The 56,157-nt window shown below is 71.6% G+C and carries 52 protein-coding genes and 1 riboswitch (1 of these 53 cut by a window edge); of the genes, 41 read left to right on the top strand and 11 right to left on the bottom strand.

Annotation, left to right across the window (positions count from 1 at the left end; all coding sequences use genetic code 11):
- The 3 genes from ACLQ2N_RS25710 to ACLQ2N_RS25700 all read left to right on the top strand — a co-directional run.
- On the top strand, nt 1–178 hold the 3' end of the coding sequence (locus ACLQ2N_RS25710) for a FadR/GntR family transcriptional regulator (protein WP_425816503.1). It extends 689 nt beyond the left edge of the window; only the last 178 of its 867 coding nucleotides appear in the window; the start codon falls outside the window, past its left edge; its stop codon occupies nt 176–178.
- 321 nt (nt 179–499) lie between these two features.
- Complete coding sequence (locus ACLQ2N_RS25705; RefSeq protein WP_425816502.1) at nt 500–2,047, top strand: RNA polymerase sigma factor; 1,548 nt, start codon at nt 500–502, stop codon at nt 2,045–2,047.
- 162 nt (nt 2,048–2,209) lie between these two features.
- On the top strand, nt 2,210–3,040 hold the full coding sequence (locus ACLQ2N_RS25700) for a S1 family peptidase (RefSeq protein WP_425816501.1): 831 nt from the start codon (nt 2,210–2,212) through the stop codon (nt 3,038–3,040).
- Between the two features lie 105 nt (nt 3,041–3,145).
- Here the strand turns inward: ACLQ2N_RS25700 and ACLQ2N_RS25695 are convergent, their stop codons facing one another.
- The gene (locus ACLQ2N_RS25695) at nt 3,146–3,376 is read right to left on the bottom strand and encodes a DUF7455 domain-containing protein (RefSeq protein ID WP_425816500.1); all 231 of its coding nucleotides are present in this window, start codon (nt 3,374–3,376) and stop codon (nt 3,146–3,148) included.
- A 433-nt stretch (nt 3,377–3,809) separates the two neighbouring features.
- Between ACLQ2N_RS25695 and ACLQ2N_RS25690 the strand changes: the two genes are divergently transcribed.
- The 6 genes from ACLQ2N_RS25690 to ACLQ2N_RS25665 all read left to right on the top strand — a co-directional run bounded on the left by ACLQ2N_RS25690 (nt 3,810) and on the right by ACLQ2N_RS25665 (nt 10,619).
- Complete coding sequence (locus tag ACLQ2N_RS25690) at nt 3,810–5,930, top strand: DNA gyrase/topoisomerase IV subunit B (protein WP_425816499.1); 2,121 nt, start codon at nt 3,810–3,812, stop codon at nt 5,928–5,930.
- A 172-nt stretch (nt 5,931–6,102) separates the two neighbouring features.
- Entirely contained in the window at nt 6,103–6,621 is a 519-nt protein-coding gene (locus tag ACLQ2N_RS25685; protein WP_425816498.1) for a DUF1453 domain-containing protein, read from the top strand.
- Entirely contained in the window at nt 6,618–7,781 is a 1,164-nt protein-coding gene (locus tag ACLQ2N_RS25680; protein ID WP_425816497.1) for a sensor histidine kinase, read from the top strand. Before ACLQ2N_RS25685 ends, ACLQ2N_RS25680 begins: the two co-directional genes overlap by 4 nt.
- Complete coding sequence (locus ACLQ2N_RS25675) at nt 7,778–8,455, top strand: response regulator (protein ID WP_425816496.1); 678 nt, start codon at nt 7,778–7,780, stop codon at nt 8,453–8,455. Before ACLQ2N_RS25680 ends, ACLQ2N_RS25675 begins: the two co-directional genes overlap by 4 nt.
- 131 nt (nt 8,456–8,586) lie before the next feature.
- Nucleotides 8,587–9,030 carry a DUF485 domain-containing protein gene (locus ACLQ2N_RS25670; RefSeq protein ID WP_425816584.1) on the top strand — a complete coding sequence of 148 codons (444 nt, stop codon included), beginning with the start codon at nt 8,587–8,589 and terminating at the stop codon, nt 9,028–9,030.
- Nucleotides 9,027–10,619: a solute symporter family protein gene (locus tag ACLQ2N_RS25665; RefSeq protein ID WP_425816495.1), complete on the top strand. Its 1,593-nt coding sequence runs from the start codon at nt 9,027–9,029 to the stop codon at nt 10,617–10,619. Before ACLQ2N_RS25670 ends, ACLQ2N_RS25665 begins: the two co-directional genes overlap by 4 nt.
- Before the next feature lie 16 nt (nt 10,620–10,635).
- Here the strand turns inward: ACLQ2N_RS25665 and ACLQ2N_RS25660 are convergent, their stop codons facing one another.
- Nucleotides 10,636–11,130, bottom strand: a complete 495-nt coding sequence (locus tag ACLQ2N_RS25660; protein WP_425816494.1) for a hypothetical protein — start codon at nt 11,128–11,130, stop codon at nt 10,636–10,638.
- Nucleotides 11,131–11,353: 223 nt separating this feature from the next.
- On the opposite strand from ACLQ2N_RS25660, the gene ACLQ2N_RS25655 reads away from it, so the two are divergent.
- Nucleotides 11,354–12,373, top strand: coding sequence for a LacI family DNA-binding transcriptional regulator (locus ACLQ2N_RS25655; RefSeq protein WP_425816493.1), 1,020 nt, complete (start codon nt 11,354–11,356; stop codon nt 12,371–12,373).
- A 40-nt stretch (nt 12,374–12,413) separates the two neighbouring features.
- On the opposite strand, the gene ACLQ2N_RS25650 is transcribed toward ACLQ2N_RS25655, so the two are convergent.
- Nucleotides 12,414–13,676: a citrate/2-methylcitrate synthase gene (locus tag ACLQ2N_RS25650; protein WP_425816492.1), complete on the bottom strand. Its 1,263-nt coding sequence runs from the start codon at nt 13,674–13,676 to the stop codon at nt 12,414–12,416.
- A 135-nt stretch (nt 13,677–13,811) separates the two neighbouring features.
- Between ACLQ2N_RS25650 and ACLQ2N_RS25645 the strand changes: the two genes are divergently transcribed.
- Nucleotides 13,812–14,972 (top strand): citrate synthase, encoded by a 1,161-nt coding sequence (locus ACLQ2N_RS25645; RefSeq protein ID WP_425816491.1) that lies wholly within the window; start codon nt 13,812–13,814, stop codon nt 14,970–14,972.
- 19 nt (nt 14,973–14,991) lie between these two features.
- Nucleotides 14,992–16,092 (top strand): CobW family GTP-binding protein, encoded by a 1,101-nt coding sequence (locus tag ACLQ2N_RS25640; protein WP_425816490.1) that lies wholly within the window; start codon nt 14,992–14,994, stop codon nt 16,090–16,092.
- 24 nt (nt 16,093–16,116) lie between these two features.
- Here ACLQ2N_RS25640 and ACLQ2N_RS25635 read toward each other — a convergent pair whose 3' ends face one another.
- Nucleotides 16,117–18,567 (bottom strand): DNA gyrase/topoisomerase IV subunit A, encoded by a 2,451-nt coding sequence (locus ACLQ2N_RS25635; RefSeq protein WP_425816489.1) that lies wholly within the window; start codon nt 18,565–18,567, stop codon nt 16,117–16,119.
- Between the two features lie 311 nt (nt 18,568–18,878).
- On the opposite strand from ACLQ2N_RS25635, the gene ACLQ2N_RS25630 reads away from it, so the two are divergent.
- The 4 genes from ACLQ2N_RS25630 (at nt 18,879) to ACLQ2N_RS25615 (ending at nt 23,816) form a co-directional block, all read left to right on the top strand.
- Nucleotides 18,879–20,249, top strand: coding sequence for a M16 family metallopeptidase (locus tag ACLQ2N_RS25630; RefSeq protein ID WP_425816488.1), 1,371 nt, complete (start codon nt 18,879–18,881; stop codon nt 20,247–20,249).
- Nucleotides 20,250–20,275: 26 nt separating this feature from the next.
- Entirely contained in the window at nt 20,276–21,658 is a 1,383-nt protein-coding gene (locus ACLQ2N_RS25625; protein ID WP_425816583.1) for a M16 family metallopeptidase, read from the top strand.
- A 228-nt stretch (nt 21,659–21,886) separates the two neighbouring features.
- A riboswitch (cyclic di-AMP (ydaO/yuaA leader) is annotated at nt 21,887–22,051 on the top strand.
- A 13-nt stretch (nt 22,052–22,064) separates the two neighbouring features.
- On the top strand, nt 22,065–22,904 hold the full coding sequence (locus tag ACLQ2N_RS25620) for a M23 family metallopeptidase (protein WP_425816487.1): 840 nt from the start codon (nt 22,065–22,067) through the stop codon (nt 22,902–22,904).
- Between the two features lie 207 nt (nt 22,905–23,111).
- Entirely contained in the window at nt 23,112–23,816 is a 705-nt protein-coding gene (locus ACLQ2N_RS25615; RefSeq protein ID WP_425816486.1) for a GntR family transcriptional regulator, read from the top strand.
- Nucleotides 23,817–23,987: 171 nt separating this feature from the next.
- Here ACLQ2N_RS25615 and ACLQ2N_RS25610 read toward each other — a convergent pair whose 3' ends face one another.
- Nucleotides 23,988–24,269: an HPr family phosphocarrier protein gene (locus tag ACLQ2N_RS25610; RefSeq protein ID WP_018105371.1), complete on the bottom strand. Its 282-nt coding sequence runs from the start codon at nt 24,267–24,269 to the stop codon at nt 23,988–23,990.
- A 173-nt stretch (nt 24,270–24,442) separates the two neighbouring features.
- Here ACLQ2N_RS25610 and ACLQ2N_RS25605 point away from each other — a divergent pair, with 173 nt between their 5' ends.
- The 4 genes from ACLQ2N_RS25605 (at nt 24,443) to ACLQ2N_RS25590 (ending at nt 29,884) form a co-directional block, all read left to right on the top strand.
- Complete coding sequence (locus tag ACLQ2N_RS25605; RefSeq protein ID WP_425816485.1) at nt 24,443–27,301, top strand: GNAT family N-acetyltransferase; 2,859 nt, start codon at nt 24,443–24,445, stop codon at nt 27,299–27,301.
- Between the two features lie 95 nt (nt 27,302–27,396).
- The gene (locus ACLQ2N_RS25600; RefSeq protein ID WP_164401008.1) at nt 27,397–27,993 is read left to right on the top strand and encodes a DUF5998 family protein; all 597 of its coding nucleotides are present in this window, start codon (nt 27,397–27,399) and stop codon (nt 27,991–27,993) included.
- Nucleotides 27,993–29,183, top strand: a complete 1,191-nt coding sequence (locus tag ACLQ2N_RS25595; protein WP_425816484.1) for an alkaline phosphatase family protein — start codon at nt 27,993–27,995, stop codon at nt 29,181–29,183. The genes ACLQ2N_RS25600 and ACLQ2N_RS25595 overlap by 1 nt, the downstream gene beginning before the upstream one ends.
- 50 nt (nt 29,184–29,233) lie before the next feature.
- Nucleotides 29,234–29,884 carry a thymidine kinase gene (locus ACLQ2N_RS25590; protein WP_425816483.1) on the top strand — a complete coding sequence of 217 codons (651 nt, stop codon included), beginning with the start codon at nt 29,234–29,236 and terminating at the stop codon, nt 29,882–29,884.
- 3 nt (nt 29,885–29,887) lie between these two features.
- Here the strand turns inward: ACLQ2N_RS25590 and ACLQ2N_RS25585 are convergent, their stop codons facing one another.
- On the bottom strand, nt 29,888–30,244 hold the full coding sequence (locus tag ACLQ2N_RS25585; protein ID WP_425816482.1) for a MerR family transcriptional regulator: 357 nt from the start codon (nt 30,242–30,244) through the stop codon (nt 29,888–29,890).
- A 97-nt stretch (nt 30,245–30,341) separates the two neighbouring features.
- Between ACLQ2N_RS25585 and ACLQ2N_RS25580 the strand changes: the two genes are divergently transcribed.
- The gene (locus ACLQ2N_RS25580) at nt 30,342–30,788 is read left to right on the top strand and encodes a hypothetical protein (protein WP_425816481.1); all 447 of its coding nucleotides are present in this window, start codon (nt 30,342–30,344) and stop codon (nt 30,786–30,788) included.
- Here ACLQ2N_RS25580 and ACLQ2N_RS25575 read toward each other — a convergent pair.
- Nucleotides 30,760–31,536 carry a VOC family protein gene (locus tag ACLQ2N_RS25575; protein ID WP_425816480.1) on the bottom strand — a complete coding sequence of 259 codons (777 nt, stop codon included), beginning with the start codon at nt 31,534–31,536 and terminating at the stop codon, nt 30,760–30,762. The genes ACLQ2N_RS25580 and ACLQ2N_RS25575 overlap by 29 nt on opposite strands.
- A gap of 230 nt (nt 31,537–31,766) precedes the next feature.
- Between ACLQ2N_RS25575 and ACLQ2N_RS25570 the strand changes: the two genes are divergently transcribed.
- Nucleotides 31,767–32,597, top strand: a complete 831-nt coding sequence (locus ACLQ2N_RS25570; protein ID WP_425816479.1) for a sulfurtransferase — start codon at nt 31,767–31,769, stop codon at nt 32,595–32,597.
- A 71-nt stretch (nt 32,598–32,668) separates the two neighbouring features.
- Here the strand turns inward: ACLQ2N_RS25570 and sepH are convergent, their stop codons facing one another.
- Nucleotides 32,669–33,727, bottom strand: coding sequence for a septation protein SepH (sepH, locus tag ACLQ2N_RS25565; protein WP_019521018.1), 1,059 nt, complete (start codon nt 33,725–33,727; stop codon nt 32,669–32,671).
- A gap of 495 nt (nt 33,728–34,222) precedes the next feature.
- Here sepH and ACLQ2N_RS25560 point away from each other — a divergent pair, with 495 nt between their 5' ends.
- The gene (locus ACLQ2N_RS25560) at nt 34,223–35,269 is read left to right on the top strand and encodes a hypothetical protein (protein WP_425816478.1); all 1,047 of its coding nucleotides are present in this window, start codon (nt 34,223–34,225) and stop codon (nt 35,267–35,269) included.
- A gap of 16 nt (nt 35,270–35,285) precedes the next feature.
- Here ACLQ2N_RS25560 and ACLQ2N_RS25555 read toward each other — a convergent pair whose 3' ends face one another.
- The gene (locus tag ACLQ2N_RS25555; RefSeq protein WP_425816477.1) at nt 35,286–36,608 is read right to left on the bottom strand and encodes a D-arabinono-1,4-lactone oxidase; all 1,323 of its coding nucleotides are present in this window, start codon (nt 36,606–36,608) and stop codon (nt 35,286–35,288) included.
- Between the two features lie 372 nt (nt 36,609–36,980).
- Here ACLQ2N_RS25555 and ACLQ2N_RS25550 point away from each other — a divergent pair, with 372 nt between their 5' ends.
- On the top strand, nt 36,981–38,108 hold the full coding sequence (locus ACLQ2N_RS25550; RefSeq protein ID WP_425816476.1) for a ferrochelatase: 1,128 nt from the start codon (nt 36,981–36,983) through the stop codon (nt 38,106–38,108).
- 70 nt (nt 38,109–38,178) lie between these two features.
- Nucleotides 38,179–39,009 carry an inositol monophosphatase family protein gene (locus tag ACLQ2N_RS25545; protein ID WP_425816475.1) on the top strand — a complete coding sequence of 277 codons (831 nt, stop codon included), beginning with the start codon at nt 38,179–38,181 and terminating at the stop codon, nt 39,007–39,009.
- 85 nt (nt 39,010–39,094) lie between these two features.
- Here ACLQ2N_RS25545 and ACLQ2N_RS25540 read toward each other — a convergent pair whose 3' ends face one another.
- Nucleotides 39,095–39,271: a hypothetical protein gene (locus ACLQ2N_RS25540; RefSeq protein ID WP_018105385.1), complete on the bottom strand. Its 177-nt coding sequence runs from the start codon at nt 39,269–39,271 to the stop codon at nt 39,095–39,097.
- Between the two features lie 384 nt (nt 39,272–39,655).
- Here ACLQ2N_RS25540 and ACLQ2N_RS25535 point away from each other — a divergent pair, with 384 nt between their 5' ends.
- The 4 genes from ACLQ2N_RS25535 (at nt 39,656) to ACLQ2N_RS25520 (ending at nt 43,210) form a co-directional block, all read left to right on the top strand.
- On the top strand, nt 39,656–40,309 hold the full coding sequence (locus ACLQ2N_RS25535; RefSeq protein ID WP_073967451.1) for a response regulator transcription factor: 654 nt from the start codon (nt 39,656–39,658) through the stop codon (nt 40,307–40,309).
- 26 nt (nt 40,310–40,335) lie between these two features.
- The gene (locus tag ACLQ2N_RS25530) at nt 40,336–41,550 is read left to right on the top strand and encodes a sensor histidine kinase (protein ID WP_425816582.1); all 1,215 of its coding nucleotides are present in this window, start codon (nt 40,336–40,338) and stop codon (nt 41,548–41,550) included.
- 405 nt (nt 41,551–41,955) lie between these two features.
- Nucleotides 41,956–42,252, top strand: coding sequence for a DUF4193 domain-containing protein (locus ACLQ2N_RS25525; protein ID WP_003965732.1), 297 nt, complete (start codon nt 41,956–41,958; stop codon nt 42,250–42,252).
- Between the two features lie 13 nt (nt 42,253–42,265).
- The gene (locus ACLQ2N_RS25520; protein WP_425816474.1) at nt 42,266–43,210 is read left to right on the top strand and encodes a hypothetical protein; all 945 of its coding nucleotides are present in this window, start codon (nt 42,266–42,268) and stop codon (nt 43,208–43,210) included.
- Here ACLQ2N_RS25520 and ACLQ2N_RS25515 read toward each other — a convergent pair.
- Nucleotides 43,207–43,665 (bottom strand): DUF3093 domain-containing protein, encoded by a 459-nt coding sequence (locus tag ACLQ2N_RS25515; RefSeq protein WP_425816473.1) that lies wholly within the window; start codon nt 43,663–43,665, stop codon nt 43,207–43,209. The two genes, ACLQ2N_RS25520 and ACLQ2N_RS25515, sit on opposite strands and share 4 nt — an antisense overlap.
- A 57-nt stretch (nt 43,666–43,722) precedes the next feature.
- On the opposite strand from ACLQ2N_RS25515, the gene ACLQ2N_RS25510 reads away from it, so the two are divergent.
- The 12 genes from ACLQ2N_RS25510 (at nt 43,723) to ACLQ2N_RS25455 (ending at nt 56,063) form a co-directional block, all read left to right on the top strand.
- On the top strand, nt 43,723–44,307 hold the full coding sequence (locus ACLQ2N_RS25510) for a PaaI family thioesterase (protein WP_361024997.1): 585 nt from the start codon (nt 43,723–43,725) through the stop codon (nt 44,305–44,307).
- Nucleotides 44,307–44,840 (top strand): dUTP diphosphatase, encoded by a 534-nt coding sequence (gene dut / locus ACLQ2N_RS25505; protein WP_147971347.1) that lies wholly within the window; start codon nt 44,307–44,309, stop codon nt 44,838–44,840. Before ACLQ2N_RS25510 ends, dut begins: the two co-directional genes overlap by 1 nt.
- Before the next feature lies 1 nt (nt 44,841).
- Nucleotides 44,842–45,606 carry a DUF3710 domain-containing protein gene (locus ACLQ2N_RS25500; protein WP_425816472.1) on the top strand — a complete coding sequence of 255 codons (765 nt, stop codon included), beginning with the start codon at nt 44,842–44,844 and terminating at the stop codon, nt 45,604–45,606.
- A 304-nt stretch (nt 45,607–45,910) separates the two neighbouring features.
- Nucleotides 45,911–46,000 carry a K(+)-transporting ATPase subunit F gene (gene kdpF, locus ACLQ2N_RS25495; RefSeq protein ID WP_361024991.1) on the top strand — a complete coding sequence of 30 codons (90 nt, stop codon included), beginning with the start codon at nt 45,911–45,913 and terminating at the stop codon, nt 45,998–46,000.
- Nucleotides 46,001–46,007: 7 nt separating this feature from the next.
- Complete coding sequence (gene kdpA, locus ACLQ2N_RS25490) at nt 46,008–47,672, top strand: potassium-transporting ATPase subunit KdpA (protein WP_425816471.1); 1,665 nt, start codon at nt 46,008–46,010, stop codon at nt 47,670–47,672.
- The gene (gene kdpB / locus ACLQ2N_RS25485) at nt 47,669–49,732 is read left to right on the top strand and encodes a potassium-transporting ATPase subunit KdpB (protein WP_425816470.1); all 2,064 of its coding nucleotides are present in this window, start codon (nt 47,669–47,671) and stop codon (nt 49,730–49,732) included. Before kdpA ends, kdpB begins: the two co-directional genes overlap by 4 nt.
- A gap of 6 nt (nt 49,733–49,738) precedes the next feature.
- A complete protein-coding gene (kdpC, locus tag ACLQ2N_RS25480) occupies nt 49,739–50,392 on the top strand; it encodes a potassium-transporting ATPase subunit KdpC (protein WP_425816469.1) in 654 nt (217 codons plus the stop codon).
- Between the two features lie 77 nt (nt 50,393–50,469).
- Nucleotides 50,470–51,204, top strand: a complete 735-nt coding sequence (locus ACLQ2N_RS25475) for an ABC transporter ATP-binding protein (protein ID WP_425816468.1) — start codon at nt 50,470–50,472, stop codon at nt 51,202–51,204.
- A gap of 142 nt (nt 51,205–51,346) precedes the next feature.
- The gene (locus ACLQ2N_RS25470) at nt 51,347–53,890 is read left to right on the top strand and encodes an ATP-binding protein (RefSeq protein ID WP_425816467.1); all 2,544 of its coding nucleotides are present in this window, start codon (nt 51,347–51,349) and stop codon (nt 53,888–53,890) included.
- Nucleotides 53,891–53,943: 53 nt separating this feature from the next.
- The gene (locus ACLQ2N_RS25465; protein ID WP_425816581.1) at nt 53,944–54,636 is read left to right on the top strand and encodes a response regulator; all 693 of its coding nucleotides are present in this window, start codon (nt 53,944–53,946) and stop codon (nt 54,634–54,636) included.
- A gap of 251 nt (nt 54,637–54,887) precedes the next feature.
- Complete coding sequence (locus ACLQ2N_RS25460; protein WP_425816466.1) at nt 54,888–55,304, top strand: OB-fold nucleic acid binding domain-containing protein; 417 nt, start codon at nt 54,888–54,890, stop codon at nt 55,302–55,304.
- 3 nt (nt 55,305–55,307) lie between these two features.
- Nucleotides 55,308–56,063 carry a DUF3159 domain-containing protein gene (locus ACLQ2N_RS25455; RefSeq protein WP_425816465.1) on the top strand — a complete coding sequence of 252 codons (756 nt, stop codon included), beginning with the start codon at nt 55,308–55,310 and terminating at the stop codon, nt 56,061–56,063.
- The last annotated feature ends 94 nt before the right edge of the window (nt 56,064–56,157 follow it).

Raw genomic sequence — 56,157 nt, 5'->3', positions numbered from 1 at the left:
GTCCGGCGGCCCGGCCACCGCATGCGACCGGCCCAGCGAGGCGTCCCTCGCCCTGCACGCCCGCATCGTGGACGCTCTGGCGTCCGGTGACTCGGCAGGCGCCGAGTCGGCCATGCGCCAGTTGCTGGTCGGGCACCACGAGGCGGAACGCGTGGTGCCGGCGCCGCGCGAGCACTGACTGCGGCGCGGGCAGGTGTGCGCGCCCCGTGTCGTCGGACCCCGGCGGTCCGGCGGCACGGGGTGGAGAGATGTCGCCTTGGTCGCGTTCATCGCAAATGGGGTGTGACTCGGGCCACGCGAAACGGCCGTAACACTCCTTGAAACTGCGCGATGACTTAAGAGGTGACCGTCGCAGAAGGAATACAGCAGCCGCTCAGGGCGCTGTGCACTTCTGAGGCCAAGCCCGCGCCGTCGGTGCATTCCCCGCCCGTCGGTCGTCGGTTCCAGCCCCTCTCCGGGCCGGGCCGGAAGCCGTTTCCATCGTTCCGAGAGGTTGTTCGTGTCGGCCAGCACATCCCGTACGCTCCCGCCGGAGATCGCCGAGTCCGAATCTGTGATGGCGCTCATTGAGCGGGGAAAGGCTGATGGGCAGATCGCCGGCGATGACGTGCGTCGGGCCTTCGAGGCTGACCAGATTCCGCCAACCCAGTGGAAGAACGTTCTGCGCAGCCTCAACCAGATCCTCGAGGAAGAGGGTGTGACGCTGATGGTCAGTGCCGCGGAGCCGTCGAAGCGCGCCCGCAAGAGCGTTGCAGCGAAGAGCCCGGCCAAGCGCACCGCCACCAAGACCGTCGCGGCCAAGACGACGGTGACGCGGACCATGGCGGCGCCTGCCGCCCCGTCCGTCGAATCCGCGGACCCTTCGGCCGAGGAGGCTCCCGCGGCCGCGCCCGCGAAGAAGGCCGCAGCCAAGAAGACGGCTGCCAAGAAGACCGCCGTGAAGAAGACGGCGGCCAAGAAGACGGCCTCCAAGAAGGCCGGTAAGCAGGACGAGGAGATCCTCGACGGCGACGACGTCGTCGAGGAGGTCAAGGCCGGCAAGGGCGAGGAAGAGGAGGGCGAGGGCGAGAACAAGGGCTTCGTCCTCTCCGACGACGACGAGGACGACGCGCCCGCGCAGCAGGTCGCCGTCGCCGGCGCCACCGCCGACCCGGTCAAGGACTACCTCAAGCAGATCGGTAAGGTCCCGCTTCTCAACGCCGAGCAGGAGGTCGAGCTCGCCAAGCGCATCGAGGCGGGCCTGTTCGCCGAGGACAAGCTGGCGAACTCCGACAAGCTCGCCCCCAAGCTCAAGCGCGAGCTGGAGATCATCGCCGAGGACGGCCGTCGGGCCAAGAACCACCTGCTGGAGGCCAACCTCCGCCTCGTGGTCTCGTTGGCCAAGCGTTACACCGGCCGCGGCATGCTCTTCCTGGACCTGATCCAGGAGGGCAACCTCGGTCTGATCCGCGCGGTGGAGAAGTTCGACTACACCAAGGGCTACAAGTTCTCCACGTATGCCACCTGGTGGATTCGGCAGGCGATCACCCGCGCCATGGCCGACCAGGCACGCACCATCCGTATTCCGGTGCACATGGTCGAGGTCATCAACAAGCTCGCGCGCGTCCAGCGCCAGATGCTCCAGGACCTGGGCCGTGAGCCCACGCCGGAGGAGCTGGCCAAGGAGCTCGACATGACCCCTGAAAAGGTCATCGAGGTCCAGAAGTACGGCCGTGAGCCGATCTCCCTCCACACCCCGCTGGGTGAGGACGGGGACAGCGAATTCGGTGACCTGATCGAGGACTCCGAGGCGGTCGTTCCGGCCGACGCGGTGAGCTTCACGCTCCTCCAGGAACAGCTTCACTCGGTGCTGGACACGCTGTCCGAGCGTGAGGCGGGCGTGGTCTCCATGCGATTCGGCCTCACCGACGGTCAGCCGAAGACGCTGGACGAGATCGGCAAGGTCTACGGCGTGACGCGCGAGCGCATCCGTCAGATCGAGTCCAAGACCATGTCGAAGCTGCGCCACCCGTCGCGTTCCCAGGTTCTGCGCGACTACCTCGACTAGGCCGCAGCGACATCACGATTGCCGAGAGGGCCCGGATCCCATGGGATCCGGGCCCTCTCGGCATCGCGTCCCGATCTCCACGGAGAGGCCGGCGGAGGTGCGCGTCGGCGTCACTGGAATGACTCTGGGTAGGCATGGTCCCTCACAGAGTCAGGAGTACGTATGTCCCGCACTGTCGTCCGCACCTTGACCGGAGCGCTCGCCCTTGCCGCCACCACGGTCGTGATACCGCCCGTTTCCTCCGCTCCGGCGGTCGCCGACAGCATCATCATCGGAGGCCGGCCGGCCCACGTGGCGGACAGCCCCTGGGTGGTGGCGCTGTCCAGCCGTGACCGGTTCGGGGGTACTCGGGCCGGTCAGTTCTGCGGCGGTGTCGTGGTGGAGCCGAAGAAGGTGCTCACCGCCGCCCACTGCCTGAGCCGGAAGGCGCTGGGCACCGATGTGGACCAGGTGAGCGATCTGCGGATCATCTCCGGTCGGGACGAGCTGAACGGCACGGGCGGCAAGGAGATCCCGGTGAGCGGGACGTGGGTCAACCCCGGGTTCGACGCCGCCACCAACAGTGGGGACGTCGCGGTGCTCACCCTTTCCGAGGCGCTGCCCGACGGGGACACGATCCCCCTGGCGGAGGCCGGTGACCCGGCGTACCGGGCGGGTACACCCGCAGTCGTCTACGGATGGGGCGACACCACCGGTTACGGCGACTACGCGTCGTCGCTCAGGTCTGCTCAGGTGGACATCCTGTCCGACAGCTCGTGCGAACAGGTGTACCCGGGCGGCAGCGCCGGTACGTACGACGCCTCATCGATGCTCTGCGCGGGCGAACCCGAGGGCGGGTACGACGCCTGCCAGGGCGACAGCGGAGGGCCTCTGGTGGCGCAGGGGCGGCTCGTGGGGCTGGTGTCGTGGGGGAACGGCTGCGGGCGTGCGGGAAACCCCGGCGTCTACACCCGGATCTCTGCCGCCATCGGCTGGATGGCGAGCGCCGACTGACCGGCGCCGGCTCCACGGGTACGAGAACGGGCGGCTTCCCTCACCGGGAAGCCGCCCGTCGGCCGGTCCGGGACCGACCCCTGGCTCGTCGTGGATGCAGAGGTGTCAGTGTTCCTCTTCGGCGGCTTGGGCCTGCGCGGCCGTCAGCCGGTCCGTCTCATCCTGTATTTCCGCGGCGATCTTCTTGAGTTCCGGCTCGAACTTGCGACCGTGGTGGGCGCAGAAGAGCAGTTCACCGCCACTGATGAGCACGACGCGCAGATATGCCTGGGCGCCGCAACGGTCACAGCGGTCTGCTGCGGTCAGCGGGCTCGCGGGGGTCAGAACAGTAGTCACGTCGCCTCTTCTCTAGCTCGACGAGCTGTCGTACCAGGGTCAACATCCAACCAGGCCGAAAACGTTCCCGCTCGTGGCTTTTCTTCGAAACTTCTTCTCGGGATGGCTGTCTGTTGCCGGTTCGCGGCGAATGTGCCGTATTGCGTGGCGCTACGGTTTCGCGTTGCTTGGCTTGGTCAGTCCGGGCCGGCTGGCTTGCCGGTTGTTCATGAGGACGTGCCCGGAGCCTAAATGGTTCATGCCTGGAAGGGAACGTGATGTGCACGTCACCCCTGCGAGGAGATCGAACATGCATGCGATTCTAGTTTAGAGTGAGGTTCTTCTAGGGTGGCGTTTCACCCGCTCTACCAGGCATCGGTACCCTCACAGCGGCACCGAAGCCGAGCCCGTGACCCACAGGGCCCCAAATGAAATTCAGCGAGGAGCGAACCGCGTGACCGCCGATACGTCCGTGCCGTCCACTGCGCTGCTGACCGGAGCAGACCGAGACGGTTCCAACTACACCGCGCGGCACCTGCTCGTACTCGAGGGGCTCGAAGCGGTTCGCAAGCGCCCGGGTATGTACATCGGGTCCACCGACAGCCGCGGTCTGATGCACTGCCTCTGGGAGATCATCGACAACTCCGTCGACGAAGCCCTCGGCGGCTACTGCGACCACATCGAGGTCGTACTCCACGACGACAACTCCGTCGAGGTCCGGGACAACGGCAGGGGCATCCCGGTCGACGTCGAGCCCAAGACGGGGCTTTCCGGCGTCGAGGTCGTCATGACCAAGCTGCACGCCGGAGGCAAGTTCGGCGGCGGCTCCTACGCCGCGTCCGGCGGGCTGCACGGCGTCGGCGCCTCCGTGGTCAACGCCCTCTCCGCCAGGCTCGACGTCGAGGTCGACCGCAACAGCGCGACCCACTCGATCAGCTTCCGGCGGGGTGTCCCGGGGATCTTCACCGAGCAGGGCCCGGACAGCCCGTTCGACCCGGCCAACGGGCTGCGCAAGGGCAAGCGTGTCCCGAAGACGCGCACCGGCACGCGAGTGCGGTACTGGGCCGACCGGCAGATCTTCCTCAAGGACGCCAAGCTCGGCCTGGAGACGCTTCACCAGCGGGCCCGCCAGACGGCCTTCCTCGTCCCCGGCCTGACCATCGTCGTACGCGACGAGCGTGGCCTGGATGGCGCGGGCAAGACGGAGGAGACCTTCCGCTTCGACGGAGGCATCAGCGAGTTCTGCGAATACCTGGCCCAGGACAAGGCCGTCTGCGACGTCCAGCGTCTGACCGGGCAGGGGACGTTCAAGGAGACCGTCCCGGTCCTGGACGATCGCGGGCACATGACGGCCACCGAGGTCACGCGCGAACTGGGCGTGGACATCGCGCTGCGCTGGGGCACCGGGTACGAGACCAACGTGAAGTCCTTCGTCAACATCATCGCCACCCCCAAGGGCGGCACCCACGTGACCGGGTTCGAGCGCTCCGTGACCAAGACGGTCAACGAGGTGCTGCGCTCCGCGAAGCTGCTGCGCGTGGCGGAGGACGACATCGTCAAGGACGACGCCCTCGAGGGCCTCACCGCGGTCGTGACCGTGCGCCTGGCGGAGCCGCAGTTCGAGGGCCAGACGAAGGAGGTGCTCGGCACCTCGGCGGCCAACCGGATCGTCGCCAATGTCGTGGCCAAGGAGCTCAAGGCGTTCCTGACCTCCACCAAGCGGGACGCGAAAGCTCAGGCCAGGGCCGTCCTCGACAAGGCGGTGGCAGCCGCTCGCACCCGCATCGCGGCCCGCCAGCACAAGGAGGCCCAGCGCCGCAAGACGGCGCTGGAGTCGTCCTCCCTGCCGGCGAAGCTCGCCGACTGCCGCAGCGACGACGTGGAGCGCAGCGAGCTGTTCATCGTGGAGGGCGACTCCGCGCTCGGTACGGCGAAGCTCGCCCGGAACAGCGAGTTCCAGGCGCTGCTGCCGATCCGCGGCAAGATCCTCAACGTTCAGAAGGCGTCGGTTTCCGACATGCTGAAGAACGCCGAGTGCGGTGCGATCATCCAGGTCATAGGAGCCGGCTCCGGACGCACCTTCGACATCGACGCCGCCCGGTACGGCAAGATCGTCCTGCTGGTCGACGCCGACGTCGACGGCGCCCACATCCGGATCCTGCTGCTGACACTCTTCCAGCGGTACATGCGGCCGATGGTCGAGGCGGGCCGGGTCTTCGCCGCCGTGCCGCCGCTTCACCGGATCGAACTGGTCCAGCCCAAGAAGGGCCAGGACAAGTACATCTACACCTATTCGGACAACGAGCTGCGCCAGCGGCTGCTGGAACTCCAGCGCAAGAACATCCGCTACAAGGACTCGATCCAGCGCTACAAGGGGCTGGGCGAGATGGACGCCGACCAGCTGGCGGAGACGACGATGGATCCCCGGCACCGCACGCTGCGACGGATCAACATCGGTGACCTGGAATCCAGCGAGAAGGTCTTCGACCTGCTGATGGGCAACGAGGTGGCGCCGCGCAAGGAGTTCATCACCAGTTCGGCGGCGACGCTGGACCGCTCGCGCATCGACGTCTGAGCGTCGCCTCCGGGGCCCGGACCGGCATCAGGAGCGGGCCGGGCCCGGAGGTCGTCTCCACCCGTGGGTGGAGACGCAATCTCCACCCATGATCCACCCTGGAGCCGATCTGCCGGGCCGGGCTCTTCCGTAGCTTCGGAGATGCAGAATTTCTCGCATCTCGGAGGCGCCCATGTCCGGGCTCGTCAACGCCCTGGTGATCATCGCGGTCATCGCCCTCGTCGTGGTCCGTCAGTGCTCGGCGCAACGGATCTCCGGAGGCCGGCCCTGGTGGGTTCTGCCCGGCGTCCTGCTCTTCATGGCCCTGCGGGAGCCCGGACTCGTGGACCCGCACCATCGGATGGCTTCGGCCGTTGTCCTGGGCGCCGAGCTCCTCGTCGGACTGGTCACGGGTGCCGGGTGGGCGTGGACATCCCGCGTCTGGCCTGCTGAGGACGGCTCCCTGTGGAGCAAGGGGACCAGGGCCACGGCCCTGGTCTGGGTCGGCGGACTGGCTCTGCGGGCGGCTCTGTACGGGGTCGCGGTGGTGCTGGGCGTGCATCAGGGCAGCTCGGCCCTGATGGTGGCTCTCGCGGCGACTCTGCTGATACGGGAGGGGCTGCTGGCGCGCCGGGCCGCAGCGATATCCGGGCCGCACGTCGGGCCCGTTGTCGGCGCCGCGGTGCGGCAGGAGTGGAAGGACCGCTTGTGACACCCGATGCCTGGACGAGCTGGCCGTCGAGGGAGGCGCTCGTCCGGGAGACCCGCAGCCGCCCGCGCAGAGTGATCGGCTGGTCGGTGCGGGCCAGCCTGCTCACTCTGATGCTGTGGGGGACCTTCACCAACGGGCTGTTCGGGCCCTGGGAGATCGTCGTCGGGTTGATCGGTGTGCTCGTCTGCGCACTGCTCGCCGTCGCCTTCTTCCGGACAAGTCTCGACAACCGCCTATGGCCGTCGCTCGGTCTGCTCGGGATGCTCATGCTGGCCGGATTCGGGGCGGGGCAGGCGGGGGCGACGGTGCCCGCGACGGTGCTCTGGTGCGGCTGCGCCGTCACCGCTCTGGAACGGCTGCCCCTGGTCGCGGGTGTTCCCGCCACAGCGGTGGCCCTCGGCGCCTACGTGGTGATCGACACCGACGACTGGCTGACCACCGCGGTGACCACGGCCGGGCTCTGCCTCGCCGGGTATGTGCTCCGGCTGGACGCCGAGGCCCGTGGCAGTGCGCAACGGCTGCTCACCCAGGAGCGGGCGGCCCGGGTCGCGGAGGCGGAGCGGGCCGCGCTGGACGAACGCTCCCGGATCGCCCGGGAGATCCACGACGTGCTGGCACACAGCCTCTCCGCGCAGCTGGTGCACCTGGAGGCCGCGCGCCTGCTGATCGAGAGAGAGCCCTCGGGGGAGTTCCGGGATCAGGTCCTGCAACGGGTGGTCGCGGCCCGGTCGATGGCCCGCGAGGGCCTCTCCGAGACCCGTCAGGCGCTATCCGCGCTACGGGGCGAGGTGTCACCGGTGGAGGACTTCCTGAGGCAGTTGGTGACGGCTGAGCCGGCCGAGGTCCGGGTCGAGGGTGCGCGGCGCGCACTGACCGCCCAGGCGTCCCAGGCGGTCCGGCGGGTGGCACAGGAGGCCCTGACCAACGTGCGCAAGCACGCGCCCGGAGCCACGGTGCAGCTCCGGTTCGAGTACCAGCCCGACTTCGTCGTGCTGGAGGTCAAGGACTCGGGAGGGCGGAGTCCGGAAGGGGACCTGGCTGTCAGCGGTTCCGGATACGGTCTGCTCGGGATGCGCGAGCGCGCCGAGTTGCTGGGCGGCACGCTGGAGGCAGGCCCGGGCAAGGAGGGGTTCGTGGTGAGTCTGCGGGTGCCCGCGTGACGGCGCGGGTGGTGGTGGCCGACGACCAGGCGGTGGTACGGGAAGGCATCGTCATGCTGCTCGGCCTGCTGCCCGGTATCGAGGTCGTCGGATCGGCGAAGGACGGGGAGGAAGCGGTCGCGCAGGTGGCCGAGCACGCGCCGGACGTGGTGCTGATGGATCTGCGCATGCCCCGCTGCGACGGGGTGGAGGCGACCCGGCGCATCCGTGAGGAGTTCCCGGGTACGCAGGTCGTGGTGCTCACGACCTTCGCGGACGACGACTCCCTGTTCCCCGCGCTCAGGGCGGGAGCGCGGGGATACCTCACCAAGGACGCCGGGGGCGACGAGATCGTGAGGGCCGTCCATGCCGTTCTCTCGGGAGAGGCGGGGCTCTCGCCGACAGTGCAGCGGCGGCTCCTGGAGCAGGTGACCGAGGGGCCTCCCGGGATCGGTGGCGGCGGTGAGCCCGAGCCGCCGGACGGGATGACTCCCCGGGAGGCCGAGGTGCTGGTCCTGATCGCCGAAGGGATGTCCAACGCGGACATCGCGCGTGCCCTCCACATCTCGCAGGCCACGGTGAAGAGCCACATCAACAACCTCTTCGCCAAAGCGGGCCTGCGCGACCGGGCTCAGGCGGTGCGCTATGCGTACATGCGAGGGTTGGTGCGCCCGCCCAGGAGAACCTTCACCTGAAGAGGTGAAGTCTCGCGAATGAAGTGCCCGGGATCTTCCCGATCTGCCCATTCTTGGATATTCGGCCGAAGTGGTCCGAAGACAAGGGGAGTTGTTCGGTGGAGAAGGAAGCAGGGCGCGAGTCCGCAGCGATGCGGCTCGACGACCCGTGGGACGACGCCATCACCTCCGGGTGGGGAGAGCCCGACAGCGCGGCCGGCTCCACGCCTCCGGTGGTGCCCGGGCCGGCCGTGCCGCGCGGTGGCCCCCGCGCGGCCGACATCTATCTGGAGGTGCAGCGCAGCGAGGCGTTCCAGGAGGTGCGCCGTCGCTATCGGCGCTTCGTCGTGCCCGCCACCACGGCCTTCTTCGTCTGGTACCTCGCCTATGTCGTCACGGCGGTGACCGCCCCCGGGCTGATGGCGCGGCCGGTGGCCGGGGCGGTCAATGTGGCGATGGTCGTGGGGCTCGGCCAGTTCCTGACGACGTTCCTGCTCACCGGGGCGTACGCACGGCACGCACGGCTGCGCAGGGACCGGGCCGCGCTGGACCTGCGGTGGGAGACGCAGGAGATGACACGGGGGGCCGGGCGTTGAGCGGCGACCACCAGACCCTGGCGCTGCTGCTGTTCAGCGCCTTCATCGCGGTCACCCTTGGCATCACCACCTGGGTGAGCCGCAACAGGCACGGTTCCGCCGAGGAGTTCTACGCGGGCGGCCGACTGTTCTCGCCCATGGAGAACGGTTTCGCCATCGCGGGCGACTACATGTCCGCTGCTTCCTTCCTGGGCATCTCAGGTCTGATCGCCCTCTTCGGCTACGACGGCATGCTGTACTCGGTGGGCTTCCTGGTCGCCTGGCTCGTCGTTCTGCTGCTCGTCGCGGAACTCGTGCGCAACTGCGGCCGGTTCACCCTCGCCGACGTGGTCGCGGCCCGGATGGCGGAGCGTCCGGTCCGCATCGCCGCGGGGACCTCCTCCGTCACCGTGTCCGTGCTCTACCTGGTGGCACAGATGGTCGGTGCGGGCAGTCTGGTGGCGCTGCTTCTCGGCGGGACGAGCGGAGCCGCCCGCTCCTGGACCGTCGTCGGCGTCGGGGCACTCATGGTCGTGTACGTATCGCTGGGCGGGATGCGTGCCACCACCTGGATCCAGATCGTCAAAGCAGTGCTGCTCATGGCGGGCACCGTGGTGCTCACCGTGCTCGTGCTGGTCCACTTCCACGGGAACGTCAATGCGTTGCTGAACTCCGCCGCCGAGCGCAGCGGGTACGGCAAGGACTTCCTCTCGCCCGGTCTCCGGTACGGCGGGAGCTGGACGGCGCGCATCGACTTCATCAGCCTCGGCCTCGCCCTGGTGCTGGGCACGGCGGGTCTGCCGCACATCCTGTCCCGCTTCTACACCGTCCCCACCGCGCGTGCCGCCCGCCGGTCCGTCGTCTGGTCCATCGGCCTCATCGGCAGCTTCTACCTGATGACCATCGTGCTGGGGTTCGGGGCGGCCGCGCTGGTCGGCTCGGCCGACGTACGGGAATCGAATGCCGCGGGGAACACTGCTGTACCGTTGCTGGCCATGGTGCTGGGCGGGGGCGAAGGCTCCACCGGGGGGACGATCCTGTTCGCCGTGGTGGCCGCCGTCGCCTTCGCGACCATTCTGGCCGTCGTCGCCGGGATCACCCTCGCCTCGTCGGCATCCGTCGCCCACGATCTCTACGCCTCGCTCAAGAGGTCCGGTGCCAAGCAGCGCAGCGAGGTGGCCGTGGCCCGGGTGGCGGCTGCAGGCATCGGGGTCGTCGCCATCGGACTGGGGCTGCTCGCCCAGGACCTCAACGTGGCCTTCCTGGTGGGGCTTGCCTTCGCCGTCGCCGCGTCGGCGAACCTCCCCGTCCTGCTCTACTCGCTGTTCTGGCGGAACTTCACCACGCGCGGGGCGGTCTGGTCCGTCTACGGCGGGCTGGTCCCTGCAGTGCTGCTCGTACTGCTCTCCCCGGTCGTATCCGGCAGTCCCAGCTCGCTCTTTCCCGGCGTCGACTTCCAGGTCTTCCCCCTGGAGAACCCTGGCCTGGTCTCCATCCCGCTGGGCTTCCTCGCCGGCTGGGTCGGGACCGTGACCGCGAACGAACCGCCGGATACGGCCAAGCATGCGGAGATCGAGGTGCGTGCCATGACCGGGGCAGGGGCGGTCTGAGCGCCGGCCCGGCGAGTCAGACCCCCTCCGTGCAGAACACGCATTCCTCCCAGAACGGCAGCCCGTTCAGGACTCGGTGGCGTACGCAGGAGGCACTGGCGGCCTCGTGCGGTCCGGGCAGGACTTCCTCGCCGGCCCTCGCGGTGGCGGGGTCGAAGTCTTCGACCATCGACCGATAGGTGCGCAAGTAGCCTTCCACCCGTGGCGGTTCGTATGTCAGCTCCTCCCATCGGTGGTGGGTCAGGGCCAGATCGAGGACACGCAGCAGGAAGTCCTTGGCCGCTGCGGCCTCCTGCGGTGAGTCGCCCCAGTCCAGTTCGGCCAAGCCGAAGCCGACCACGCCACGGCCCATCACGTTCTGGTTCTGGAGCGACAGGAGTGCGGCGAAGCGGAAATCCCAGGGTTCCCGGGCCAGCTCCGAGACTGCGAACGTCAGGACGTCCACGAACACCGCGGTACCACCGTTGGTCAGGGACAGCCATCGACCGTCGCCTCCCTCGAACTCGTTCATGTCATTGAGGGTATGGGCGGGCCCGGCGTGTGGCCCGGAGTCCGACGCAGGCCCGAAGGGTGCCTCGACCGGGCGGCGGCGGGTACGGTGGCGCCGATGGGGAGCGGGCGGACCGGAAGCCCGGTGAGGGGCCGGCGAGACGGCGACCGGGGACTTGCTGAAATTCGTCTCCGATTCGGTCCCCACGCAATCTGCTTGCGTTTCTTGCGCTAATCTTGCGCGTATGACGCGACGACTTGCTCAGGTGGCACAGAAGGTTGGAGTCAGCGAGGCCACGGTCAGCCGGGTGCTCAACGGCAAGCCGGGCGTTTCCGACGCCACACGGCAGGCCGTCCTCTCCGCGCTGGACGTCCTCGGTTACGAGCGTCCGACCCAGCTGCGCGGTGAACGGGCCCGCCTGGTCGGCCTCGTCCTGCCCGAACTGCAGAACCCGATCTTCCCCGCCTTCGCCGAGGTTGTCGGCGGTGCGCTCGCCCAGCAGGGCCTGACGCCGGTCCTCTGCACCCAGACCAAGGGGGGCGTCTCCGAGGCGGACTACGTCGAACTGCTGCTGCAGCAGCAGGTCTCGGGTGTGGTCTTCGCCGGGGGTCTCTATGCCCAGGCCGACGCCCCGCACGACCACTACAAGGTCCTGGCCGACCGCAAGATCCCCGTCGTCCTGATCAACGCGGCTATCGCGCACCTCGGTTTCCCCTGCGTCTCCTGCGACGACTCCGTGGCCGTCGAGCAGGCGTGGCGCCACCTCGTCTCCCTCGGCCATGAGCGCATCGGCCTGGTGCTCGGTCCCTCGGACCACATGCCGTCGCAGCGCAAACTGGCCGCCGCCCGGGCGCTCGCGGAGGAGTCGGGCGCGACCATCCCGGACCAGTGGGTGACCCGGGCGATGTTCTCGCTGGAGGGCGGGCAGGCCGCCGCCGCGCGGCTGCTCGACGAGGGCGTCACCGGCTTCATCTGCGCCAGCGACCCCCTGGCCCTCGGAGCCGTTCGCGCGGCGCGGAGGCGGGGCCTGTCGGTGCCCGGCGACGTGTCCGTCGTGGGGTACGACGACTCGGCCTTCATGAACTGCACAGAGCCCCCGCTCACCACCGTCCGCCAGCCGATCGAGGCCATGGGGCGAGCCGCCGTGGAACTGCTCTCCGTGCAGATCGGCGGCCGCGCCGTGCCGTCGGACGAACTCCTCTTCGAGCCGGAACTGGTCGTCCGGGGATCCACGGCCCAGCCCCCGCGCACGGCTTCCCGTTGACCGTCGGGATTTTTCACCCCCGCAGCCACCAATTGCGCGGCTACGGGGATGGCAGGGGCTGGGGTGGCCGGGGGCCGGTGTAGTGCCCGCTGGGGCGCATCCGCAACGGCCGCTCCCCGTACTCCTCCAGTGCATGCGCGATCCAGCCCGCCGTACGGGAGATCGCGAACACCGTCTCTCCCGCCTCCGCGGGCATGCCCGAGGCGACCGAGAGCACGGCCAGCGCCAGGTCGACGTTGGCATGCAGAGGAACGTCCCGCGCGGTGGTGGCCACCACATCGCGGGCGGCGGCCAGGGCCGGTCCGGCCTGCGGGACGCGTTCGAGCAGGCCGAACAGCGTACGGGCGCGAGGGTCCTCGCCCGTGTACAACCGGTGCCCGAGCCCCGGCACCCGGCGCCCCGCCCGCAGATGGTCCGCCACCACCGGCGCCGCGCCGCCGCGCTCCAGGACCTCGGCCAGCATGCGGTGGGCCAGCCCGCTCGCCGCACCGTGCAAGGGGCCCTCCAGTACGCCGAGTCCCGCCGAAACCACCGCGTACGGATGTGCCCGGGCCGATGCGGCGACCCTGGCCGCCAGTGTCGAGGCGGCCAGATCGTGGTCGATCAGCAGCGCGAGCGCGGTGTCCAGAGCGGCGAGTGACGGCTCGTCGGGCAGGTGAGCGGTGAGTTTCGGCCACAGTCGGGCAGCCAGACCGGCGGAATCGGCCGGACCCGCTGCGCCGGGCTGGTGACCGCCCACCGTCGGCAGCGCCGCGACCAGCGTCGGAATCAGGCTGCGCGCGCTGCCCAGCACCGTCTCGCGCGACAGGTCGAAGCGCAGCGGGTCGGCGGCAGCGGCGGCCACCACGGCCACCCGCAGCCGGTCCGTGGACCCGCAATGCCCCGGCAGCGCGCCGACCGCCCGGCGGGCCGCCGTCCCCACCTGTGCCGGAGCGGTGAAGCGGATCCCCGGCCGCAGCTGTCCGGTCCACAGCCACTCGACGACCTCCTCGTACGAATGGCGCGCTGCCAGCTCCGTCGCGTCCACGCCCCGGAAGTAGTAGCGGTCGGCGCCGATGAGGGTGATGCCGGTACGAACGGCCGGCTCGCCCGGGGCCGAGGCCGTCTCCCTGCGTCCCGTGCGCCGGGCCAGCGCGTCGACCTCCGCCGCGTCGAACGTACTGCCGCGACCGCCCGGCACCCGGCTGCTGCTCAGCTGGCCCCGGCTGACGTACGCGTACACCGTCTCGGGCTTCACTCCGAGCCGCTCGGCCGTCTCCCGCGTCGTGAGCCGCCGTTCGTCCGCCTCTGATCGCTCCGTCATGCCGCCACCGTATCCATATGCCGTCATCGGTATCCATGCATTCGCATTGATTGAATCAATATTGACAGGATTACAGTCATGCATGGACAGTCGAATCAATATCAAGGACCCCACCGACTGTCCACGGAGGAAGCAATGACAACCATGACCGGCGGCACCCCGCTCGACGTCCCCCGAGGTCTCGCGGGGGTCGTCGTCACCGATACGGCGCTCGGGGACGTCCGGGGCCGCGAGGGCTTTTACCACTACCGCCAGTACTCGGCGGTCGAGCTGGCGCAGACCCGGAGCTTCGAGGACGTCTGGTACCTCATGACCGAGGGCGAGCTCCCCGGCCCGGACGCACGTGCCGACTTCGCCGCCCGCACGGCCGCCCTGCGCGTACTGCCCGACGCCGTACGCGAGGCGCTGCCCGCCATAGCGCGTGCGAGTGCGGTCTCGGGCCCGCTGGCCGGGCTGCGCACAGCGCTCTCCCTGCTCGGCGCGTCGGCCGGGTTCCGGCCGGTGTACGACATCGACGCCGACCGGCGCCGCGCCGACGCCCTGGCCGTCTGCGCCGCCGTTCCCACCGTGCTGACCGCTCTGCACCGCCTCGGTCAGGGCCTCGCGCCCGTCGAGCCGCGTGCGGACCTGCCGCACGCGGCCAACTACCTGTACATGCTCACCGGTTCCGTCCCGGACGAGGACCGGGCCAGGGCGGTCGAGCGGTACCTGATCTCCACTGTGGACCACGGCTTCAACGCCTCGACGTTCACCGGACGAGTCGTCGCCTCGACCGGAGCGGACGTCGCCGCCTGCCTGGTGGCCGCCGTCGGAGCGCTGTCCGGCCCCTTGCACGGCGGCGCCCCCAGCCGGGCCCTGGACACGCTCGACGCGATCGGCACCCCCGACCGCATCGACGGCTGGATCCGCGAACGCGTCCTCGCCGGCGACCGGATCATGGGCTTCGGCCACCCGGTCTACCGAACCGAGGACCCCCGCTCGCGCATGCTGCGGTCCATCGCCCAGGACTTCGGCGGCCCGCTCGTGGAGTTCGCCGTCGAGGTGGAGCGCCAGGTCGAGGCGATCCTGGCCGAACTCAAACCGGGACGCGAACTGCACACCAACGTGGAGTTCTACGCCGGGGTGGTCATGGAGCTGTGCGGGCTGCCGCGCGAGATGTTCACACCCACCTTCTGCGCGGCGCGGGTCGTGGGGTGGAGCGCCAATATCCTGGAACAGGCGGAGGACTCCAAGATCATCCGACCGGCGGCCCGCTATGTCGGCCCGCCTCCGCCGCAGCCGGTCCCGTCCGTCTGACCCCGCAGGAAGGCACCCGTTGAGCTCGTCGTCGCCCCCTCGTCCCCGTATCCCGGTCGTCGTCCTCGCGGGTTTCCTGGGATCCGGCAAGACGACGCTGCTCAACCACCTTCTGCTCCACCGCGCCGGCAACCGGATCGGCGTGATCGTCAACGACTTCGGGGCCATCGAGATCGACGCCATGACGGTCTCCGGGCAGGTCGGGTCCACCGTGTCGCTGGGCGGCGGCTGCCTGTGCTGCGCGGTCGACGCGAGCGAACTGGACACCTATCTCGAAACCCTGACCCGGCCCTCCGCCCGCCTCGACGTCATCGTCATCGAGGCGAGCGGCCTCGCCGAGCCGCAGGAGCTCGTCCGCATGATCCTCGCCAGCGACAACCCGCACATCGTGTACGGGGGACTGGTCGAGGTGGTCGACGCCGCCGAGTTCGAGGCGACCCGGGAGCGCCATCCGGAGATCGGCCGCCATCTCGCGGTGGCCGATCTCGTCGTGCTCAACAAGACGGACCGGGCCGGGGACGAGGAGTGCGCCCGCGTCCGGAAGGCCGTCGCGGAGACCGGGAGCACGGCCGCGGTCATCCCGGCCACGTACGGCCGCGTCGACCCCGAGCTGCTCTTCGACCCGGTGCTGCGGCCCGAGGGCGAGGAGAAGGCCCGTCAGCTCACTTTCGAGGACCTCTACCTGGAGGAGCGCGCGGCGGAGGACGGCGACGGGCACGGGGGCCACCTGCACGCCTCGTACCAGAGCGTCGACTTCGACTGCGGCGTACCGATGGACCCGCGCAGGCTGATGCGGTTCCTCGACTCCCGGCCCGAGGGGCTGTACCGCATCAAGGGGTACGTCGACTTCGGCGCGGGCGACCCCGGCAACGCCTACGGGGTGCACGCGGTCGGCAGGTTCCTGCGGTTCACCCCCCGGCCCTGGACGCGCGGCGAGCCGAGGCGGACCCAGCTCGTCCTGATCGGCTCCGGCATCGACGTACCGGCCCTGCGCGAGGAACTGGAAAGCTGCGGGGTCACCGAGGACCCGGCCGGGGAAACGCGGCAGGACGCCGCACACGAGCGAGCCATGTGGGGCGTCCTGCGTTACGTACAACAGCCCGGCGACGACGACGTGTAGGGGGCCGCCGCCGGGCCGGACCGCCTACGCCGGACCGGCGATCACCGCGACCGGGCTCTCCAGCGGTGTCCCCGAACCGTCGCGCCGCGGGTCGGGCTCGGGCAGCGAGGCCGGGGCACCGTTCTTCTGAGCCGCCCTGGCCGGCAGCGCACCCGCCCAGGCGAACACCAGCACGTCCTCGCCCTTCAGGAACCGCTGGCAGCGCACCCCACCGGTCGCCCGGCCCTTGCGCGGATACTGGTCGAACGGGGTGAGCTTGCAGGTGAGGACCGAGTCGTCCAGGGTGCCGTGCGAACCGGCGACCGTGAACACCGCGGCGTCCGCCGCCGGGTCCACCGCCGCGAACGAGAGCACCTGTGCCCCGGCTCCCAGCTTGACGCCCGCCATACCGCCGGCCGGCCGCCCCTGCGGGCGCACCTGCGCGGCCGGGTAGCGCAGGAGCTGGGCGTCCGACGTGATGAAGACCAGGTCCTCCTCGCCCGTCCGCAGCTCCGTCGCGCCGACGATCCGGTCACCGTCCTTCAGGGCGATGACCTCCAGCTCGTCCTTGTTGGCGGGATAGTCCGGCACCACGCGCTTGACGACGCCCTGCAGCGTGCCGATGGCGAGACCCGGTGACGACTCGTCGAGCGTGGTGAGGGAGACGACCTCCTCGTCCGACCCCAGCGTGAGGAACTCGCCGATCATCGCCCCGCCCGACAGATTGGGCGCCGCGTGCGTGTCCGGCAGCTGGGGGAGATCGATCACCGGGAGCCGCAGCAGCCGTCCGCCGGACGTCACCACCCCGACGTCACCACGGGCCGTCGCCGACACCGCCGAGACGATCACATCGTGCTTGGACCGCTTGGCGCCCTCCGGGACGACGATCGGCTCGTCGTTGGCCGTACGCGCCAGCAGGCCCGTCGAGGACAGCAGTACCCGGCACGGGTCGTCCGCCACCTCCAGCGGCACCGACGCGACCTGGGAACCGGCCGACTCCAGCAGCACCGTACGCCGGGCCGTGCCGAACTTCTTCGCGACCGCGGCCAGTTCCGCGGAGACCAGCTTGCGCAGCTCGGCGTCCGACTCCAGGATCGTCGTCAGCTCGGCGATCTCGGCGTCCAGCCGGTCCCGCTCGCTCTCCAGCTCGATCCGGTCGAACCGGGTCAGCCGGCGCAGCGGCGTGTCCAGGATGTACTGCGTCTGGATCTCGCTCAGCGAGAAGCGCTCCATGAGCCGCTCCTTCGCCTGGGCCGAATTGTCGCTGGAGCGGATGAGGCGGATGACCTCGTCGATGTCGACCAGCGCGACGAGCAGCCCCTCGACCAGATGCAGCCGGTTGCGGCGCTTGGTCCGGCGGAACTCGCTGCGCCGGCGCACCACGTCGAAACGGTGGTCGAGATAGACCTCCAGCAGCTCCTTCAGCCCCAGCGTGAGCGGCTGGCCGTCGACCAGCGCCACGTTGTTGATACCGAAGGACTCCTCCATCGGCGTCAGCTTGTAGAGCTGCTCCAGCACCGCCTCCGGCACGAACCCGTTCTTGATCTCGATGACCAGGCGCAGTCCGTGCGAGCGGTCCGTGAGGTCCTTGACGTCCGCGATGCCCTGGAGCTTCTTCGCCGAGACCAGGTCCTTGATCTTGGAGATGACCTTCTCGGGGCCGACCGTGAAGGGCAGTTCGGTGACGACGAGGCCCTTGCGGCGCGGCGTCACGTTCTCCACGGCGGCCGTGGCACGGATCTTGAACGAGCCGCGGCCGTTGGCGTAGGCGTCCTTGATGCCGGCGAGACCCACGATCCGCCCGCCCGTCGGCAGGTCGGGACCGGGGACGAAGCGCATCAGCGTCTCCAGGTCCGCGCCCGGGTGCTTGATCAGATGCCGGGCCGCGGCGATGACCTCGCCCAGGTTGTGCGGCGGCATGTTGGTCGCCATGCCGACCGCGATTCCGGTCGTGCCGTTGACCAGCAGGTTGGGGTAGGCCGCCGGGAGGACGACCGGCTCCCGCTCCTGACCGTCGTAGTTCGACTGGAAGGCGACCGTCTCCTCGTCGATCGACTCCGTCATCAGCGAGGTCGCGTCGGCCATCCGGCACTCGGTGTAGCGCATGGCGGCAGGCGGGTCGTCGTTGCCCAGGGAGCCGAAGTTCCCGTGTCCGTCGACGAGGGGGAGGCGCATGGAGAACGGCTGGGCCATGCGCACCAGCGCGTCGTAGATCGACGCGTCGCCGTGCGGGTGCAGCTTGCCCATGACCTCGCCGACGACCCGGGCGCACTTCACGAAGCCGCGGTCCGGGCGCAGGCCCATCTCGTTCATCTGGTACACGATGCGGCGGTGCACCGGCTTCATGCCGTCACGGGCGTCCGGGAGGGCCCGGGAGTAGATCACCGAGTACGCGTACTCGAGGAAGGAGCCCTGCATTTCGTCGACGACGTCGATGTCGAGGATCTTCTCCTCGAAGTCGACCGGCGGCGGGGTCTTCGTGCTGCGGCGGGCCATCGCTGCTGCGACTCCTTCACGGATTTCGAGCGGGCAACCTCAGGTTCCCTCAGGTTCTGACGCGGTCCATTGTGGACCGCCGCACTGACAACCCCGACCTCGACCCGTCCCAAGGGGACCGCGCCGGCCGTCCCGAGGCGGCGGAGGACCACCTTCCGGGGAACTTCGCCCGCAGGTTCGCCGCACGGGAACTTCGGCAGGTGCCGGTTCGCTTGCATACAGTGGCGGGTGTCTTGAAGCACCCTTTCGAAGCGGCCTCCCGCAGGGGCTTCTTCATATGGACATCCAGTAGCGCGATCGAAGGGACGTACATGCCCATGGGTCACACGGCCACAGCCCAGGCCGGCTCCGGCGGCTTGACAGCGACCGAGCACCGTCTGGCCAACGGCCTGCGCGTGGTGCTCTCCGAGGACCATCTGACCCCGGTCGCGGCGGTGTGCCTCTGGTACGACGTCGGCTCCCGCCACGAGGTCAAGGGCCGCACGGGCCTGGCCCACCTCTTCGAGCACCTGATGTTCCAGGGCTCCGGCCAGGTCAAGGGGAACGGACACTTCGAGCTGGTGCAGGGCGCCGGCGGCTCGCTCAACGGGACGACCAGTTTCGAGCGGACCAACTACTTCGAGACCATGCCCACGCACCAGCTGGAGCTGGCCCTGTGGCTCGAGGCCGACCGGATGGGCTCGCTGCTCGCCGCGCTCGACGAGGAGTCCATGGAGAACCAGCGCGACGTCGTCAAGAACGAGCGCCGCCAGCGCTACGACAACGTCCCGTACGGCACCGCGTTCGAGCGGCTGACCGCGCTGGCCTACCCCGAGGGCCACCCGTACCACCACACCCCGATCGGCTCCATGGCCGACCTGGACGCGGCGACCCTGGAGGACGCCCGCACCTTCTTCCGTACGTACTACGCGCCGAACAACGCGGTGCTGTCGGTCGTCGGCGACATCGACCCCGAGCAGACCCTTGCCTGGATCGAGAAGTACTTCGGCTCCATCCCCTCCCACGACGGCAAGCAGCCGCCGCGCGACGGCTCGCTGCCCACGGTCATGGGCGGCCAGCTGCGTGAGGAGGTACGCGAGGAGGTGCCGGCGCGCGCCCTGATGGCCGCGTACCGGCTGCCCCACGACGGCACCCGTGAGTGCGACGCCGCGGACCTCGCCCTGACCGTGCTCGGCGGCGGCGAGTCGTCCCGGCTGCACAACCGCCTGGTCCGGCGCGACCGTACGGCCGTGGCCGCCGGATTCGGACTGCTCCGGCTCGCCGGAGCGCCCTCCCTGGGCTGGCTGGACGTCAAGACGTCCGGCGGCGTGGAGGTGGCGGAGATCGAGGCCGCGGTCGACGAGGAGCTGACCCGGTTCGCCGAGGAGGGCCCCACGGCGGAGGAGATGGAGCGCGCCCAGGCCCAGTTGGAGCGCGAATGGCTGGACCGCCTCGGCACGGTCGCGGGCCGCGCCGACGAACTGTGCCGGTACGCCGTGCTGTTCGGCGACCCGCAGCTCGCGCTGTCCGCCGTGAACCGGGTCCTCGACGTCACCGCCGAGGAGGTCAAGGCCGCCGCGCAGGCGCAGCTGCGGCCCGACAACCGGGCGGTCCTGGTCTACGAACCGGTCGAGCCCGCCGAGGCAGCCGAAGAGGCCGACGCCGCCACCGACACCGACGCGCACGAAGGGGCGGACCAGTGACCGACGCTGCCGCGACTGAAGTTTCGATGCAGTTCCACCCGCAGCCCGCCCCCGGCGTGGCCCGCCCCTGGGCCTTCCCCGCGCCCGAGCGGGGCTCCCTGCCCAACGGCCTCACCGTCCTGCGCTGCCACCGCCCCGGCCAGCAGGTCGTCGCCGTCGAGATCTTCCTCGCCGCCCCCCTGGACGCCGAGCCCGAGGGCCTGGACGGCGTGGCGACGATCATGTCGCGCGCGCTGTCCGAGGGCACCGACAAGCACAGCGCCGAGGAGTTCGCCGCCGAGCTGGAACGGTGCGGCGCCACCCTCGACGCCCATGCCGACCACCCCGGCGTCCGGGTCTCCCTGGAGGTCCCGGCCTCCCGCCTGGCCAAGGCGCTCGGCCTCGTCGCCGAGGCGCTGCGGGCGCCGGCCTTCGCGGACAGCGAGATCGAGCGCCTGGTGCGCAACCGGCTGGACGAGATCCCGCACGAGCACGCCAACCCGGCCCGCCGCGCGGCCAAGCAGCTCTCCAAGGAGCTTTTCCCGGCCACGGCCCGCATGTCGCGTCCGCGCCTGGGCACCGAGAAGACCATCGAGCGGATCGACGCCGCTGCCGTGCGCGCCTTCTACGACGCGCACATCCGCCCGTCCACCGCCACCGCCGTGGTCGTCGGCGACCTCACGGGCATCGACCTGGACGCGCTGCTCGCCGAGACCCTCGGCGACTGGTCCGGGGACGCCTCCGAGCCCCGCCCCGTCCCGCCGATCACGGCCGACGACACCGGCCGGGTGATCATCGTGGACCGCCCCGGCGCGGTGCAGACGCAGCTGCTGATCGGGCGCATCGGCGCGGACCGCCACGACAGCGTGTGGCCCGCCCAGGTTCTCGGCACCTACTGCCTGGGCGGCACGCTGACGTCCCGGCTCGACCGGGTGCTGCGCGAGGAGAAGGGGTACACCTACGGCGTGCGGGCCTTCGCCCAGGTGCTCCGCTCCGGCGCCGCCGACTCCACCTCGGGGGCGACGGGCGCCGCGATGCTCGCCATCAGCGGTTCCGTGGACACCGAGTCCACCGGTCCGGCGCTGGACGACCTCTGGAAGGTGCTGCGGACGCTGGCCGCCGAGGGGCTGACGGACACCGAGCGCGAGACGGCCGTGCAGAATCTCGTGGGCGTCGCGCCCCTGAAGTTCGAGACGGCGGCCTCCGTCGCGAGCACTCTCGCCGACCAGGTGGAACAGCACCTCCCGGACGACTACCAGGCGACGCTGTACGCGCGTCTCGCTGAGACCGGCACGGTGGAGGCGACCGCGGCCGTGGTCAGCGCCTTCCCGGTGGACCGGCTGGTCACGGTCCTGGTCGGCGACGCCTCGCGCATCGAGGAACCGGTCAGGGCGCTCGGCATCGGAGAGGTGTCGGTCGTCACCGGCTGATCTGTCGGTCAGCCCGCTGAGCGGGCTACGAGGGCTCCGGCGCGCGGTCGCCGGAGCCCTCGTGCGCGTCCGGCCGCTTTCCGGCCGCTGTGCACCTTTTGCTCGCCGAGGGGCCGGCTCGCCCTGTGGGATGCGCTACAAAACCCCTTGTCCGTTTGGTGGTGGGAAGTCCGTCCGCTTAGCGTCGGGTCCGCTGTCCGCCACTCGTACGCGCATCCGTGACGTACCGGGCAGCCATCGCCGAGTCCCCGTCAGGCGCGAGCCCGGGGAGCCGGGGACCCACGCAGTCCCTGGGGTGAATCGGATGCCCGCGCTCCGTCAGCGGAGGCGTCCGTAGGAGACCTTCCTGCTCCGAACCCGTCAGCTAACCCGGTAGGCGAGAAGGAAGGAAAGGACCCGTCACCCCATGGCGTTCACCCGTGCCACCGGGAAGCACCGTGCCCCGAGCCGCCTGACGCGCGCCGGCGCCAAGGCCGTCGGCGTCGCCACGCTCGCCGCCGGCGGTGTCATCGGCTCCCTGGCTTCCCCGGCCCTCGCCGCCGACGACGGTACGGCCCCCGCCGCCACCGAGACCGGCCTCTCCCAGCTCCTCGCCATCGAGAGCACCCTCGCCGACCGGATCGACGCCCAGGCCGAGGCGCAGCAGCACCAGGCCGAGGCCGCCGAGAAGAAGGCGGCGGCCAAGGCGACGGCGGTGGCCAGGAAGAAGGCCGAGGCCGCGAAGAAGAAGGCCGTCGAGACGGCGGCCAAGGCCAAGGAAGCGGCCACGGCGAAGGCCAGGGCCGCCCGCGAGGCGTCCGCCCGCGCCGGCCGCTCCTCCGCCCGCACCGCGCTGGGCTCGTCCTACCGGCTGCCCGTCGCCGGCTCGTACGTGACCACCGGCTACAAGTCCAGCGGCTCGCTCTGGTCCTCCGGCAGCCACTCCGGCATCGACTTCCACGCCGTGTCCGGAAGTTCGGTCGTCGCCGTCGGCGCCGGCACGGTCGTGGAGGCCGGCTGGGGCGGGGCGTACGGCAACAACATCGTGCTCCGGATGGCGGACGGCACGTACACCCAGTACGGCCATCTCTCCTCGATCGGCGTCTCCGTCGGCCAGAGCGTCGCGGCCGGCCGGCAGATCGGGCTCTCCGGCTCGACCGGCAACTCCACCGGCCCGCACCTCCACTTCGAGGCCCGGACGACGCCCTCCTACGGCTCCGACATGGACCCGGTCGCCTATCTGCGCGCCCACGGCGTCAGCGTCTGACGGGCTCAGGCCCCTGCCGAAGGCCCCGGCATCCCGCCGGGGCCTTCGCCGCGTCCGCACCTCCGTGTGCGCCTTCGGCCGCTGCGCCGCGGCAAAAGATATTCACGAATTCCCGCCCGGCATCGGAAATGCGAGCGCATTGCAATAGAGTCACGCCAGAGGTGTCGATCGGCCGCTGTTCGCGGGGATTGAGGCGGAGGTTCGGACATGCGTGTTCCGGCGCATTCGGTATGCACGGCAATCCGTGACGACATCGTCTCCGGTGTCTTCGAACGCGGCAGCCGGCTCACCGAGGAGGTGCTCGCGCGGCGTTACGGGGTCTCCCGCGTCCCCGTACGGGAAGCGCTGCGCACCCTGGAGTCGGAGGGCTTCGTCGTCACCCGCAGACACGCCGGAGCCTGCGTCGCCGAGCCCTCGGAACAGGAGGCCGCCGACCTGCTGGAAGTCCGCATGCTGCTGGAACCGCTGAGCGCCGCCCGCGCGGCCCAGCGCCGGACGGAGGCCCACCTCAAGGTGTTGCGCGGCCTGGTCAGGCTCGGGCAGGAGCGGGCCCGCCGCGGTGAGGGCGAGGACCTGCGCTCCCTGGCCGGCTGGTTCCACGAGACGCTGGCCCAGGCATCCGGCAGCCCGGGCCTCATCGCCCTGCTCACCCAGCTCCGCCACAAGATCGCCTGGATGTACGCGGTCGACCAGCCGGCCCGCCCGGCGGAAGCCTGGGCCGATCACGGGGCCCTCGTGGACGCCGTGGCGCGCCGGGACGCGGAGCGGGCGAGGGCCCTGGCCGCACAGCTCGCCGAACGCCATGGCGCCACGCATCGGCTCCGCCGCGCCGCCCGTCCCGCCGGCGTGCCCCGGGCCGGCCGTGTGAGGGCTTCGCAACCTGCCGTACACACCGCGAGCGGCCGGAATTAACAAAGGGCGCGTACAAATAAAGAAAGGCGCGTGTGAAAAGGCCGGGACAAGTGGCGCCGCCCATTCTTTCCGGGTCGCCGCCACTTCGCCCCGCACACGTAAAAGCCGCGGCGCCCCATGCAGGGGGCCGCGGCTTTCCCGTGAGAATTCCGGCGGTGTCGGCCGCTCGGCTCAGACGGTCTCCGGAAGCTCCTCGAGGCCCTCGGCGACCAGCTTCGCCAGGCGGTCCAGAGCCGCCTCGGCGTTGTCCGCGTCGGACGCGAGCACGATCTCCTCGCCGCCCTGGGCGCCGAGACCGAGCACCGCGAGCATGGAGGCCGCGTTCACCGGGTTGCCGTCCGCCTTGGCGATGGTGACGGGAACGCCGGAGGCCGTGGCGGCACGGACGAAGATGGAAGCGGGGCGGGCGTGCAGGCCCTCGGCCCAACCGACGTTTACGCGGCGCTCAGCCATGGTTCTGCCCTTCAAGAATCAACGGTTGTCTAGACCAGTGTCTCATGTGGTGCGCGATGCTCCGGGCAGACCCGCGGGCCCTCCCGGGCGCCGCGTCCGCGGTCGTCCGGAGACCTCAGACTGCCCCGGCCCCGGCACCCCCGCGACCCGTGCGACAGCCGTAGGCTTTCCCCATGCAGCCCTCTCCGGAGCAGAGTCCGCAGCACGCCTACCCCGATCACTGGGAGGCGGACGTGGTGCTCCGCGACGGCGGCACCGCGCGGATCAGGCCGATCACCACGGACGATGCCGAGCGGCTGGTCAGCTTCTACGAGCAGGTTTCCGACGAGTCGAAGTACTACCGCTTCTTCGCGCCCTACCCCCGGCTCTCCGCCAAGGACGTCCACCGCTTCACCCATCACGACTACGTCGACAGGGTGGGCCTGGCCGTCACGGTGGGCGGCGAGTTCATCGCCACCGTCCGCTACGACCGGATCGACGCGACCGGCCGCCCCGCCTCGGCCCCCGCCGACGAGGCCGAAGTCGCCTTCCTCGTCCAGGACGCCCACCAGGGCCGGGGCGTGGCCTCGACCCTGCTCGAACACATCGCGGCCGTCGCCCGCGAACGCGGCATCCGGCGCTTCGCGGCGGAAGTGCTGCCCGCCAACACCAAGATGATCAAGGTGTTCCGGGACGCCGGCTACACCCAGCAGCGCAGCTTCGAGGACGGGTCGGTCCACCTCACCCTGGACCTCGAACCCACCGCCGAGTCCCTCGCCGTCCAGCGCGCCCGTGAACAGCGCGCCGAGGCCAAGTCCGTGCAACGGCTGCTCGCCCCCGGCTCCGTCGCCGTCATCGGCGTCGGCCGCACCCCCGGCGGCGTCGGCCGCACCGTCCTGCGCAACCTGCTCGGTGCGGGCTTCACCGGCCGCGTCCACGCGGTGAACAGCGCCCTCTCCGCCGGCCAGGACACCATCGACGGGGTCCCGGCGCACCGCTCCCTGGGCGAGATCGGCGAGGCGGTCGACCTCGCGGTGGTCGCCGTGCCCGCCGACCGGGTCCCGGAGGCCGTCGCGGACTGCGGCGAACACGGCGTCCAGGGCCTGGTGGTCCTCTCCGCCGGCTACGCGGAGTGGGGCGCCGAGGGCCGCGAGCGCCAGCGGGAACTGGTGCGCCAGGCCCGTTCGTACGGGATGCGGATCATCGGGCCCAACGCCTTCGGCGTCATCAACAACTCCGAGGCGGTCCGGCTCAACGCCTCGCTCGCCCCGGACCGGCCCGCCTCCGGGCGCATCGGCCTGTTCACCCAGTCCGGCGCCATCGGCATCGCCCTGCTCTCCGGGCTCTACCGGCGCGGCGCGGGCCTCTCCACCTTCATCTCGGCGGGCAACCGCGCCGACATCTCCGGCAACGACTTCCTCCAGTACTGGTACGAGGACCCGGACACCGATGTCGCCCTGCTCTACCTGGAGTCGCTGGGCAACCCCCGCAAGTTCACCCGGCTCGCCCGCCGTACCGCCGCCGTGAAGCCGGTGGTCGTGGTCAAGGGCGCCCGGCACAGCGGCTCCACCCCGCCCGGCCACGCCGTCCCCGTCAGCCGCATCCCCGACTCCACGGTCTCCGCGCTGATGCGGCAGGCGGGTGTCATCCGCGTCGACACGGTCACCGAGATGGTCGACGCCGGGCTGCTCCTCGCCGACCAGCCGCTCCCGGCGGGCGGACGCGTCGCCATCCTCGGCAACTCGGAGTCCCTGGGGCTGCTCACCTACGACGTGTGCCTGGCCGAGGGGCTCCGCCCGCGCCCGCCCATCGACCTCACCACGTCCGCCACCCCGCAGGACTTCCGGGACGCGCTGTCCGCGGCGCTGGCCGACGGGGCGTGCGACGCCGTGATCGTGACGGCGATCCCCTGGGTCGGCGAGAACGGCGAGGCGGAGTCGGGCGACGGCGAGGTCCTGGCCACCGCCCTGCACGCGGCGGCCGCCGCCGGACCGGCCAAGCCGGTCGCCGTGGTCCACGTCGAGATCGGCGGCCTGGCGGAGGCGCTGTCCGCCGCCACCAGCACGGTGGCCCAGCAACGCCCGGCCACCCAGCCGTTCGCGGCGGCGCAGGACGGTCCCACGGAGCCCTCCGCGCCGGCGCCCGGCACCGACGGCCCCGAAGGGGTGCGGCACGGCGGCCGCATCCCCGCCTACCCTGCCGCCGAGCGCGCCGTGCGGGCTCTCGCCGAGGCCGTCCGGTACGCGCAGTGGCGGCGCCAGGCGGCGGTGCCCGGGAAGGTGCCCGACTTCCTCGACGACACCATCGACCCCCAGGGCGCCGCAGCCCGCATCGACGCCCTCCTCGGCGAGGACCCCGACCCGCGCGGCCGGCCGCTCGGCCACGACGAGGCCCGCGAACTGCTCGCCTGCTACGGCATCACCGTCCGCCCCACGCTGGCCGCCCCCGGCCCGGAGGAGGCGGTGGCCGCCGCCGCCCGGCTCGGCTACCCGGTGGCCCTGAAGACGACCGCGCCCCATCTGCGCCACCGGGCCGACCTCGGCGGCGTACGCCTGGACCTCGACAGCGAGGCGGCCCTGCGCCGTGCGTACGGCGACCTCACCGACCTGCTCGGCAAGCCGACGGAGCTGCGGCCCGTCGTCCAGGCCATGGCGCCGCGCGGCGTCGACACCGTCGTACGGGCCACCATCGACCCGGCCGCGGGCGCCGTGCTCTCCTTCGGCCTCGCCGGGGCGCCTTCCGAACTGCTCGGCGACACCGCCCACCGCCTGGTGCCCGCCACCGACCGCGACGCCGCCGAGCTGATCAGGTCCATCCGCGCCGCCCCCGTCCTGTTCGGCTGGCGCGGAGCGGCACCGGTGGACACCGCCGCGCTCGAGGAACTGCTGCTGCGGGTCTCCCGGCTGGTCGACGACCACCCCGAAGTGGTCTCCGTCGCCCTGGAGCCGGTCGTGGTCGCCCCGCAGGGCCTCTCGGTGCTCGGAGCCGGCGTCCGCCTCTCGCCGCCCCCGGCCCGGAACGACCTCGGCCCGCGCAGCCTGTCCAACTACTGATACCGACCGCCCCCGCTCGTGCTTCCCCGGAGCGGCCGGGGCAGGGCTCCCGCACCCGTCCCCGGCAGCCATCCGGCCCCCGTAGGATGGTTCCCATGGCTAAGACCGGTACGACGACCCAGGGGCTGCGCGCGGCGATCGAGCGCAGCGGCTACTACCCGGCCCTCGTGGCCGAGGCGGTGGAGGCCGCCGTCGGCGGTGAGCCGGTCGCTTCGTACCTGGTGCACCAGGAGACGACCTTCGACTCCAACGAGGTGCGCCGGCACGTCACGGTGCTGGTGCTCACGGACACCCGCTTCATCGTCAGCCACACCGACGAGCAGAACGCGGACACCAGCTCCCCGTCGCCGTACGCCACCACCTCGACCGAGTCGGTCAAGCTGGACCGGATCTCCTCGGTCGTGGTCAGCCGTGTCGTGGCCAACCCGGAGAAGTACGTCCCGGGCACGCTGCCCCGCGAGGTCGTCCTGACCATCGGCTGGGGCGCGGTCTCCCGGATCGACCTGGAGCCGGCCGCCTGTGGCGACCCCAACTGCGAGGCCGACCACGGCTACACCGGCAGCACCACCGCCGACGACCTGAGCCTGCGGGTCAGCGAGGCCGGCGACGGCCCGGACACCGTGCGCCAGACCCTCGCCTTCGCCCAGGCGCTCTCCGAGGCCACGGCCGCCACCGCCGCGGCCGGCCGCTGATGGTTCAGCCGGCCTGGCAGGACGACTTCGTCCCGCTGTCCGTCGAGTCCGCGCCCGTCCCGGAGTACGGCAGCGGCTCGCTCGCCGACCTGCTGCCGACCCTCCTCGCCGGCCAGGAAGTGCCCGGCTTCGACGCGGCCATCGGCGAACTCACCCCCGCCGACCGGAACTGCGTCTTCCTGATCGACGGCCTGGGCTGGGAGCAGATCAGGGCCCATCCCGACGAGGCGCCGTTCCTGCACTCGCTGCTGCCGACCTCGCGTGGCGGCACCGGGCGCCCGATCACGGCGGGCTTCCCGGCCACCACGGCGACGTCGCTGGCCTCCGTCGGCACCGGCCTGCCCCCCGGCGAGCACGGTCTTCCCGGTTACACGGTCCGTAACCCCGAGACCGGCGAGCTGATGAACCAGCTGCGCTGGAACCCGTGGACCCCGCCCAAGGCGTGGCAGCCCCACCCCACCCTCTTCCAGCTCGCCGACGCGGCCGGGGTGCGTACCGCCCAGGTCTCCGCCCCCGCCTTCGAGCAGACCCCGCTGACCAAGGTCGCGCTCAGCGGCGGCTCCTTCCTCGGCCGCCTCAGCGGCGAGGACCGGATGGACACCGCCGCCGACCGGCTGGCCGCCGGCGACCGCTCGCTCGTCTACACGTACTACAGCGAGGTCGACGGCAAGGGCCACCGCTTCGGCACCGACTCCGACGCCTGGCGCGGACAGCTGATGTACGTCGACGGGCTGGCCCGGCGCCTGGCCGAGCAGCTTCCGCCCCGCTCGGCGCTCTACATCACCGCCGACCACGGCATGATCGACATCCCCTTCGACGAGCAGTCCCGGATCGACTTCGACGAGGACTGGGAACTGAGCGCGGGCGTCGCCCTGCTCGGCGGTGAGGGCCGGGCGCGGCACGTCTACGCCGTCCCGGGCGCCGCGTCCGATGTGCTGGCCGTCTGGCGCGAGGTGCTGGGCGAGCAGTTCTGGGTGGCGAGCCGGGACGAGGCCGTCGCCGCGGGCTGGTTCGGCCCCACGATCGACGAGCGGGTGTACGGCAGGATCGGCGACGTGGTCGCCGCGGCCCACGACGACGTGGTGATCACCGCCTCGCGCAACGAGCCGCACGAGTCGGCGATGGCCGGCATGCACGGCTCCATGACCCCCGTCGAGCAGTTCGTCCCGCTCCTCGAAGTACGCTCGTAGCCCGTTCCGCCCCGCTCTCTCTTCCCGTCCCGAAAGGTGCTCGACCCGCCATGCCCGAGCTTGTGTTCTTCTCCGGAACGATGGACTGCGGAAAGAGCACCCTGGCCCTCCAGATCGGCCACAACCGCTCGGCGAGGGGCTTGCAGGGCGTGATCTTCACCCGGGACGACCGGGCGGGGGAGGGGAAGCTGTCGTCCCGGCTCGGTCTGGTCACGGAGGCCGTCGAGGCCGACGAGGACATGGACCTGTACGCGTATCTCGTCGCCCAGCTGTCCAAGGGCGGCCGCGTCGACTACGTGATCGTGGACGAGGCGCAGTTCCTGGCCCCGGCCCAGATCGACCAGCTGGCGCGGGTCGTGGACGACCTGGGGATGGACGTCTTCGCCTTCGGCATCACGACGGACTTCCGCACCCGGCTCTTCCCCGGCTCCCAGCGTTTGGTCGAGCTGGCCGACCGCATCGAACAGCTCCAGGTCGAAGCCCTCTGCTGGTGCGGCGCCCGCGCCACGCACAACGCCCGGACCGTGGACGGCGAGATGGTCGTGGAGGGAGCGCAGGTCGTCGTCGGCGATGTGAACCGCGCGGCGGGCGAGGTCGGCTACGAGGTCCTGTGCCGCCGGCACCACCGCCGCCGTGCGACCGCGGCCTCCGCACAGGCGGGCGCACTCTCCCCGGACGTCCTGCCGGTGAGCTCCGCCTGACGCTCAGTCCGCCGCGCGCAGCGGGCAGCCCGAGCCGGCGCGGGCGGTGAGATCGGCCCGAAGAGCGGCGAGTTGGGCCATGCGCGCGTCGATGACCGCGATCTTCTCCTCGAACAGTGCGGACAGTGCCTGCGCGCTGTCCGGCGTGTCGCGCAGCTCCTCGCCCGTGCGCGCGATCTCGGTCAGTGAGAAGCCGAGCGCCTGGGCGGTGCGGACGTAGGCGAGCCAGGGCACCGTCTCGGGCGGGAAGTCGCGGTAGCCGTTGGGCAGCCGCTGCCCGTCGATCAGCCCGGTCCGCTCGTAGAAGCGGATGGTGTCCCTGCTCAGCCCCGTCTGCGCGGCCAGCTCCCCGATGCGCACGGTCTCCCACCCCCTGGGTTCGCGGACTTGACCTTGGACAGTACTCCAGTGTTTACGGTCGGGGGCGTCCGTGAAGGAAGCCGTCAGGAGCCCCGCCGTGTTCCGTACCGTCATGCCCTCCCACCCCGCCTATCCGCGTTTCGTACGTGCGAGCGCGTGGTACGACCTCGTCGTCACCGCGGGGTTCGCCACCCCGTGGACGTACGGGCTGGTGCACAGCGCGCTGTCCCGGTTCGGGGAGGCGATCGGGGCGGGTGCTCTGCCCGCCCTCGACCCGATCCAGACCCTCTACGCCAACCTGATGGGTTCGGTGGTGGTCGTCTGGGCGCTCCTGCGGCTCGTCCGGCCGCTGCCGGTGCACGGCTTGTACGACGGCCTCGCGCGCACGCTGTTCGCCCTGTGGCAGGCGTACGCGCTCGCCCACGGAGCCCCCTCCTGGCTCTGGCTGTTCCTGGCGGCCGAAGCGGCGTTCGGCGTCGTCCAGCTCGCGCCCTGGCGCCTCGTGCGCGGCGCCGTCAGCGCGCCACCGAGTGCTGGATCGTGAAGACCGCGCCCTCCGGGTCCGCGACCGTCGCGACCCTGCCGCTCGGGCTCTCTCTCGGAGGGCTCAGGACCTGTCCGCCGAGCTCCGCCACCTGCTGCGCGGCCTCGTCCGTGTCGGCCACCTCGAAGTACGTCATCCAGTGCGGCCCCCGGTCGCGCAGCAGGGCGTGGCCGACGCCGTGCAGCGAGGCCACCGGCCGCCCCTGGAGATGCAGGGTCTGGTAGTCGAAGTCCGCCGAGACGACGGCCCTGGTCTCGTAGCCGAAGACGGCCTGGTAGAACTTGGCGACCGTCGACGTCTCCCGGGTCACCAGCTCGTTCCAGACCGGGGTGCCGGGCGCCCCGGCCAGCGTGGTGCCGACATGCGCGGCGGCCTGCCAGATCCCGAAGACGGCCCCGCCCGGGTCGGAGGCGATGGCCATGCGGCCCGCGTCGCCGGCGTCGAGAGGTCCGACGCCGACCGTGCCGCCGCAGGCCCGGATGGTTTCCGCCGTCTGATCGGCGTCGTCGGTGGCCAGGTAGGTCGTCCAGGCGATCGGGAGGTGCCGGTCCGGCGGCAGTTGGCCGATGCCCGCGACCTCCTTCCCGCCGATCAGCGCCCGTACGTACGGGCCGAGCTGCTCGGGGCCGGGGCCGAACTCCCAGCCGAACAGCTCGGCGTAGAAGTTCTGGGTCGTGCGCAGGCCGTGCACGATCAGGCTCACCCAGCAAGGTGTTCCGGGTGTACGCCGAGCGGCAGCCTCGGTCATCGTCACTCTCCTCGGACCATCGTGGTGGCCGTACGGGAAATCGGGGCCGGTGCGCCGTGGTGCGGCGCGAGTCGTGTACGCCCCGTGCAGATGCTTGCACCACCGGGCGCGGGATGCGCTCCGGCCGCGCCGTCTTTTCCTGGATCTCGCCCCCGGCGTACTGGTTTGTCCTGGTATGGCCGCTTGGTCGTTGTCACGGGTGGCCGGGCGTCTGCGCGAGGATGGCACGCATGAAGCCCATCATCTCGGCATCCGAATGCGCGAGCGAACTGGCGGGGCCGCGTCCGCCGGTGCTCCTGGACGTACGTTGGCAGCTGGGCGGCCCGCACGGGCGCCCCGACTACGAGGCGGGGCACATCCCCGGCGCGGTCTTCGTCGACCTCGATACGGAGCTCGCCGGTCCGGCAGGCACTGGTGGCCGCCACCCGCTGCCCGACCCGGAGGCGTTCGGCGCCGCGATGCGCCGGGCCGGGGTCCGCCAGGACGGCCCGGTGATCGTCTACGACGGCGGTCAGGGCTGGGCGGCGGCCCGGGCCTGGTGGCTGCTGCGCTGGGCGGGGCATTCCGGCGTACGGGTGCTGGACGGGGGCCTCGCGGCCTGGACCGGGGAACTGTCGAAGGAGACCCCGGACCCGGCCGAGGGCGACTTCACGCCCGCGCCGGGAGCGCTGCCGCTGCTCGACGCGGACGGCGCCGCGGCCCTGGCCCGCTCGGGTGTCCTGCTCGACGCGCGCGCGGCCGAGCGCTACCGGGGCGATGTGGAGCCCATCGACCGGGTCGGCGGTCACATCCCCGGCGCGGTCTCCGCGCCGACCGGCGAGAACGTGGACGCGGACGGGCGCTTCCTGAGCCCCGAGCGCCTGGCCGCCCGGTTCGCCGGGCTGGGCGTCGGCGGCGACACCGCGGAGGTCGGCGTCTACTGCGGCTCGGGCGTCTCCGGGGCCCAGCAGGTGCTGGCCCTGGAGCTGGCCGGGCACCGGGCCGCCCTCTACGCGGGTTCCTGGTCGCACTGGTCCGCCGACGAGTCGCGTCCGGTCGCCACCGGGCCCCACCCCGGCTAACGGCACGCCGTCGCGTGAACGCGCGCATGGCAAGGGCCCGTACGCGCTCGCGTACGGGCCCTCGCCACGCCCTAGTCCTGCTTCTTGCGGCGGGTGCCGAAGACGATCTCGTCCCAGCTGGGCACTGCGGCCCGGCGCCCGGGCCGGACCCCGTCCGCCTCGGCCTGCCGGTCCGTCGTCCCGGTCAGCCGGTCGCGGTGACCGGCGACCGCGCGCGGCATCAGGACGTCCGCGTACGCGGAGCCCGCTCCGGCCGAAGCGGCCGGCGGCTCCTCGGCCTCCGGCTCCCGCTCGGCCGGCTCGATCGCGGGGGGCTCCGGCGGCGCGGGCCGTTCCGGTACGACCATGTCGCCGCGGAAGCTGGGCACCGCCTCCAGCAGGCTGGTGAGGGAGTCCCGCTCGCTCGCGGTCACCCCGGCGATCCGCTCCTCCGGCTCCGGGGGCGGCGGCGGGGCCGGACGCTCGATCTGCCGGTCCAGTGCGCGGTCGAGCGGCCGGTCGCGCGGCAGCCGGGCGATGCGGGGCACGAACGGGAAGCTGGGCTCGGGCGCCGCGACCTCGTCCGTCTCGCCGATCAGCGAACGTGCCTCGTCGTCGACGGCCTGGACCAGTCGGCGCGGTGGGTCGTACGTCCAGCTCGCCGAGTGCGGCTCACCCGCGACCCGGTAGACGAGGAGGACCTCCCAGGTGCCGTCGTCGCGGCGCCAGGAATCCCACTGGACGGTCTCCTTGTCGGCACCGCGCAGCAGCAGGCGCTCCTGCACCGCCTCGCCGAGCTGGGGTCCGGTGTTCTCGCCGGGACGGCGCACGGGAGTCTTCCGGGCCCGCTCGGCCATGAAGGCGCGCTCCGCGAGCACGGGGCCCTCGAAGCGGCGGACACGGTCGACGGGGATCCCGGCGAACTGGGCGACCTCCTCGGCGGAGGCGCCGGCTCGTATCCGTGCCTGGATGTCGCGCGGGCGGAGGTGGCTCTCCACCTCGATCTCGATCTGGCCGAGCCGGGCGCGGTCGTTGCGCACGGCGGCTCGCAGCCGCTCGTCGATCGGAAGCGTGTACTCCGTGCTGTCCGCAGCCTTGAGCACCAGTCGTGTGCCGTCGTTGGAGACGGCCACGACACGCAGTTCGGGCATGGGGACCTCCCGGGTGGTGCCTGCCGACGTCACGTGCGTCGCTGCTTCCGCTAGTCGAGTGTGGCCTGCCCGGGTGCAGCCTGCCACAACATTGCCGTGTTGCCCGGCGTGTCGGGCGTGAGCCCTTGTTCGCCGGTATGCCACGGTAGCCCTTGCGCAACGCAAAGTGACCGATGGTCACTCCGTGTAGCTGGCCGCCGTGCGATGCCGTGCGCCGCCGGATCGAGTGCCTCCTTCGGCCCCCTCCCGAAGGTTCCGGACGCCCGCGAGGGTGTCCGGCCCCAGGGCTCGCCACAGTACTCCATTCGGGCCATGTGGGTGGACCGCCGCGCCGTCGAAGTTCTCGTGAGGTGCGGGAGCTTGCCTACCCCTCCCGACGCCTCCCGCTCATGATCCGTGTCGTGCTTCACAGAATCCACGCAACCGGAACTTTCGGCTTCGCTCACGTGTCCCTAGTTGGTGCATGGTGGGAGAGATGTCAATCAAGGGCTGGAAATGGTGCAGAAGCCGGAAAGTGGCATAGAACCCAAGGAGAGGCGGATCGATCTGAGCCTGCCCCAGGTGGCGGGCAGTGCGGTCGCGGCGGTGGCGGCAGCCGTGGCGGCTTCCCAGCTCGGTGTGTACGGAACCATCGCGGGTGCCGGAGTGATGAGCGTCGTGGCGACCTGCGGCGGCTCGGTCTTCCAGCACTTCTTCCGCCGTACGGGGGAGCAGATCCGCGAGGTGACGGTCCAGGTGAAGCACCCGGACCGCGAGGTGACCGTCCGCACCCGCGAGACCGGTGCGCGGCGCCCGGAGCCCCTGCCGCAGGAAACCGTCCTGCTGGGGGCGGTGGACGACGCCACGACGCTTCTGCGCCGGGTGGAGCCGCGGACGGATGAGACGACGCTCCTGCGCCGGGTGGAGCCGCAGGCGGACGAGACGACGCTCCTGCGCCGGGTGGGCCCGCAGGCGGACGAGACGACGCTCCTGCGCCGCGTGGAGCCCGACGCGACCACCGTGCTGCGCGGTCCCGCCGGGGGCAGCGCGCCGGACGAGGATTTCTCCGAGGCGACCACGCACGGCACCCGGCTGCGTGGCTGGAAGCGGTCGGCCATCGGCGCGGCCGTGGTCTTCGTGGTCTCGATGGCCGGAATCACCACCTACGAAATGATCTCCGGCAGCGATCTGAGCGGCGGCCACGGGACGACCGTGGGCTCCGTCGTACGCGGTGAGCGCGACACGGGCCCTTCCACCCCCACGCCCGCCGAAACCACCCGCCCCGGTCAGGACGCCTCGGACCCGGCGCAGCGGGACCGGAGCACGGCCACCCCCGGCACCGGCGCCCAGGACGATGACGGGACCGCCCCGCAGCCGGACCGGAGCGGTGGTCCCAGCGACGGAGCGACGCCCTCGCCCACCCCCTCGGACCCGGCGGACGGCGGCGTCGAGCCCACGCCCACGCCCACCCCGAGCGCCACGGACGGCGGCGGGAGCGCGGCGCCCGACCCGGCGGCCACGGACGACGTCCCGGCGCCCGCGGGCACCGGGGCGGGGGAGTGAGCCCGGGCGGCCGGGGTCAGTCGCCCAGCACCCGGCGCAGGTAGTCGTTGCCGAACAAGCGGTCCGGGTCCAGCCGGTCCCGTACGGCCGTGAATTCACCGAAACGCGGATACACCCCGGAGAGGTACGCGGCGTCCCTGGTGTTGATCTTGCCCCAGTGCGGGCGGCCGCCGTGCGCGGTCATGATCCGCTCCACCGCCGTGAAGTACGCCTGGTAGGGCGTGCCCCGGTACATATGAACGGCGATGTACGCGCTCTCCCGGCCCGAGGCCGTGGAGAGCGCGATGTCGTCGGCGGGCGCGGTGCGCACCTCCACCGGGAAGCTGATCCGCAGCGGCGAGCGGTCCACCATCGCCCGGACCTCGCGCAGCGCCTCGACGGCGGCCTCGCGCGGCAGCGCGTACTCCATCTCCACGAACCGCACCCGGCGCGGGCTGGTGAACACCTTGTACGGGATGTCGGTGTACGTACGCGCCGACAGGGCCCGGCTGGAGATCCTGGCGATCGCGGGGATCGTGGCGGGCACAACCCGGCCGAGCGCGCAGGCGACCTGGAAGACGCCGTTGGACAGCAGCTCGTCCTCGATCCAGCCGCTGACCTTGCCGGGCGGGGCGGCGGGGCCCGCGCTGCGGTTGTTGCGCTTGGTGTTGCAGTTCCCGGTGTGCGGGAACCAGTAGAACTCGAAGTGCTCGTTCTCGGCCACGAGCTGATCGAATTCGGTCGTCACCTGGTCGAAGCTCATCGGCTCCTCGCGGGCGGTCAGCAGGAAGACCGGCTCCACGGCGAAGGTGATCGCGGTGATGACGCCCAGGGCGCCGAGACCGATCCGCGCCACCGCGAACACGTCGGCGTTCTCGGTCTCCGAACAGGTCAGCACCGTGCCGTCCGCGGTGACCAGTTCCAGGGCGCGTATCTGCGCGGATATGGACGCCGAGTCGCGGCCGGTCCCGTGCGTACCGGTGGAGGTGGCTCCGGCGACCGTCTGCTCCATGATGTCGCCCATGTTGGTGAGCGAGAGGCCCTCGCGGGCCAGCGCGGCATTGAGGCGCTTCAGCGGGGTGCCCGCCTCGACCGTCACCGTCATCGTCTTGCGGTCGATCTCGCGGATGCCGGTCAGCAGATCGGGCCGGATCAGCAGCCCGTCGGTGGCCGCGGTCGCGGTGAACGAGTGCCCGGTGCCGACCGGCTTCACCCGCAGCCCGTCCTCGGACGCCCTGCGCAGCGCCTCGGCCAGCTCGTCCACGGAGGCGGGGGACACGGTCCGGGCCGGCCGGGCGGTGACGGTGCCCGCCCAGTTGCGCCACGGGCCCGTCGCCGTTCGTGCGTAGGTCTCGGTCATCTTCCCCGCGCCCTTCCCTAGGAACCGGCCCACCCAGCCGGCGCTTCCCCCGGACGGTGACCCGGGGTTACCGGCCGGTTGGAGGGGGATCATACTCACGGGTCCCGCACCTTCATCCACCCCTGCCGCCACCCCGTCCGCAGGCCGGAAGCGCCCGCCCAAGGGCTGTCCCGTCACCCCTGGCGGGCGCACGACGACAGCTACGGCGCCTCGCCGCGTTGTCGGAACGCCCGAATACGTCCAGGATGCGGGCGTCCCTCCGCCTTGCGATGCACCGCATCCGGCGCCGCGCCCTGATCCACCAGGGATGACGGGACAGCCCTCAGGACGTCGGTGTGCCCCCGCCCCGGTGCGGGTGGCAGGATCGACGGCATGTCCGATCTGCGCGATCCCGCCCCCTACGACGCCCTGCTCCTGCTCTCCTTCGGTGGTCCCGAAGGCCCGGACGACGTGGTCCCGTTCCTCGCGAATGTGACCCGCGGCCGGGGCATCCCCGAGGAACGGCTCAAGGAGGTCGGCAAGCACTACTTCCTGTTCGGGGGCGTCAGCCCGATCAACGCCCAGAACAGGGCCCTGCTCGACGCGCTGCGCAAGGACTTCTCCGAGCACGGGCTGGACCTGCCGGTCTACTGGGGCAACCGCAACTGGGCCCCGTACCTCACCGACACCCTGCGCGAGATGGCCGCCGACGGCCACCGCCGCATCGCCGTCCTGGCGACCAGCGCCTACGCCTCGTACTCCGGCTGCCGGCAGTACCGCGAGAACCTCGCCGATTCACTGGCAGCCCTGGAGGCAGAGGGCCTTCCCGTCCCGCGCGTGGACAAACTCCGGCACTACTTCAACCACCCCGGCTTCGTGGAGCCCATGGTGGAGGGTGTCCTCGCCTCGCTGGCGGACCTGCCCGACGACGTGCGCGCCGGTGCGCACCTGGCCTTCACCACGCACTCCATCCCGCTCTCGGCGGCCGACACCTCGGGCCCCGAAGAGGCGCACGGGGACGGCGGCGCGTACGTCGCCGAGCACCTGGAGGTGGCCCGGCTGATCGTGGACGCGGTGCGCGAGCGGACCGGCACGGCCCACCCGTGGCGCCTCGTCTACCAGTCGCGCAGCGGCGCGCCGCACATCCCGTGGCTGGAGCCCGACATCTGCGACCACCTGGACGCGCTGCACGGCGACGGGGTCCCCGCTGTCGTGATGGCGCCCATCGGCTTCGTATCGGACCACATGGAGGTCCTGTACGACCTCGACACCGAGGCCACCGCCAGGGCCGCCGAGCTGGGCCTGCCGGTACGCCGCTCCGCGACGGTCGGCGCCGACCCCCGGTTCGCCGCCGCCGTGCGCGAGCTCGTCCTGGAGCGGGCCGCCACCGAGCAGGGCCGGGAGCCGCAGCGGTGCGCCCTCGGGACGCTGGGCGCGAGCCACGACCTCTGCCCGGTGGGCTGCTGCCCGGCCAGGGCGCCCAAGCCCGCCGCCGCGGGGGCCGACAGCCCGTACGCGTAAGCCTTCGGGCTTCCCCGCCGCCCCTGTTTCCACCCCTCCCGACCGCCCTCAACCTCCTCAAGGGAGCACCGTGACCGAGACCGACCACTCATCGGACGTCCTGCTCGACCTCGCCCTGGAAGCGGCGCGACGCGCCGGCCGGCTGCTGCGCGACGGGCGTCCGGCAGGGCTGGGCGTGGCCGCGACCAAGTCCAGCCCGGTCGACGTCGTCACCGAGATGGACATCGCCGCCGAGAAGCTGATCACCGAGTTCCTGGTCGAGCGCCGCCCCCTGGACGGCTACCTGGGCGAGGAGGGCGGCACGACCGCCGAGGGCAGCACCGGCGTGCGCTGGGTGATCGATCCGCTCGACGGCACGGTGAACTACCTCTACGGGCTCCCCTCCTGGGCCGTCTCCATCGGCGTCGAGGTGGACGGCGAGCGGGTCGCCGGTGCGGTGGAGGTCCCGATGCGCGGCGAGACGTACTTCGCGCGCCGCGGCCACGGGGCCTTCGTCACCGGCGGCTTGTACGGCGACGAGCCCGTCCGGCTGCGGTGCCGGCCCACCGCCCCGCTCGCCGAGGCGCTGGTGGCCACCGGCTTCAACTACGTCGCCGAGGTCCGGGCCCACCAGGCCGAGGTGGCGCACGACCTCATCCCGCAGGTCCGGGACATCCGGCGCGGCGGCTCCGCCGCGATCGACCTCTGCGACGTGGCCGCCGGACGGCTCGACGGCTACTTCGAGCGCGGTCTGCACCCCTGGGACCTGGCCGCGGGCGACCTCATCGCCCGGGAGGCGGGCGCCCTGACCGGTGGGCGCCCGGGCCGGCCGGCCGACGGGGACCTGACCGTCGCGGCGTCCCCCGGCGTCTTCGAACCGCTCCAGGCCCTCCTGGACGAGCTGGGCGCCTGGCACGACTGACGGGGCCCTCCCAGGGCCCGGGGACGCCGGAAGGGCCCCGCAGCCGCCGTGGAGCGGCTGCGGGGCCCTTGGCCCATAGCGACGGTCAGGCGTTCGTCGTCGTGCTGATCCGCACACCGTGCTCGGCGGCGAGACGACGGAGGTCGTCCAGCTCGCTCTGCTCGACGTCCGCGAGGAAGTCGTCGCCCGTCTCGCGGGCCTTCGTGAGGTCGTCCTCGGTCGTCTTGATGCGTTGCAGCAGACCTGCGGTGAAAGCGTCCATGAAGCGCCCCCTCATCGTGGGTCGGTGGCACGGGGGTGTGCCCGGGTTTCCCTCCGCCGAGGCGGTAGGGCGGGTGATCACGCACTCTCCGGGGGACGGAGGGGCCTGTGACAACGCCACATGGGAAGACGTGATCGCGGGTGTGAATGCGTACTCCCCCGCCCGAAGCTCAGAGAAACCTCAACTGGCCGGAAAAACCCGTCGCTTCCTCGAAGCCGCAGGTGGGGGCGGGACGTCTTACCGCCGGTTTATGCGGGTTACGGGCAGGATGGAGCCGCACAAGTGTGCCGGGGCCGTGCCCGCGGCGCGGGCGGCGTGGCCGTCCCGGGCGCCCCGGAGCCCCGTGGTGCAGACCGCTTGCGAAGTTCTAGGGAAGGAAGCGCCGTGCGCGTACTCGTCGTGGAGGACGAGCAGCTGCTCGCCGATGCGGTGGCCACCGGATTGCGCCGTGAGGCCATGGCCGTCGATGTCGTGTACGACGGGGCCGCGGCCGTGGAGCGCATCGAGGTCAACGACTACGACGTGGTGGTGCTCGACCGCGACCTGCCCCTGCTGCACGGCGACGACGTGTGCCGCCGGATCGTCGAGCTCGGCATGCCCACCAGGGTGCTCATGCTCACCGCCTCCGGGGACGTCAGCGACCGGGTGGAGGGCCTGGAGCTCGGCGCCGACGACTATCTGCCCAAGCCCTTCGCGTTCAGCGAGCTGACCGCCCGGGTACGGGCCCTCGGCCGGCGTACGACCGTCGCCCTGCCGCCCGTCCTCGAACGGGCCGGCATCAAGCTGGACCCCAACCGCCGGGAGGTCTTCCGGGGCGGCCAGGAGGTCCAGCTCGCGCCCAAGGAGTTCGCCGTCCTGGAGGTCCTGATGCGCAGCGAGGGCGCCGTCGTCTCGGCGGAACAGCTGCTGGAGAAGGCGTGGGACGAGAACACCGACCCGTTCACCAACGTCGTCCGGGTGACCGTCATGACCCTGCGCCGCAAACTCGGCGAGCCGCCGGTGATCGTCACGGTGCCCGGCTCCGGCTACCGGATCTGACGCCGGTGCCCGCCGTCCCGCCGCCCATGGCGGCGCCCCCCAAACCCACCTGGGAACCCAAACAGCAGGAGCCCCCCTACCCGTGGCTGCGCCCGACCATCCGGATACGGCTCACGCTGCTCTACGGGGGCATGTTCCTGATCGCGGGCATCCTGCTGCTGTCGATCATCTACATGCTCGCCGCCCAGGCCCTGCACGTGGGCAGCGACCTCCCGTTCAAGATCGTCGACGGTCACGTCTCCAGCGACGTCTGCAACCTCCTGGAGGAGGGCAACTCGCCGAGCGCGGTCAACGCGGCGATGAACTCCTGCGTGAACCACCAGCGCCAGCAGGCCCTGGACACGCTGCTCAACCGGTCGCTGCTGGCTCTGGTCGGCCTCAGCATCATCGCCTTCGCCTTCGGCTACGGGATGGCCGGCAGGGTGCTCTCGCCGCTGGGCCGGATCACCCGCATCGCCCGGACCGTGGCCGGCACGGACCTGGCCCGGCGCATCGAGCTCGACGGCCCCGACGACGAGCTCAAGGAGCTGTCCGACACCTTCGACGACATGCTGGACCGGCTGGAGCGGGCCTTCACCGCGCAGCAGCGGTTCGTCGGCAACGCCTCGCACGAGCTGCGCACGCCGCTCGCCATCAACCGCACGCTGCTGGAGGTCCACCTCTCCGACCCGGAGGCTCCGCCCGAGCTCCAGCAGCTGGGCAAGACGCTGCTGGCCACCAACGAGCGCAGCGAGCAGCTGGTGGAGGGCCTGCTGCTGCTGGCCCGCAGCGACAACCAGATCGTCGAGCGCAAGGCCGTGGACCTCGCCGAGGTCGCCTCGCGCGCCGTGGACCAGGCGCGCGGCGAGGCCGAGACCAAGGGCGTCGAGATGCGCGAGGACCTGGCCGAGGCCGTCGTCCAGGGCAATGGCGTCCTGCTGGAGCGCATCGCGTTGAACCTCGTGCAGAACGCCGTCCGCTACAACGTCCCGGAGGGCGGCTGGGTCGAGGTGACCACGGCGCTGCTGCCCGGCCAGGCGGTGCTCGTCGTCTCGAACACGGGTCCCGTGGTCCCCGCGTACGAGATCGACAACCTCTTCGAGCCCTTCAGGCGGCTGCGTACGGAGCGGACGGGCAGCGACAAGGGGGTCGGGCTCGGTCTGTCGATCGCGCGGTCCGTCGCCCGGGCCCACGGCGGCCGTATCATCGCCGAGCCCCGCGAGGGCGGTGGTCTTGTGATGCGCGTCTCACTGCCGGTCTGACCGGCGCGCAATGCGCTTTGCGCACTGATTATTTTTTGTTCGCTTTGAGCGGAATTTTCGGGACCTGATCCCGAAGAGTCCGTGTGTGATCGATCACAGGAGCGAATAACTCCCTGCCCACGCTCCGTGACCAGGGAACTCACCGGAAACCCGGCGAAACACCGGGTTTTCGGGGGTAGGCATGACGGGAAGTACACGGGGTGGCGCCTGTGAAGGGCGCCGTCGAGACCGTGTACGGTCCCCATCGCCACCCAAGCCGATCACTCCCGAGCGGTCCTTTTGGGTGTCGATTGAGTAACAGACCTTGATGTGAGGCAAAATCTCCGCCTCAGGTCGGGCACAAGTCCGGCCTCTCACGCGTTACGGCGCTTGAGACACCGCAGACACCCAGAGGGGGAGAGCGACATGGCAACGGATTACGACACCCCACGCAAGACCGACGACGACGTCGATCAGGACAGCCTTGAAGAGCTGAAGGCGCGCCGGAGCGACAAGACGGCGTCCGCCGTCGACGTCGACGAGTTCGACGCGGCCGAGGGCCTTGAGCTGCCCGGCGCAGACCTGTCCAACGAGGAGCTGGCCGTACGGGTCCTGCCCAAGCAGGCCGATGAGTTCACCTGCATGAGCTGCTTCCTCGTGCACCACCGCAGTCAGCTGGCCCGCGAGAAGAACGGTCAGCCGATCTGCCGCGACTGCGACTGAGATCCGGTCGGCCGTGGCAGGGGACACACCGTTCCGCAAGCGGCGCCCCTGGGGCAGAAGGCCACCGGAGGCGCAGCAGGGCGGTACACGCCCGGCAGAAGGCGCCCAGGCGCCTGCCGAGCGGCCCGCCCTGCCACCCTCGCCGGACGGACAGGAGGACGAGCGGGGCCTGCAGGCGGCCTCGCTCGAAGCCGCCGAAGTAGCGGTACGGGCAGCCCGTGAGGCTGCCGGAGCCGACACGGCCGATGGGGCCGGACAGGTCGGCAGGACGGAGCCCGTGACCGGGGCAGGCCGTCTGAGTTCAGTGAAACGGGGCGTACGCAAGGGCGGGGAGAGCGCCAAGGAAGCGATCGGTCATATCGCGGACCTGATCATCCACATCGCTCCCCGCGTCCCTGTGCGCGACCTCGCCACCCTGCGCGAGCACTTTCCCGGCCTCGGGCCGGAGGAGATCGCGGAACGGCTCGTCGTGGGCGCGAGCCGCGCGACCGCCACCGTCGGCGCCGGAATCGGCGCGGCGGCCATGATGCCGGTGCCGCCCGCGATGCTCGCCGAGCTGGCCGCCGAGGTCACCGGCGTCGCCGCCATAGAGATGAAGCTCGTCGCCGAGCTGCACGAGGTCTACGGACGCCGTCCCCCGGGCGGCATCGCCCGGCGCTCGACCGCCTACCTCACCGCCTGGACCGAGGAACGCGGCGTCGAGGTCACCCGCCCCGCCACGGTCGACGCGGCGCTGAGCGGCCGGATGAAGCGCGAGCTGCGCCGCCAGATCATGAAGCGCACCGTGCGCGACCTGCCGAGCCTGATCCCCTTCATGGTCGGCGCCGCCGTCGGCGCGTCCATGAACCGGCGCGACACCAGGAAGCTGGCCGACCGGGTCAGGAAGGACCTGCGCGAGAAGCGGATCCCCTGGGACCGCCTCCCGGAGCAGCCCCCGCGGGAACCCGACAACCCTTAGGCTCTGACCGCCGCGTGCAGCGCCGCCACCAGGGCGTTCGGGTCGCGCGTCGAGAGATAGACGTACGGGGTCGGGTCCTGCGGGTCCGTGACCTCCACCCGGACCGCCGTCGGGATGTAGCTGCGCAGCAGCATGAAGGCCCGGGTGTCCGCCTTGTGCGTGCGCCAGGCGCGCGCCTCCTCGGCGTCCAGCACCTCGGCCTCGCCGAGCGCAGAGACCGGGATCCGGGCATCCCCCGCGACGAGCGCGCCCGCCACCACCCGGATGCGGGCGGAGCCGTACGAGCTGACCGCGACGGCCGACAGGGCCGTGCCGCCGGCCAGGCCGGCGAGGAGCGGCAGGGTGCCCAGCGGCAGCAGCATCAGCGCGCACGCGATGCCGATCAGGACGGCGATCAGCCACCACGAACGGGGTGCGGTGAGGCGTTCGTCGTAGGGCGGGGTGGAAGGCTGCATGGCTCCAGCTTGGCACGGCGCGACCGGCGGGTACCCGCGCGGGTAAGGTCTGCGCCTGTGAGTGGAACATCTGCGGCTCTGACGCCCCCGGCCGACGCGGTGAAACCGGTCCGGCACCCCGACGCCCCGGCCCCCGGCGAACTCCTCGGCGCGCACTACGAGCACTGCTTCGGCTGCGGCTCCGGCCAGCCCCACGGGCTGCACCTCCAGGCGCGGGCCGGCGAGGGCGTCAGGGTGACCGCCGAGTTCACCGTGAAGGCGGCCCACCAGGGCGCCCCGGGCCTGGCGCACGGCGGGGTGCTGGCCACGGCACTGGACGAGACGCTCGGCTCGCTGAACTGGCTGCTGCGGGTCATCGCGGTCACCGGACGGCTGGAGACCGACTTCGTGCGCCCCGTCCCCGTCGACACCGTGCTGTTCCTCGACGCCGAGGTCACCGCCGTGCACGGGCGGAAGATCTACTCCCGGGCGACCGGCCGGATCGGCGGCCCGGACGGGCCGGTCGCGGTGCGGGCCGACGCCCTCTTCATCGAGGTCAAGGTCGACCACTTCATCGAGAACGGCCGGCCGGCCGAGATCCAGGCCGCCATGGCCGACCCCGACCAGGTCAGGCGCGCCCGCGCCTTCGAGGTGAACCCGTGATGCGCCACCCCGTCGACGTCCTGATCCGCCGGGTCGACCCGGACGTTCCGCTTCCGGCCTACGGGCACCCTGGGGACGCCGGCGCGGACCTCGTGACGACCGAGGCCGCCGAACTGGCACCGGGCGAGCGGGCCGTACTGCCGACCGGGGTTTCGATCGCCCTGCCCGACGGGTACGCCGCGTTCGTGCACCCACGATCCGGTCTCGCCGCCCGCTGCGGAGTCGCCCTGGTCAATGCCCCGGGGACGGTCGATGCCGGGTACCGTGGAGAGATCAAAGTGATCGTCATCAATCTCGACCCGCGCGAGTCCGTGCGGTTCGAGCGGTTCGACCGGATTGCCCAACTGGTTGTGCAGCAGGTCGAGAAGGTGCGCTTCCACGAGGTGTCGGAGCTTCCCGGCTCGGCGCGGGCCGAAGGGGGCTTCGGGTCCACCGGCGGCCATGCCGCCGTTGATGTTGATGGCGTCCGGGGCGGGGTTCCCCAGGGCGGGAACAGCTACGCTTCGGTCGAATCCGACCGGGAAGGACAGTGACGTGTTCGGACGTCGCAAGAACAGTGGTGCCGCCGATGACACGGCGGCCGAGGCGCGCGAGGCCGAGCAGGTCGTCGACGAGCAGGATGACGCCGAGGGCGAGTCCCGCCGGACGAACCTTCCGCCGGCCCCGCGCCCGGACGGCCCGTGGGACGTCAGCGAGGTGTCCCAGCCCGCCGACGGCCGGGTCGACCTGGGCGGCATCTTCGTGCCCGGCGTCGAGGGCATGGAGCTGCGCGTGGAGGTCGCCGGTGACGCGATCGTCGCCGCCACCGTCGTGATGCGCGACAGCGCGATTCAGCTCCAGGCGTTCGCCGCCCCCAAGAAGGAGGGCATCTGGGGCGAGGTCCGCGAGGAGATCGCCACGGGCATCACCCAGCAGGGCGGCATCATCGACGAGGTCGAGGGCCCGCTGGGCTGGGAGCTGCGCGCTCAGGTTCCGGTACAGCTTCCCGACGGGGCGAACGGCGTGCAGCTGGTGCGCTTCGTCGGTGTCGACGGCCCGCGCTGGTTCCTGCGCGGGGTGATCTCCGGCCAGGGCGCCGTGCAGCCGGAGGCCGCCGGGCTGCTGGAGTCGGTCTTCCGCGACACCGTGGTCGTCCGCGGCGAGGGCCCGATGGCTCCCCGCGACCCGATCGTCCTCAAGCTCCCCAACGACGCCCAGATGGTGCCCGAGGGCGTCCAGCAGGAGGAGCAGGAGGGCTCGAAGTTCTCCGGTGGCATGGCGGGCCTCCAGCGCGGTCCCGAGATCACCGAGGTGCGCTGACCCGCACCCGCGGACACCGGCCGGTGGGCCGTACCCCTTCCCAGGGGTGCGGCCCACCGGCTTTTGCGTGCGCCGGCGCGTACGGGGGGCGTATCGGCGGCGTACAGGCGTCGTCAAGGCCGGGCCCGCTTCCGTAAGAGGGGCATCAACGCAGGTCACGGCGGCGCCGGCCGGCGGTTTGCTCAAGGGGTCCGATTCATCGACACCTCATTCAGGAGCATCCGATGGCCGATGCGGCCTTCGTCGTCACCACGATCGCGGTCTTCGCGCTGGTGGCACTCGTCGCCAAGGGGGTGGCGAAGCTGTGACCGCGGACCACGTGGCCGGCCTCGTCGTGGCCGCCGCCCTGCTGGGTTACCTCGTCCTGGCCCTCCTCTTCCCGGAGAGGTTCTGAGCCCGACATGAGTCCCGTCCTCTCCGGTGTGCTCCAGCTCCTCGCGCTCGTCGTCGCGCTGGGACTGGCGTACCGACCGCTCGGCGATCACATGGCCCGCGTCTACACCTCGCCCCGCCATCTGCGGGCCGAGAAGTGGGTCTACCGGGCGATAGGCGTCACCCCTGACACGCAGATGCGCCGGGCCGCCTATCTGCGCGGTGTCCTGGCCTTCTCCGCCGTGAGCGTTCTCTTCCTCTACCTGCTGCAACGGCTCCAGGGCGCCCTGCCCGGCTCGCTCGGCTTCTCCTCGATCAGCCCGGACCAGGCGTTCAACACGGCCGCCTCGTTCGTCGCCAACACCAACTGGCAGTCGTACGCCGGCGAGCAGGCCATGGGCCACGTCGTGCAGACCGGCGGCCTCGCCGTGCAGAACTTCGTCTCCGCCGCCGTCGGCATGGCCGTCGCGGTGGCCCTCGTACGAGGGTTCGCCGCCTCCCGCACCGGCGAACTCGGCAACTTCTGGGCCGACCTGGTGCGCGGCACCGTACGCGTCCTGCTGCCGATCGCGGTGGTCGGCGCACTCGTCCTCGTCGCCTGCGGGGCGATCCAGAACTTCTCCGGCGTCCACGAGGTCGGGCAGTTCACGGGTGGTGCGCAGCAGTGGAACGGCGGTGCGGTCGCCTCCCAGGAGGCCATCAAGGAGCTGGGCACCAACGGGGGCGGCTACTTCAACGCCAACGCGGCCCACCCCTTCGAGAACCCCGACGGCCTGTCCAACCTCTTCGAGATCTTCCTGATCCTCGTCATCCCGTTCGCCCTCACCCGCACCTTCGGCCGCATGGTCGGCTCGGTCCGGCAGGGATACGCGCTCCTCGCCACGATGCTCGTCTTCTGGCTCGGTTTCTCCGCGCTGATGATGTGGACCGAGTCCGCACACCACGGCGCCGCCTTCGAGATCGCGGGCGGGGCGACGGAGGGCAAGGAGACCCGGTTCGGGATAGGCGGCTCCTCCCTGTTCGCCGTGGCCACCACGCTCACCTCGACGGGCGCGGTGAACTCCTTCCACTCCTCGTTCACCGGCGTCGGCGGCGGCATCACGCTGCTCGGCATGCAGCTCGGCGAGATCGCCCCCGGCGGCGTCGGTTCCGGCCTCTACGGCATGCTGATCATGGCGCTCATCGCGGTGTTCGTCGCCGGGCTGATGGTCGGCCGCACGCCCGAATACCTCGGCAAGAAGGTCGGCACCCGCGAGATCAAGCTCGCCGCCTGCTACCTCCTGATCACCCCGGCCCTGGTGCTCGGCTTCACCGCCGCGGCCGTCGCGCTGCCCACCCCGCCCCACTCGGTGGCCAACCCCGGGGCGCACGGCTTCTCCGAGATCCTGTACGCCTACACCTCGGGCGCCAACAACAACGGCTCGGCGTTCGCCGGGCTCGCCGCGGACACGCCGTGGTTCAACACCACGATCGGGCTCGCGATGCTGCTCGGCCGGTTCCTGCCCATGGTGTTCGTCCTGGCCCTCGCCGGCTCGCTGGCCGAGCAGCGGCCCGTACCGGCGACCTCGGGCACCCTTCCCACCCACACCCCGCTGTTCAGCGGACTGCTGGCCGCGGTCGTCGTGGTCGTCGCCGGCCTGACGTACTTCCCGGCCCTCGCCCTGGGCCCGCTGGCCGAGGGGCTGGCGTCATGACCACTCGTACGAAGCAGGAGGGCCCGATGACCGCCGGCGCCGCGCTGTCCGACCCCAAGACGCTGCTCGCCGCGCTGCCCGAAGCACTGCGCAAGCTCCACCCCCGCGCGATGGCCGCCTCACCGGTCATGTTCGTGGTCCTCGTCGGGTCCGTCTTCACCACCGTCCTCGCCGCCCTGGACCCCGGCGACTGGTTCGGCTGGGCGATCACCGGCTGGCTCTGGCTCACCACGGTCTTCGCCAACCTCGCCGAGGCGGTCGCCGAGGGCCGCGGCAAGGCCCAGGCGGACAGCCTGCGCAAGGCGAAGACGGACACCGTCGCCCGCCGCCTCACCGGCGATGCCGAAGAGCGCGTCGCGGGCACCGACCTCCGCGTCGGCGACCTGGTCGTCTGCGAGGCGGGCGACATCGTGCCCGGCGACGGGGACGTCGTCGAGGGCGTGGCCGGCGTCGACGAGTCCGCCGTCACCGGCGAGTCCGCCCCGGTCATCCGCGAGTCCGGCGGCGACCGCAGCGCCGTCACCGGCGGTACGAAGGTGCTCTCCGACCGGATCGTCATCCGGATCACCACCAGGCCCGGCGAGACCTTCATCGACCGCATGATCGCCCTGGTCGAGGGCGCCTCACGGCAGAAGACGCCCAACGAGATCGCCCTGAACATCCTCCTGGCGTCCCTCACCGTCGTCTTCCTGCTCGCCGTCGTCACCCTCCAGCCCTTCGCCGTGTACGCGGGTGACGCGCAGTCCATGATCGTGCTCACCGCGCTCCTGGTCTGCCTCATCCCGACCACCATCGGCGCGCTGCTCTCCGCGATCGGCATCGCGGGCATGGACCGGCTCGTCCGGCGCAACGTGCTCGCGATGTCCGGACGGGCCGTCGAGGCGGCCGGTGACGTCTCGACGCTGCTGCTCGACAAGACCGGGACCATCACCCTCGGCAACCGCCGCGCCACCGACCTGCTGCCCGTCGCCGGGGTCACCGGCGCGGAGCTCGCGGACGCCGCCCAGCTCGCCTCGCTGGCCGACGAGACACCCGAGGGCCGGTCCGTGGTGGTCCTCGCCAAGGAGCGCTACGGGCTGCGCGAACGCCACGCGGGCGAGCTGTCCGGCGCCGCCTGGGCCGCCTTCACCGCCCGCACCCGCATGTCGGGCGTGGACGTGGACGGGCGCAAGGTCCGCAAGGGCGCCACCTCCGCCGTCATCGCCTGGGTGAAGGAGCGCGGCGGCGGCGTCCCCGACGAGGCACGGACCCTCGCCGACCGCATCGCGGCGGCCGGCGGCACGCCGCTCCTGGTGGCCGAGGAGGACGGGCACGGGGCGCGGGTCCTGGGCGTCGTCCACCTCAAGGACGTCGTCAAGGAGGGCATGCCGGAACGCTTCGCCGAGCTGCGCCGCATGGGCATCCGCACCGTCATGATCACCGGCGACAACCCGCTGACCGCGAAGTCCATCGCCGAGGAGGCCGGGGTGGACGACTTCCTCGCCGAGGCCACGCCCGAGGACAAGATGGCCCTCATCAAGCGCGAACAGGCCGGCGGCGGGCTCGTCGCGATGACCGGTGACGGCACCAACGACGCCCCGGCGCTCGCCCAGGCCGACGTCGGCGTCGCCATGAACACCGGGACCTCGGCCGCCAAGGAGGCCGGGAACATGGTCGACCTGGACTCCGACCCGACCAAGCTCATCGAGATCGTGGAGATCGGCAAGCAGCTGCTGATCACGCGCGGGGCGCTCACCACGTTCTCCCTGGCCAACGACGTGGCGAAGTACTTCGCGATCATCCCCGCGATGTTCGCCGCCCTCTACCCGGGCCTGGACCGGCTCAACATCATGGACCTGTCCTCGCCGCGCACCGCGATCCTCTCCGCGGTGATCTTCAACGCGCTGATCATCGTCGCGCTCGTCCCGCTCGCCCTCAGGGGCGTCCGCTACCGGCCCGGCGGCGCCGCGTCCATGCTCCGGCGCAACCTCGCCGTCTACGGCATCGGCGGCCTGATCGCCCCCTTCGCCGGCATCAAGCTCATCGACCTGCTCCTCTCCCTCGTCCCCGGAATCGGCTGACCCGCCATGAACACACCCGTACGCAACCCCGTCCGCCAGGTCTGGGCCGCCCTGCGCGCCCTGCTCGCCCTCACCCTGGTCTGCGGGGTCATCTACCCGCTCGCCGTGACCGGCGCCGCCCAGGTGCTCATGCCCGGCCGCGCCAACGGCTCCGAGATCACCGCGGAGGGCAGGACCGTCGGCTCCGCCCTCATCGGCCAGCGCTACGACCGGCCGGGAGGCGCCCCGGACCTGAGGTGGTTCCAGCCGCGTCCCTCCGAAGGGCTCGGCACCAACAGCCGCAACACCCAGTACTCGCTGCTGGTGTCCGGCGCGTCCAACCTCGCCGGTGACAACCCCGAGCTGATCGACCGGGTCACCGCCGCCAGGGCGGCCGTCGTCCGGGACAACTCCGTCCCCGGCCATCCGGTGGACCCCGCCGCGGTGCCGCCCGACGCGGTCACCTCGTCCGGCTCCGGACTCGACCCGGACATCTCACCGGCGTACGCCCACCTCCAGGTCCGCCGCGTCGCCGCACGCAACCACCTCGCCGCCGGACAGGTCGCCGAGCTGGTGGAGCGGCACACCGAGGGCCGCGCTCTCGGCTTCGTCGGGGAACCGCGCGTCAACGTCCTCCGGCTCAACATCGCCCTGCGACAGCTGCTGACCGGGGCGAGCTGACAGGAGGGGCATTGCCCGCTCCCCGGCCACCCGCACATACTGGCGGCCGACAGGACCGAGGACCCACGGGGAGCGCCATGACCGAGAACACCGCCGACACCAGCACCGGCGGGGGCGCCGGCACGGCCGTCGCCGACGGCCCCATGGTCCGCGTCGAGGACCTGCACCGCTCCTACGGCTCCGGCGCCGGAGCGGTGCACGCGCTGCGCGGCGTCTCCTTCGAGGTGCCGCGCGGCGAGCTCGTCGCCCTCAAGGGGCGCTCCGGCTCCGGCAAGACGACCCTGCTCAACCTCGTCGGCGGCCTCGACACCCCGGACGGCGGCCGGATCACCGTCGACGGCACCGACCTCTCCTCGCTGGGCGAGAACGGGCTCCTGGAGCTGCGCCGGGACCGGATCGGCTTCATCTTCCAGTCGTTCGGCCTGATACCGATCCTGACCGCCGCCGAGAACGTGGGCGTGCCGCTGCGGCTGCGCAAGGCCGACCCCAAGGAGCGCGAGGAGCGGGTGTCGCTGCTGCTCTCCCTCGTCGGACTCGCCGACCACGCCGCCCAGCGCCCCGGCGAACTCTCCGGCGGCCAGCAGCAGCGCGTGGCCATCGCCCGCGCGCTCGCCAACCGGCCCGCCCTGCTGATCGCCGACGAGCCGACCGGGCAGCTCGACGCCGAGACCGGCCTCGCGGTGATGGAGCTGCTGCGCGCCGTCGTCCACAGCGAGGGCGTCACCGCGCTCGTCGCCACCCACGACGCCCAGCTCCTCGGCCTCGCCGACCGGGTCCTCGAACTCAGCGACGGCCACATCACCGAGCACTGACCGGCGGCCGGGAAGCAGTATCAGAGTTACGTCAAATCCCGCCGCTTCCCCACCCTCCGCCTGATATGCCGGAAATCCACCAGGTACTTTCGAACCATGGCTGCCACGACGGCAGCCGCCGGTTTCGGAAGACAATGGGGCCATGGCGCGCGGCAAACTTCGGATCTACCTCGGTGCGGCACCCGGCGTCGGCAAGACGTACGCGATGCTCGCCGAGGCGCACCGGCGCGTCGAGCGCGGCACCGACTGCGTCGTCGGCCTCGTCGAGCACCACGACCGCCCGCGCACCGAGACGCTGCTGCACGGCCTCGAAGTGGTCCCGCGCCGCGAGATCGAGCACCGCTCGGCCGTCTTCACCGAGATGGACATCGACGCGGTGCTCGCTCGCGCCCCGGCCGTCGTCCTGGTGGACGAGCTGGCCCACACCAACGTGCCCGGCTCCCGCAACGCCAAGCGCTGGCAGGACGTCGAGGAACTGCTCCAGGCCGGCATCGACGTCGTGTCGACCGTCAACATCCAGCACCTGGAGTCCCTCGGCGACGTGGTCGAGTCCATAACCGGCGTACGCCAGCGCGAGACCGTGCCCGACGAGGTCGTCCGCCGGGCCGGCCAGCTCGAACTGGTCGACATGTCGCCCCAGGCCCTGCGCCGCCGCATGGCCCACGGCAACATCTACAAGCCCGACCGGATCGACGCCTCCCTCTCCAACTACTTCCGCCCCGGCAACCTCACCGCCCTGCGCGAGCTGGCCCTCCTCTGGGTCGCCGACCGCGTGGACGAATACCTCCAGCAGTACCGGGGCGAGCACAACATCCGCACCACCTGGCAGGCCCGCGAACGCATCGTCGTCGGCCTCACCGGAGGCCCCGAGGGCCGCACCCTCATCCGCCGCGCCGCCCGGATGGCGGCCAAGGGCTCCGGAAGCGAGATCCTCGCCGTCTACATCGCCCGCAGCGACGGGCTGACCTCGGCCTCGCCCAAGGAGCTGGCCGTCCAGCGCACCCTCGTGGAGGACCTGGGCGGCACCTTCCACCACGTCATCGGCGACGACATACCCTCGGCGCTCCTGGAGTTCGCCCGGGGCGTCAACGCCACCCAGATCGTCCTGGGCTCCAGCCGCCGCAAGACCTGGCAGTACATCTACGGACCCGGAGTCGGCGCCACCGTCGCCCGCGAGTCCGGCACCGACCTCGACGTCCACATCGTCACCCACGACGAGGTCGCCAAGGGCCGGGGCCTGCCCATCGCCCGCGGCGCCCGCCTGGGGCGCGCCCGCATCATGTGGGGCTGGGTGGCCGGCGTCGGCGGCCCGGTCCTCCTCGCCGTGCTCCTCAAGGCCCTCGAATCCGGCCCCGGGCTCGCCAACGACGTCCTGCTCTTCCTCTTCATGACCGTCGCCGCCGCCCTCATCGGCGGACTGCTGCCCGCCCTCGCCGCGGCCGCGGGCGGCTCCCTGCTCCTGAACTACTGGTTCACCCCGCCCACCCACACCCTCACCGTCCAGGACCCGGAGAACTTCGTCGCCATCGTGATCTTCTTCGCGGTGGCCGTCGCGGTGGCCTCCGTGGTGGACCTCGCCGCCCGCCGCACCCACCAGGCCGCCCGGCTGCGCGCGGAGTCCGAGATCCTGTCGTTCCTGGCCGGCAGCGTGCTGCGCGGCGAGACCACGCTCGCCGCGCTCCTGGACCGGGTCCGGGAGACCTTCGGCATGGCGTCCGTCGCCCTGCTGGAGCGCCGCAGCGACGTCGACCCCTGGACCTGCGCCGGCAGCGTCGGCCCGGCCCCGGCCGCCCGGCCCGAGGACGCCGACGTGGACATGCCCGTCGGCGACCACATGGCCCTGGCCCTGACCGGCCGGGTGCTGCCCGCCGAGGACCGCCGGGTGCTGGGCGCGTTCGCCGCCCAGGCCGCCGTCGTCCTGGACCGCCAGCGGCTGGTGGACGAGGCCGAGGAGGCCCGCAGACTCGCCGAGGGCAACCGCATCAGGACCGCGCTCCTGGCCGCCGTCAGCCACGACCTGCGCACGCCCCTCGCCGCGATCAAGGCCGCCGTCTCCTCCCTGCGCTCGGACGACGTCGCCTGGTCCGACGACGACGAGGCGGAGCTCCTGGAAGGCATCGAGGCCGGCGCCGACCGCCTCGACCACCTCGTCGGCAACCTGCTCGACATGTCCCGCCTCCAGACCGGCACGGTCACCCCGCTCATCCGGGAGATCGACCTGGACGAGGTGGTGCCCATGGCCCTCGGCGGCGTCCCCGAGGGCAGCGTCGACCTGGACATACCCGAGACCCTGCCCATGGTCGCCGTCGACCCCGGCCTCCTGGAGCGCGCCGTCGCCAACATCGTGGAGAACGCCGTGAAGTACAGCCCCGACGGCGACCGCGTCACCGTGGCGGCCAGCGCGCTCGGCGCCCGTGTCGAACTCCGCGTGGCCGACCGCGGCCGGGGCGTCCCCGACGAGGGCAAGGAGCGCATCTTCGAGCCCTTCCAGCGCTACGGAGACGCTCCGCGCGGCGCCGGGGTCGGCCTCGGCCTCGCGGTGGCCCGGGGCTTCGCCGAGTCCATGGGCGGCACGCTCGACGCCGAGGACACCCCGGGCGGCGGCCTCACCATGGTCCTGACCCTCAAGGCGGCACCCGGCCACGCCCCGGCCGCCCCCGGCCTCCCCGCGCGGATCACCTCGTGAACCGCCCGGACCTCCCCGCACCGACGTACGCCCAGCAGAAAGGCAGGACCCCGATGACCCGGGTGCTTGTGGTCGACGACGAGCCGCAGATCGTACGCGCCCTCGTGATCAACCTGAAGGCGCGCAAGTACGAGGTGGACGCCGCGCCCGACGGGGCCACCGCCCTCCAGCTCGCCGCCGCCCGCCACCCGGACGTCGTCGTCCTCGACCTCGGGCTGCCCGACATGGACGGCGTCGACGTGATCCGGGGGCTGCGCGGCTGGACCCGGGTCCCGATCCTGGTCCTCTCGGCCCGCCACACCTCCGACGAGAAGGTCGAGGCGCTGGACGCGGGGGCCGACGACTACGTGACCAAGCCCTTCGGCATGGACGAGCTGCTGGCCCGGCTGCGGGCCGCGGTGCGCCGGGCAGAGCCGGTCGGCCAGGACGGGGGCGACCAGGTCGTCGTCGTGGAGACCGAGGGCTTCACCGTCGACCTCGCCGCGAAGAAGGTCCACCGCGACGGCCGCGACGTACGGCTCACCCCCACCGAATGGCACCTGCTGGAGGTCCTGGTCCGCAACGGCGGCCGGCTCGTCAGCCAGCGCCAGCTGCTCCAGGAGGTCTGGGGGCCCTCGTACGGCACCGAGACCAACTACCTGCGCGTCTACATGGCCCAGCTCAGGCGGAAGCTGGAAGCGGACCCCTCCCACCCCCGCCACTTCGTCACCGAACCCGGCATGGGTTACCGCTTCGAGCGCGCCTGAAACCGGCGGACGGGCGCGCACGCGTCCTCCGTACGGGTGAGACGGCGGCCACCCGCCATGACCCAGTGCCGCAGCAGCCAAGGTTTGCCCCGTCGCGACGCCATGCACGCACTCTCGCCGCACCGGCCGAAAGCCCGAGTACATCCAGTACAAGGGCTTCCGGCCGGCGCGCCGAGAGCACGCACCTGACGCCGCTCCTTCCGGGCAAACCTTGGCTGCCGCGGCACTGGCAGGACCGGTACCCTTCGGGTATGAGTGCTGTTCCTCGATCCGAGAGGCCCCACAAGGGCGACCGGCCCTCCGGGCGCTTCCGGCGCATGCTCGACCGGCTTTCCAGTTCCCAGGAGGACCTGGAGTGCGAGGAGCTGGAGGAGGACTCCCAGGCGTCGGGGTGCACCCGGATCTCCGAATGCACCGACCGCCAGATCGTGAAGGTCACTGGTACCTTGCGGACGGTCACCCTGCGGCCGCGCGCCGGAGTCCCCGCCCTGGAGGCGGAGCTCTTCGACGGCACGGCACCGCTCGACGTGGTCTGGCTCGGCCGCCGCTCCATCCAGGGCATAGAACCGGGCCGCAAGCTCATCGCCTCCGGCCGGATCGCCATGAGCCACGGCCGCCGGGTGCTGTTCAACCCCAAATACGAACTCCGACCGCTCGGCAAGGAGTAGCCGGTGACGTCTCTCGACAAGCCGACGTCCGACACGGACCGCACCACCGACCAGCAGGAGGCCGACAGCAGGGCGGTCACCGAGGCCGCGCTCTTCGAAGCCTTCGGCGGCGTGAGGGGCATGGTGGAGACGGTCCTCCCCGGGCTGCTCTTCGTCACGATCTTCACCATCAACAAGAACCTCACCTACTCGGCCATCGCGGCCCTGGCGGTGTCGCTGGCGCTCGTGGTCGTCCGGCTGATCCGCAAGGACACCGTCAAGCACGCCTTCAGCGGCGTCTTCGGTGTGGCCTTCGGCGTGGTCTTCGCCAAGATGACGGGCAACGCCAAGGACTTCTACCTCCCGGGCATGCTCTACACCCTGGGCCTCGCCCTGGCCTATCTGGTCACCGCGGTCGCCGGCCTGCCGCTGATCGGCCTGATCCTGGGCCCGGTGTTCAAGGAGAACCTCTCCTGGCGCACCCGGAACCCCGGCCGCAAGAAGGCGTACACCAAGGCCAGCTACGCCTGGGGGCTGATCCTGCTCGCCAAGTGCGCGATCCTCTTCCCGCTGTACTGGTGGGCCGACACCACCCAGCTCGGCTGGGTGCTGGTCGCCCTGAAGATCCCGCCGTTCCTGCTCGCGGTCTACCTGACCTGGGTCTTCCTCGCCAAGGCACCGCCGCCCATCGACGTCTTCGCCGAGATGGAGGCGGAGGAGGAGGCCGAGAAGGCCCGTAAGGCGGCCGCCGCCGAAGCGGCCCGGGGCCAGGAGTTCTGAGACGTACGAGAGGGGCCCCCGCCCCCCCCGGGGCCGGGGCCCCCCCCCCAGCCCACCCCACCCCGGCGGCCCCCCGCCCCCCCCACCCCGCCCC

It is taken from the genome of Streptomyces sp. DT224 (genome assembly GCF_049844595.1).
Taxonomy (GTDB): domain Bacteria; phylum Actinomycetota; class Actinomycetes; order Streptomycetales; family Streptomycetaceae; genus Streptomyces.
This window is presented reverse-complemented; position numbering and strand designations above follow the sequence as displayed.

Bases quoted from the DNA above. Each gene is read 5' to 3' on its own strand.
- ACLQ2N_RS25700 (WP_425816501.1), top strand. From the start codon at position 2,210: ATGTCCCGCACTGTCGTCCGCACCTTGACCGGAGCGCTCGCCCTTGCC.
- ACLQ2N_RS25685 (WP_425816498.1), top strand. From the start codon at position 6,103: ATGTCCGGGCTCGTCAACGCCCTGGTGATCATCGCGGTCATCGCCCTC.
- ACLQ2N_RS25670 (WP_425816584.1), top strand. From the start codon at position 8,587: ATGCGGCTCGACGACCCGTGGGACGACGCCATCACCTCCGGGTGGGGA.
- ACLQ2N_RS25660 (WP_425816494.1), bottom strand. From the start codon at position 11,130: ATGAACGAGTTCGAGGGAGGCGACGGTCGATGGCTGTCCCTGACCAAC.
- ACLQ2N_RS25655 (WP_425816493.1), top strand. From the start codon at position 11,354: ATGACGCGACGACTTGCTCAGGTGGCACAGAAGGTTGGAGTCAGCGAG.
- ACLQ2N_RS25650 (WP_425816492.1), bottom strand. From the start codon at position 13,676: ATGACGGAGCGATCAGAGGCGGACGAACGGCGGCTCACGACGCGGGAG.
- ACLQ2N_RS25645 (WP_425816491.1), top strand. From the start codon at position 13,812: ATGACAACCATGACCGGCGGCACCCCGCTCGACGTCCCCCGAGGTCTC.
- ACLQ2N_RS25635 (WP_425816489.1), bottom strand. From the start codon at position 18,567: ATGGCCCGCCGCAGCACGAAGACCCCGCCGCCGGTCGACTTCGAGGAG.
- ACLQ2N_RS25630 (WP_425816488.1), top strand. From the start codon at position 18,879: ATGCCCATGGGTCACACGGCCACAGCCCAGGCCGGCTCCGGCGGCTTG.
- ACLQ2N_RS25625 (WP_425816583.1), top strand. From the start codon at position 20,276: ATGCAGTTCCACCCGCAGCCCGCCCCCGGCGTGGCCCGCCCCTGGGCC.
- ACLQ2N_RS25620 (WP_425816487.1), top strand. From the start codon at position 22,065: ATGGCGTTCACCCGTGCCACCGGGAAGCACCGTGCCCCGAGCCGCCTG.
- ACLQ2N_RS25615 (WP_425816486.1), top strand. From the start codon at position 23,112: ATGCGTGTTCCGGCGCATTCGGTATGCACGGCAATCCGTGACGACATC.
- ACLQ2N_RS25610 (WP_018105371.1), bottom strand. From the start codon at position 24,269: ATGGCTGAGCGCCGCGTAAACGTCGGTTGGGCCGAGGGCCTGCACGCC.
- ACLQ2N_RS25605 (WP_425816485.1), top strand. From the start codon at position 24,443: ATGCAGCCCTCTCCGGAGCAGAGTCCGCAGCACGCCTACCCCGATCAC.
- ACLQ2N_RS25600 (WP_164401008.1), top strand. From the start codon at position 27,397: ATGGCTAAGACCGGTACGACGACCCAGGGGCTGCGCGCGGCGATCGAG.
- ACLQ2N_RS25595 (WP_425816484.1), top strand. From the start codon at position 27,993: ATGGTTCAGCCGGCCTGGCAGGACGACTTCGTCCCGCTGTCCGTCGAG.
- ACLQ2N_RS25590 (WP_425816483.1), top strand. From the start codon at position 29,234: ATGCCCGAGCTTGTGTTCTTCTCCGGAACGATGGACTGCGGAAAGAGC.
- ACLQ2N_RS25575 (WP_425816480.1), bottom strand. From the start codon at position 31,536: ATGACCGAGGCTGCCGCTCGGCGTACACCCGGAACACCTTGCTGGGTG.
- ACLQ2N_RS25570 (WP_425816479.1), top strand. From the start codon at position 31,767: ATGAAGCCCATCATCTCGGCATCCGAATGCGCGAGCGAACTGGCGGGG.
- sepH (WP_019521018.1), bottom strand. From the start codon at position 33,727: ATGCCCGAACTGCGTGTCGTGGCCGTCTCCAACGACGGCACACGACTG.
- ACLQ2N_RS25560 (WP_425816478.1), top strand. From the start codon at position 34,223: ATGGTGCAGAAGCCGGAAAGTGGCATAGAACCCAAGGAGAGGCGGATC.
- ACLQ2N_RS25555 (WP_425816477.1), bottom strand. From the start codon at position 36,608: ATGACCGAGACCTACGCACGAACGGCGACGGGCCCGTGGCGCAACTGG.
- ACLQ2N_RS25550 (WP_425816476.1), top strand. From the start codon at position 36,981: ATGTCCGATCTGCGCGATCCCGCCCCCTACGACGCCCTGCTCCTGCTC.
- ACLQ2N_RS25540 (WP_018105385.1), bottom strand. From the start codon at position 39,271: ATGGACGCTTTCACCGCAGGTCTGCTGCAACGCATCAAGACGACCGAG.
- ACLQ2N_RS25530 (WP_425816582.1), top strand. From the start codon at position 40,336: ATGGCGGCGCCCCCCAAACCCACCTGGGAACCCAAACAGCAGGAGCCC.
- ACLQ2N_RS25525 (WP_003965732.1), top strand. From the start codon at position 41,956: ATGGCAACGGATTACGACACCCCACGCAAGACCGACGACGACGTCGAT.
- ACLQ2N_RS25515 (WP_425816473.1), bottom strand. From the start codon at position 43,665: ATGCAGCCTTCCACCCCGCCCTACGACGAACGCCTCACCGCACCCCGT.
- dut (WP_147971347.1), top strand. From the start codon at position 44,307: ATGCGCCACCCCGTCGACGTCCTGATCCGCCGGGTCGACCCGGACGTT.
- kdpA (WP_425816471.1), top strand. From the start codon at position 46,008: ATGAGTCCCGTCCTCTCCGGTGTGCTCCAGCTCCTCGCGCTCGTCGTC.
- kdpB (WP_425816470.1), top strand. From the start codon at position 47,669: ATGACCACTCGTACGAAGCAGGAGGGCCCGATGACCGCCGGCGCCGCG.
- kdpC (WP_425816469.1), top strand. From the start codon at position 49,739: ATGAACACACCCGTACGCAACCCCGTCCGCCAGGTCTGGGCCGCCCTG.
- ACLQ2N_RS25475 (WP_425816468.1), top strand. From the start codon at position 50,470: ATGACCGAGAACACCGCCGACACCAGCACCGGCGGGGGCGCCGGCACG.
- ACLQ2N_RS25470 (WP_425816467.1), top strand. From the start codon at position 51,347: ATGGCGCGCGGCAAACTTCGGATCTACCTCGGTGCGGCACCCGGCGTC.
- ACLQ2N_RS25465 (WP_425816581.1), top strand. From the start codon at position 53,944: ATGACCCGGGTGCTTGTGGTCGACGACGAGCCGCAGATCGTACGCGCC.
- ACLQ2N_RS25460 (WP_425816466.1), top strand. From the start codon at position 54,888: ATGAGTGCTGTTCCTCGATCCGAGAGGCCCCACAAGGGCGACCGGCCC.